The 57,297-nt window shown below is 59.1% G+C and carries 52 protein-coding genes, 2 tRNA genes and 2 pseudogenes (1 of these 56 only partly in view); 16 read left to right on the top strand and 40 right to left on the bottom strand.

The window, feature by feature from the left end; genetic code table 11:
• Nucleotides 1–149: 149 nt before the first annotated feature.
• The 4 genes from ACEN8Z_RS08735 (at nt 150) to ACEN8Z_RS08720 (ending at nt 4,752) form a co-directional block, all read left to right on the top strand.
• Nucleotides 150–226 (top strand) — tRNA-Met (locus ACEN8Z_RS08735).
• Nucleotides 227–458: 232 nt separating this feature from the next.
• Nucleotides 459–535, top strand: a tRNA-Met gene (locus ACEN8Z_RS08730).
• A 279-nt stretch (nt 536–814) separates the two neighbouring features.
• The gene (gene mprF, locus ACEN8Z_RS08725) at nt 815–3,457 is read left to right on the top strand and encodes a bifunctional lysylphosphatidylglycerol flippase/synthetase MprF (protein WP_442095650.1); all 2,643 of its coding nucleotides are present in this window, start codon (nt 815–817) and stop codon (nt 3,455–3,457) included.
• A complete protein-coding gene (locus ACEN8Z_RS08720; RefSeq protein WP_495597368.1) occupies nt 3,457–4,752 on the top strand; it encodes a virulence factor family protein in 1,296 nt (431 codons plus the stop codon). The genes mprF and ACEN8Z_RS08720 overlap by 1 nt, the downstream gene beginning before the upstream one ends.
• A 246-nt stretch (nt 4,753–4,998) precedes the next feature.
• Here ACEN8Z_RS08720 and ACEN8Z_RS08715 read toward each other — a convergent pair whose 3' ends face one another.
• Nucleotides 4,999–6,900: a potassium transporter Kup gene (locus tag ACEN8Z_RS08715; RefSeq protein ID WP_495597367.1), complete on the bottom strand. Its 1,902-nt coding sequence runs from the start codon at nt 6,898–6,900 to the stop codon at nt 4,999–5,001.
• Nucleotides 6,901–7,193: 293 nt separating this feature from the next.
• On the opposite strand from ACEN8Z_RS08715, the gene rimO reads away from it, so the two are divergent.
• The 6 genes from rimO (at nt 7,194) to tsaA (ending at nt 12,462) form a co-directional block, all read left to right on the top strand.
• Nucleotides 7,194–8,531 (top strand): 30S ribosomal protein S12 methylthiotransferase RimO, encoded by a 1,338-nt coding sequence (gene rimO / locus ACEN8Z_RS08710; RefSeq protein WP_007992720.1) that lies wholly within the window; start codon nt 7,194–7,196, stop codon nt 8,529–8,531.
• A gap of 112 nt (nt 8,532–8,643) precedes the next feature.
• Nucleotides 8,644–9,117 carry an acetyltransferase gene (locus ACEN8Z_RS08705; protein WP_495597366.1) on the top strand — a complete coding sequence of 158 codons (474 nt, stop codon included), beginning with the start codon at nt 8,644–8,646 and terminating at the stop codon, nt 9,115–9,117.
• 201 nt (nt 9,118–9,318) lie between these two features.
• Nucleotides 9,319–10,029, top strand: a complete 711-nt coding sequence (locus ACEN8Z_RS08700) for an rRNA pseudouridine synthase (protein ID WP_007992725.1) — start codon at nt 9,319–9,321, stop codon at nt 10,027–10,029.
• 76 nt (nt 10,030–10,105) lie between these two features.
• Nucleotides 10,106–10,576, top strand: a complete 471-nt coding sequence (locus tag ACEN8Z_RS08695; protein ID WP_007996900.1) for a YehS family protein — start codon at nt 10,106–10,108, stop codon at nt 10,574–10,576.
• Nucleotides 10,577–10,794: 218 nt separating this feature from the next.
• Nucleotides 10,795–11,565 (top strand): SDR family oxidoreductase, encoded by a 771-nt coding sequence (locus ACEN8Z_RS08690; protein WP_495597365.1) that lies wholly within the window; start codon nt 10,795–10,797, stop codon nt 11,563–11,565.
• 201 nt (nt 11,566–11,766) lie between these two features.
• A complete protein-coding gene (tsaA, locus tag ACEN8Z_RS08685) occupies nt 11,767–12,462 on the top strand; it encodes a tRNA (N6-threonylcarbamoyladenosine(37)-N6)-methyltransferase TrmO (protein WP_495597364.1) in 696 nt (231 codons plus the stop codon).
• Between the two features lie 182 nt (nt 12,463–12,644).
• On the opposite strand, the gene fpr is transcribed toward tsaA, so the two are convergent.
• Entirely contained in the window at nt 12,645–13,424 is a 780-nt protein-coding gene (gene fpr / locus ACEN8Z_RS08680; RefSeq protein ID WP_003443014.1) for a ferredoxin-NADP reductase, read from the bottom strand.
• 147 nt (nt 13,425–13,571) lie between these two features.
• Between fpr and ACEN8Z_RS08675 the strand changes: the two genes are divergently transcribed.
• A complete protein-coding gene (locus tag ACEN8Z_RS08675; RefSeq protein ID WP_007996903.1) occupies nt 13,572–14,498 on the top strand; it encodes a LysR family transcriptional regulator in 927 nt (308 codons plus the stop codon).
• Here ACEN8Z_RS08675 and ACEN8Z_RS08670 read toward each other — a convergent pair.
• The 3 genes from ACEN8Z_RS08670 to ACEN8Z_RS08660 all read right to left on the bottom strand — a co-directional run bounded on the left by ACEN8Z_RS08670 (nt 14,495) and on the right by ACEN8Z_RS08660 (nt 16,559).
• Nucleotides 14,495–14,857 carry a diacylglycerol kinase gene (locus tag ACEN8Z_RS08670; protein ID WP_007996906.1) on the bottom strand — a complete coding sequence of 121 codons (363 nt, stop codon included), beginning with the start codon at nt 14,855–14,857 and terminating at the stop codon, nt 14,495–14,497. The two genes, ACEN8Z_RS08675 and ACEN8Z_RS08670, sit on opposite strands and share 4 nt — an antisense overlap.
• Nucleotides 14,858–14,932: 75 nt before the next feature.
• Nucleotides 14,933–15,583 (bottom strand): response regulator transcription factor ErdR, encoded by a 651-nt coding sequence (gene erdR / locus ACEN8Z_RS08665; RefSeq protein ID WP_008054094.1) that lies wholly within the window; start codon nt 15,581–15,583, stop codon nt 14,933–14,935.
• A 217-nt stretch (nt 15,584–15,800) separates the two neighbouring features.
• Complete coding sequence (locus ACEN8Z_RS08660) at nt 15,801–16,559, bottom strand: tRNA-uridine aminocarboxypropyltransferase (RefSeq protein WP_007996910.1); 759 nt, start codon at nt 16,557–16,559, stop codon at nt 15,801–15,803.
• Between the two features lie 188 nt (nt 16,560–16,747).
• Here ACEN8Z_RS08660 and ACEN8Z_RS08655 point away from each other — a divergent pair, with 188 nt between their 5' ends.
• Nucleotides 16,748–17,170: a quorum-sensing-regulated virulence factor family protein gene (locus ACEN8Z_RS08655; protein ID WP_007990204.1), complete on the top strand. Its 423-nt coding sequence runs from the start codon at nt 16,748–16,750 to the stop codon at nt 17,168–17,170.
• On the opposite strand, the gene ACEN8Z_RS08650 is transcribed toward ACEN8Z_RS08655, so the two are convergent.
• Complete coding sequence (locus ACEN8Z_RS08650) at nt 17,171–17,365, bottom strand: hypothetical protein (RefSeq protein WP_007996911.1); 195 nt, start codon at nt 17,363–17,365, stop codon at nt 17,171–17,173.
• A 481-nt stretch (nt 17,366–17,846) separates the two neighbouring features.
• Here ACEN8Z_RS08650 and ACEN8Z_RS08645 point away from each other — a divergent pair, with 481 nt between their 5' ends.
• Nucleotides 17,847–18,965 (top strand): LOG family protein, encoded by a 1,119-nt coding sequence (locus tag ACEN8Z_RS08645; protein WP_495597363.1) that lies wholly within the window; start codon nt 17,847–17,849, stop codon nt 18,963–18,965.
• Nucleotides 18,966–19,010: 45 nt separating this feature from the next.
• Here the strand turns inward: ACEN8Z_RS08645 and recX are convergent, their stop codons facing one another.
• The 9 genes and pseudogenes from recX to ACEN8Z_RS08600 all read right to left on the bottom strand — a co-directional run bounded on the left by recX (nt 19,011) and on the right by ACEN8Z_RS08600 (nt 24,606).
• Nucleotides 19,011–19,478 carry a recombination regulator RecX gene (recX, locus tag ACEN8Z_RS08640; protein ID WP_495597362.1) on the bottom strand — a complete coding sequence of 156 codons (468 nt, stop codon included), beginning with the start codon at nt 19,476–19,478 and terminating at the stop codon, nt 19,011–19,013.
• 8 nt (nt 19,479–19,486) lie between these two features.
• Entirely contained in the window at nt 19,487–20,545 is a 1,059-nt protein-coding gene (recA, locus tag ACEN8Z_RS08635; RefSeq protein WP_007996915.1) for a recombinase RecA, read from the bottom strand.
• 83 nt (nt 20,546–20,628) lie between these two features.
• Nucleotides 20,629–21,129 (bottom strand): CinA family protein, encoded by a 501-nt coding sequence (locus tag ACEN8Z_RS08630; protein ID WP_007971146.1) that lies wholly within the window; start codon nt 21,127–21,129, stop codon nt 20,629–20,631.
• A gap of 85 nt (nt 21,130–21,214) precedes the next feature.
• Nucleotides 21,215–21,449: pseudogene (locus ACEN8Z_RS08625) on the bottom strand (lysis protein); the annotation flags it as partial.
• A 77-nt stretch (nt 21,450–21,526) separates the two neighbouring features.
• On the bottom strand, nt 21,527–22,090 hold the full coding sequence (locus ACEN8Z_RS08620) for a glycoside hydrolase family 19 protein (RefSeq protein WP_495597361.1): 564 nt from the start codon (nt 22,088–22,090) through the stop codon (nt 21,527–21,529).
• Between the two features lie 23 nt (nt 22,091–22,113).
• Complete coding sequence (locus ACEN8Z_RS08615) at nt 22,114–22,461, bottom strand: phage holin family protein (RefSeq protein WP_495597360.1); 348 nt, start codon at nt 22,459–22,461, stop codon at nt 22,114–22,116.
• Nucleotides 22,462–22,584: 123 nt separating this feature from the next.
• Nucleotides 22,585–23,163, bottom strand: a complete 579-nt coding sequence (locus ACEN8Z_RS08610; protein ID WP_495597359.1) for a DUF642 domain-containing protein — start codon at nt 23,161–23,163, stop codon at nt 22,585–22,587.
• Between the two features lie 6 nt (nt 23,164–23,169).
• A pseudogene (locus tag ACEN8Z_RS08605) lies at nt 23,170–23,362 on the bottom strand (Com family DNA-binding transcriptional regulator).
• Nucleotides 23,363–23,871: 509 nt separating this feature from the next.
• The gene (locus ACEN8Z_RS08600) at nt 23,872–24,606 is read right to left on the bottom strand and encodes a LexA family transcriptional regulator (RefSeq protein ID WP_495598105.1); all 735 of its coding nucleotides are present in this window, start codon (nt 24,604–24,606) and stop codon (nt 23,872–23,874) included.
• Between the two features lie 209 nt (nt 24,607–24,815).
• Between ACEN8Z_RS08600 and mutS the strand changes: the two genes are divergently transcribed.
• Together mutS and fdxA are read left to right on the top strand one after the other, a co-directional pair.
• The gene (mutS, locus tag ACEN8Z_RS08595; protein WP_442095658.1) at nt 24,816–27,395 is read left to right on the top strand and encodes a DNA mismatch repair protein MutS; all 2,580 of its coding nucleotides are present in this window, start codon (nt 24,816–24,818) and stop codon (nt 27,393–27,395) included.
• A 142-nt stretch (nt 27,396–27,537) separates the two neighbouring features.
• Nucleotides 27,538–27,861 carry a ferredoxin FdxA gene (fdxA, locus tag ACEN8Z_RS08590; RefSeq protein WP_108227902.1) on the top strand — a complete coding sequence of 108 codons (324 nt, stop codon included), beginning with the start codon at nt 27,538–27,540 and terminating at the stop codon, nt 27,859–27,861.
• A 473-nt stretch (nt 27,862–28,334) separates the two neighbouring features.
• Here fdxA and rpoS read toward each other — a convergent pair whose 3' ends face one another.
• From rpoS to ACEN8Z_RS08550, 8 genes are all read right to left on the bottom strand, one after another.
• Nucleotides 28,335–29,342, bottom strand: a complete 1,008-nt coding sequence (gene rpoS, locus ACEN8Z_RS08585; RefSeq protein WP_108227903.1) for an RNA polymerase sigma factor RpoS — start codon at nt 29,340–29,342, stop codon at nt 28,335–28,337.
• A 105-nt stretch (nt 29,343–29,447) separates the two neighbouring features.
• Nucleotides 29,448–30,305 carry a peptidoglycan DD-metalloendopeptidase family protein gene (locus ACEN8Z_RS08580; RefSeq protein ID WP_007996924.1) on the bottom strand — a complete coding sequence of 286 codons (858 nt, stop codon included), beginning with the start codon at nt 30,303–30,305 and terminating at the stop codon, nt 29,448–29,450.
• 211 nt (nt 30,306–30,516) lie between these two features.
• Nucleotides 30,517–31,152, bottom strand: a complete 636-nt coding sequence (locus ACEN8Z_RS08575) for a protein-L-isoaspartate(D-aspartate) O-methyltransferase (RefSeq protein WP_177323574.1) — start codon at nt 31,150–31,152, stop codon at nt 30,517–30,519.
• Between the two features lie 41 nt (nt 31,153–31,193).
• Complete coding sequence (gene surE, locus ACEN8Z_RS08570) at nt 31,194–31,943, bottom strand: 5'/3'-nucleotidase SurE (RefSeq protein ID WP_007996928.1); 750 nt, start codon at nt 31,941–31,943, stop codon at nt 31,194–31,196.
• Nucleotides 31,931–32,989, bottom strand: coding sequence for a tRNA pseudouridine(13) synthase TruD (truD, locus tag ACEN8Z_RS08565; RefSeq protein WP_495597358.1), 1,059 nt, complete (start codon nt 32,987–32,989; stop codon nt 31,931–31,933). The genes surE and truD overlap by 13 nt, the downstream gene beginning before the upstream one ends.
• Nucleotides 32,986–33,459 carry a 2-C-methyl-D-erythritol 2,4-cyclodiphosphate synthase gene (ispF, locus tag ACEN8Z_RS08560; RefSeq protein WP_007970721.1) on the bottom strand — a complete coding sequence of 158 codons (474 nt, stop codon included), beginning with the start codon at nt 33,457–33,459 and terminating at the stop codon, nt 32,986–32,988. Before ispF ends, truD begins: the two co-directional genes overlap by 4 nt.
• A gap of 43 nt (nt 33,460–33,502) precedes the next feature.
• Nucleotides 33,503–34,348 (bottom strand): S-formylglutathione hydrolase, encoded by an 846-nt coding sequence (gene fghA / locus ACEN8Z_RS08555; RefSeq protein WP_495597357.1) that lies wholly within the window; start codon nt 34,346–34,348, stop codon nt 33,503–33,505.
• A gap of 8 nt (nt 34,349–34,356) precedes the next feature.
• Complete coding sequence (locus ACEN8Z_RS08550; RefSeq protein ID WP_495597356.1) at nt 34,357–35,469, bottom strand: S-(hydroxymethyl)glutathione dehydrogenase/class III alcohol dehydrogenase; 1,113 nt, start codon at nt 35,467–35,469, stop codon at nt 34,357–34,359.
• A 106-nt stretch (nt 35,470–35,575) separates the two neighbouring features.
• Between ACEN8Z_RS08550 and ACEN8Z_RS08545 the strand changes: the two genes are divergently transcribed.
• A complete protein-coding gene (locus ACEN8Z_RS08545) occupies nt 35,576–36,472 on the top strand; it encodes a LysR family transcriptional regulator (protein WP_277535141.1) in 897 nt (298 codons plus the stop codon).
• A gap of 179 nt (nt 36,473–36,651) precedes the next feature.
• Here the strand turns inward: ACEN8Z_RS08545 and ispD are convergent, their stop codons facing one another.
• From ispD to ispC, 17 genes are all read right to left on the bottom strand, one after another.
• The gene (gene ispD / locus ACEN8Z_RS08540) at nt 36,652–37,359 is read right to left on the bottom strand and encodes a 2-C-methyl-D-erythritol 4-phosphate cytidylyltransferase (protein WP_495597355.1); all 708 of its coding nucleotides are present in this window, start codon (nt 37,357–37,359) and stop codon (nt 36,652–36,654) included.
• The gene (gene ftsB / locus ACEN8Z_RS08535) at nt 37,356–37,634 is read right to left on the bottom strand and encodes a cell division protein FtsB (protein ID WP_007996937.1); all 279 of its coding nucleotides are present in this window, start codon (nt 37,632–37,634) and stop codon (nt 37,356–37,358) included. The genes ispD and ftsB overlap by 4 nt, the downstream gene beginning before the upstream one ends.
• Nucleotides 37,635–37,796: 162 nt before the next feature.
• Complete coding sequence (gene eno / locus ACEN8Z_RS08530; protein ID WP_007990244.1) at nt 37,797–39,086, bottom strand: phosphopyruvate hydratase; 1,290 nt, start codon at nt 39,084–39,086, stop codon at nt 37,797–37,799.
• 156 nt (nt 39,087–39,242) lie between these two features.
• Nucleotides 39,243–40,088 (bottom strand): 3-deoxy-8-phosphooctulonate synthase, encoded by an 846-nt coding sequence (gene kdsA, locus ACEN8Z_RS08525; protein WP_495597354.1) that lies wholly within the window; start codon nt 40,086–40,088, stop codon nt 39,243–39,245.
• Nucleotides 40,089–40,093: 5 nt separating this feature from the next.
• Nucleotides 40,094–41,725, bottom strand: a complete 1,632-nt coding sequence (pyrG, locus tag ACEN8Z_RS08520; RefSeq protein WP_007996939.1) for a CTP synthase — start codon at nt 41,723–41,725, stop codon at nt 40,094–40,096.
• A 274-nt stretch (nt 41,726–41,999) separates the two neighbouring features.
• A complete protein-coding gene (gene tilS / locus ACEN8Z_RS08515; protein WP_495597353.1) occupies nt 42,000–43,328 on the bottom strand; it encodes a tRNA lysidine(34) synthetase TilS in 1,329 nt (442 codons plus the stop codon).
• 135 nt (nt 43,329–43,463) lie between these two features.
• The gene (locus ACEN8Z_RS08510; protein WP_007990250.1) at nt 43,464–44,411 is read right to left on the bottom strand and encodes an acetyl-CoA carboxylase carboxyltransferase subunit alpha; all 948 of its coding nucleotides are present in this window, start codon (nt 44,409–44,411) and stop codon (nt 43,464–43,466) included.
• 139 nt (nt 44,412–44,550) lie between these two features.
• A complete protein-coding gene (dnaE, locus tag ACEN8Z_RS08505; RefSeq protein WP_495597352.1) occupies nt 44,551–48,072 on the bottom strand; it encodes a DNA polymerase III subunit alpha in 3,522 nt (1,173 codons plus the stop codon).
• A 77-nt stretch (nt 48,073–48,149) separates the two neighbouring features.
• Complete coding sequence (rnhB, locus tag ACEN8Z_RS08500) at nt 48,150–48,776, bottom strand: ribonuclease HII (protein WP_495598104.1); 627 nt, start codon at nt 48,774–48,776, stop codon at nt 48,150–48,152.
• Between the two features lie 11 nt (nt 48,777–48,787).
• Nucleotides 48,788–49,918 carry a lipid-A-disaccharide synthase gene (gene lpxB / locus ACEN8Z_RS08495; RefSeq protein ID WP_008000024.1) on the bottom strand — a complete coding sequence of 377 codons (1,131 nt, stop codon included), beginning with the start codon at nt 49,916–49,918 and terminating at the stop codon, nt 48,788–48,790.
• A 2-nt stretch (nt 49,919–49,920) separates the two neighbouring features.
• Nucleotides 49,921–50,697 (bottom strand): acyl-ACP--UDP-N-acetylglucosamine O-acyltransferase, encoded by a 777-nt coding sequence (gene lpxA, locus ACEN8Z_RS08490; protein ID WP_204930157.1) that lies wholly within the window; start codon nt 50,695–50,697, stop codon nt 49,921–49,923.
• A complete protein-coding gene (gene fabZ, locus ACEN8Z_RS08485) occupies nt 50,694–51,134 on the bottom strand; it encodes a 3-hydroxyacyl-ACP dehydratase FabZ (RefSeq protein WP_007978374.1) in 441 nt (146 codons plus the stop codon). Before fabZ ends, lpxA begins: the two co-directional genes overlap by 4 nt.
• Nucleotides 51,135–51,242: 108 nt before the next feature.
• Nucleotides 51,243–52,298 carry a UDP-3-O-(3-hydroxymyristoyl)glucosamine N-acyltransferase gene (gene lpxD / locus ACEN8Z_RS08480; protein WP_495597351.1) on the bottom strand — a complete coding sequence of 352 codons (1,056 nt, stop codon included), beginning with the start codon at nt 52,296–52,298 and terminating at the stop codon, nt 51,243–51,245.
• A gap of 3 nt (nt 52,299–52,301) precedes the next feature.
• Nucleotides 52,302–52,805, bottom strand: a complete 504-nt coding sequence (locus ACEN8Z_RS08475) for an OmpH/Skp family outer membrane protein (protein WP_008000031.1) — start codon at nt 52,803–52,805, stop codon at nt 52,302–52,304.
• Between the two features lie 45 nt (nt 52,806–52,850).
• The gene (gene bamA, locus ACEN8Z_RS08470; RefSeq protein ID WP_008000032.1) at nt 52,851–55,241 is read right to left on the bottom strand and encodes an outer membrane protein assembly factor BamA; all 2,391 of its coding nucleotides are present in this window, start codon (nt 55,239–55,241) and stop codon (nt 52,851–52,853) included.
• 74 nt (nt 55,242–55,315) lie between these two features.
• Complete coding sequence (gene rseP / locus ACEN8Z_RS08465) at nt 55,316–56,668, bottom strand: sigma E protease regulator RseP (protein ID WP_495597350.1); 1,353 nt, start codon at nt 56,666–56,668, stop codon at nt 55,316–55,318.
• Nucleotides 56,669–56,721: 53 nt separating this feature from the next.
• On the bottom strand, nt 56,722–57,297 hold the 3' portion of the coding sequence (gene ispC / locus ACEN8Z_RS08460; protein ID WP_442095669.1) for a 1-deoxy-D-xylulose-5-phosphate reductoisomerase. It continues 615 nt past the right edge of the window; 576 of the gene's 1,191 nt are visible here — the last part of the coding sequence; its start codon lies beyond the right edge, outside the window; the stop codon is at nt 56,722–56,724.

Genomic DNA, 57,297 nt, shown 5'->3' with positions numbered 1-57,297 from the left:
ATTCGCGATAGAGCCGCAGGCCTTGCCCCGCCTGCCTCACAGACTGACCAACCCGCCCCTCCGCAAGCTAACCGATTGAAGCAAAACAGGTTTTATCGGAATTGACGGTTGACACCCCGGCGTATCTCTATAGAATGCAGCCACACAGACGCGGGATGGAGCAGTCTGGTAGCTCGTCGGGCTCATAACCCGAAGGTCGTCGGTTCAAATCCGGCTCCCGCAACCAAACATCAAAAAAGGCTACTCGAAAGAGTGGCCTTTTTTGTGGGCGGTCGTTTTGTAGCGCCGAACGCCGGAACACGGCCTGGACACTCAGCGACGCCGAAAGCGGAAATCGTTCTGATTCCGAAACTTAGACCATCACTGCGACCGTTTGCCGCGATTCAACGTTTATTTGACCTGCTTCAGGATTAACGGTTGACACCCCGGCATTACTCTATAGAATGCCGCCACACAGACGCGGGATGGAGCAGTCTGGTAGCTCGTCGGGCTCATAACCCGAAGGTCGTCGGTTCAAATCCGGCTCCCGCAACCAAACATCAAAAAAGGCTACTCGAAAGAGTGGCCTTTTTTGTATCTGTTGAAAAAGTCCTTTCGCAACAATGATCTGTCACTGTGTAGCAAGCCGTTTTGGGATCTCCCATGCACCGGGTTCAGACTATGCTCTATCGCAGGCTGAAGCCTTCACGACTGATAACGCGCCGTCCCTGTTGCCGGGTGATAGGCGTTAATATTTGTGATTATTTTTTTCTGCAGGGATTGGTAACTTGGCTGGATACCCCCATCCTGTCGCGCACAATCCAAGAGGTGATTGATGCGCGCCAACTCGTCTGATTCACAAGACACTGTCACAGCGACACAACCGATCAAGGCTGAGCGCCTGCGTCTGCTTGATCGATTGAGCAAATACCGTCAACCCATTGGCCTGGCGGTCACCCTGCTGTTGTTCGCGATCGCGCTGATTGCCTGTCGCCACCTGTTGAGCGAGCTCGACCTTTACGCGCTGCACGACTCGATCCTCGAAGTTCCGAAACCTGCCTTGATGGGCGCGCTGGGCGCAACCGTGGTGGGCTTCATCATTCTGCTCGGCTACGAATGGTCGGCCAGCCGCTATGCCGGAGTGAGCCTGACACCGCGCACGCTGGCACTGGGCGGTTTCACGGCCTTTGCCATCGGCAATGCCATCGGCCTTTCAATGTTGTCGGGCGGCTCGGTCCGCTATCGCCTCTATGCCCGTCATGGCCTGGGAGCGGCTGAAGTCGCGCGCATGACGCTGTTCGCCAGCCTCTCGCTAGGTTGCGCCCTGCCACCGCTGGCCGCCCTGGCGACGCTCAGCGACCTGTCTGCCGCGTCCACCGCACTGGGGCTCTCCGAGACCTTGCTGGGCGTGGTGGCGACTGCCGTGCTCGTGTTGTTTTCGGTGCTGGCCTTAGGTATCTACCGTCGTCGACTGCCGGAACAGCCTTACCCGGACAACCTGCTGGTCAAGGTCGGACGCCGCACCTTGCGCCTGCCCGGGCTTCGACTGACGTTCCTGCAATTGATCATCACCGCCCTGGACGTAGCCGCCGCCGCAACCGTGCTCTATCTGCTGCTGCCGGAAACTCCGCCCTTCGGCGCGTTCCTATTGGTATACCTGCTGGCTCTGGCCGCCGGCGTGCTCAGCCATGTGCCGGGCGGAGTCGGGGTGTTCGAGGCAATTTTGCTGGCCGCGTTTTCCGACACCCTTGGCGCCGCGCCTCTGGCGGCCGCCCTGCTGCTCTATCGCTTGATCTACGTGGTCCTGCCGTTGCTGGTGGCCTGCCTGCTGCTGCTGATCAACGAAGGTCAGCGCCTGTTCCAGACACGCCAGACATTGCGCGCGGCCTCAGGTCTGGCGGCTCCGATACTGGCGGTGCTGGTATTCCTGTCCGGCGTTGTCCTGCTGTTCTCCGGCGCCACCCCGGAAATCGATACCCGCCTGGAACACATCGGTTTTCTGATCCCCCATCGACTGGTCGATGCTTCGCACTTTGGCGCCAGCCTGGTCGGCGTTCTGTGCCTGTTGCTGGCCCAGGGACTGCGTCGCCGGCTGTCGGCCGCGTGGATGCTGACCACCATTCTGTTGCTGGTCGGCGCCCTGCTCTCGCTGCTCAAGGGTTTTGACTGGGAAGAAGCCAGCCTGATGGTATTGACGGCGAGCCTGCTCGGGGTATTCCGCCGCTCGTTCTATCGCCCCAGCCGCCTGACTGAAGTGCCGTTCTCGCCGCTGTACCTGGTCGCCAGCCTGTGCGTGCTCGGCGCGTCGATCTGGCTGCTGCTGTTCGCCTATCAGGACGTTCCCTACAGCCACCAACTCTGGTGGCAGTTCACCCTCGATGCCGACGCCCCTCGCGGCCTGCGTTCACTGCTCGGTGCCGCGGTGCTGCTGGTAGTAGTGTCGCTGACCTGGCTGCTGCGCACCGCGCGCCCGGTCATTCACCTGCCGACGCCCGACGAACTGGAACGCGCCAGCAAGATCCTCATGGCATCGGCCCAACCGGATGGCGGCCTGGCCCTGACCGGTGACAAGGCGCTGCTGTTTCACCCCAATGACGAAGCATTCCTGATGTACGCCCGTCGCGGCCGCAGCCTGGTGGCGCTGTATGACCCGATCGGCCCGGGCCAGCAACGGGCGGAAATGATCTGGCAGTTCCGCGACCTGTGCGATATCCACCACGCCCGCCCCGTGTTTTATCAAGTGCGCGCAGAGAACCTGCCGTACTACATGGACATCGGTCTGACGGCGATCAAGCTCGGCGAAGAAGCCAGGGTCGACCTGAAGCGTTTTGATCTCGAAGCCAAGGGCAAAGAGATGAAGGACCTGCGCTACACCTGGAACCGTGGCACCCGTGACGGCCTGTCGCTGGAAATCTTTGAGCCGGGTCACGCACCGATGGATGAGCTCAAGGTGATCTCCGATGCCTGGCTGACCGGCAAGAATGTCCGGGAGAAAGGTTTTTCGCTGGGCCGCTTCAGCGATGACTACCTCAAGTATTTCCGCATCGCAGTGATTCGTTTCGAAGGGCGCCCGGTGGCGTTCGCCAACTTGCTCGAGACCTACGGTCATGACCTGGCCAGCCTCGACCTGATGCGCGCGCACCCGGATGCCCCGAAGCTGACCATGGAGTTCATGATGGTCGGCCTGATTCAACATTATAAAAATCATGGGTACGCGCGTTTCAGCCTGGGCATGGTGCCGTTGTCGGGGTTACAACCCCGTCGCGGCGCGCCATTGACCCAGCGCCTGGGCTCGATGGTATTCCGCCGTGGTGAGCAGCTATACAACTTCCAGGGCTTGCGCCGCTTCAAAGACAAGTTCCAGCCTGATTGGGAACCCCGTTATATGGCCGTGCCCGCCGGACTCGATCCGCTGGTTGCGCTGGCCGACACTGCTGCCCTGATCGCGGGCGGCTTGACCGGATTGGTGAAACGCTGATGATTCAACGCTCCTTGCGGTATGTATTGGGCACACTGGTGATAGTGGCCCTGATTCTCGGTGGCGGTTACTGGTACCTGAAACGCCCGGCACCGGAACCGACCCTCGAATGGCTGACCCCGGCCGATGGTGCGGCGATGACCCGTGTCATCCCCGGCACCACGCCACGCGCCCAGGTGCTGGTGGCAGTCAACGAAGACCAGAAACTCAGCGACAAGCAATTGATGACCCTGAGCCGCAGTGGCTCGGCGCAGATTGTCCAGGTGATCCTGCCCAAGGACTGCCTGCTGCAAAGCCGTGCCCTGCAATCAGGTCTGCGAGAACTCAAAGGCCCGGCGACCCTGGTCGGCGGCATCGGCCCGGGCGCCGTGCTGGCCTGGCGCTGGTTGTCCGAGCAAAAGGATGACAAGGCTTACGCCGTCTCGGTCGACCTGGCCCTGGAAAAGGGGGGCTGCACTCACCTGTTGCCGAAAAGCGCCGCCCACGGCCACTGGCTGGCAGCCTGGAACGACAACCCGGACGACACCAGCGCCGGTTTTGTGCGCGACCAGGTCAATGCCGAAACCAGCATCAGCGACTACGACATCAACCTGCCGCAAGTGTTGAACAACGAACTGCGCAAGATCCTCGTTGGTGGCGACAAAGCCGCTGGCGGCCTGCAGATCCCGGTGGTCGAAGTGCCGGCGGGCCAGGCCAGGGACACCGTGACCCTGTTCCTGTCCGGTGACGGCGGCTGGCGCGACCTCGACCGCGACGTGGCGGGCGAGATGGCCAAGATCGGCTACCCGGTGGTCGGCATCGACACCCTGCGCTACTACTGGCAGCACAAGAGCCCGGAGCAAAGCGCGCTGGACCTGGCTGAACTGATGCAACACTACCGGCAGAAATGGGGCACCAAGCGTTTCATCCTGACCGGCTACTCGTTCGGCGCGGATGTTCTGCCGGCGATCTACAACCGTCTGGCCGAGTCGGAGCAGAATCGCGTTGATGCGATCATCCTGCTGGCCTTCGCCCGTACCGGCAGCTTTGAAATCGAAGTCGAAGGCTGGCTTGGCAACTCCGGCAAGGAAGCCGCCACCGGCCCGGAAATGGCCAAGCTGCCAGCCGCCAAAGTGGTGTGCATCTACGGTGAAGAGGAAACCGACGAAAGCGGCTGCACCGACAAGACTGCAGTAGGCGAAGCGATGAAACTGCCCGGCGGTCACCACTTCGACGAGAACTACCCGGCGCTGGCCAAGCGTCTGGTAGAGATCATCGAGAAGCGTCAGCCGAAGGAAACAGCTGCTACAGAGTGATCTGACAGCCAGCAAAATAGCCCTCGTTACCTCACGGTAGCGGGGGCTTTTTCATTCTTGCGTGCACCACACATCCCCTGTGGGAGCGAGCTTGCTCGCGATAGCGGTAGATCAGTCAGCATTTCTGTTGAATGTGGCACCGCCATCGCGAGCAAGCTCGCTCCCACAGAGGTTCTGAAGTATCCAGCGACCGTCCACAAAAAAGCCCCCGCTGCCGCAAGGCAACGGGGGCTTTTTGTGGGTCGCTTACATCTCCACCTGAGTACCCAGTTCAATCACCCGGTTCAACGGCAGATTGAAGAAACGCAAATTGCCATTGGCGTTCTGCAACATGAACGCAAACAGCGCCTCACGCCAGCGCGACATGCCTTCGAGCTTGGAGGCGATGACCGTTTCGCGGCTGAGGAAGTACGTGGTGCGCATCGGGCTGAAGTTCAGTTCATCGAGATGACACAGCTTCAACGCCTGTGGCACGTCCGGCTCATCGATGAAGCCGAAATGCAGGATCACCCGGAAGAAACCTTCGCCGTAGGCATCGACCTCGAACCGTCGTGATGGCGGCACCCGCGGGATGTCTTCGTAGACCACCGTCAGCAGCACCACTTGCTCGTGCAGTACCTGGTTATGCAACAAGTTGTGCAACAGCGCGTGGGGCACGGCGTCCGGTCGCGCGGTGAGGAACACTGCCGTGCCCTGCACGCGATGCGGCGGTTGCACGGCGATGCTGCTAATGAAGATCGGCAGTGGCAGCCCACCTTCATCGATGCGCTCCACCAGCAATTGCTTGCCGCGCTTCCAGGTGGTCATCAGCACAAACAAGGCGAAACCGGCGATTACCGGGAATGCACCGCCCTGAATGATTTTCGGCACGTTGGCGGCGAAGTACACACCGTCTACCAACAGGAAACCCAAGAGGATCGGCACCACAAGAACCGGAGGCCATTTCCACAGCAGCAGGATCACCGCGGACACCAGAATACTGGTCATCAGCATGGTCCCGGTCACCGCCACACCGTAGGCCGAGGCCAGGGCACCAGAGGATTCAAAACCCAGCACCAATAGCACCACGCCGACCATCAGCGCCCAGTTCACCGCGGCGATGTAGATCTGGCCCTGTTCGGCGCTGGAGGTATGCCGGATGTGCATGCGCGGAATGTAACCGAGCTGGATCGCCTGACGGGTCAGGGAGAACGCACCGGAAATCACCGCTTGCGAGGCAATTACCGTGGCCAGGGTCGACAGGCCGACCAGCGGGATCAACGCCCAGTTCGGTGCCAGCAGGTAGAACGGGTTACGAGCCGCTTCCGGGTCGCCCAGCAGCAAGGCACCCTGGCCGAAGTAGTTCAGCACCAACGCCGGCAGTACAAGGATGAACCACGCACGTGCAATCGGCTTGCGGCCGAAGTGGCCCATGTCCGCGTACAGCGCTTCGGCACCGGTCAATGCCAGCACCACGGCGCCGAGAATCGTCACGCCCATGCCCGGATGGACCATGAAGAAACGTACACCCCATACCGGATTCATCGCTTGCAGGACTTCCGGATGCTGGCTGATGCCATAGACGCCCAGTGCGCCCAGCACGAGGAACCAGGTAACCATGATCGGCCCGAACAGAATGCCGATGCGCGCGGTCCCGTGACTCTGAATCAGAAACAACCCGACCAGCACCACCAGCGACAATGGCACCACCCAATGGTCGATGCCTTCGAAGGCCAGCCCCAGGCCTTCAATCGCCGACAGCACGGAAATCGCCGGGGTAATCATGCTGTCGCCATAGAACAACGCCGCGCCGATCAGTCCGCAGACCACCAGCAACGTGCGCAATTTCGCGTGCCCCGATGCCGCCCGCCGGGCCAGTGCGGTCAAGGCCATGATCCCGCCTTCGCCCTGGTTGTCGGCACGCAGTACAAACATCATGTACTTGATCGACACGACCCAGATCAGCGACCAGAAAATGAGTGCCAGAATCCCCAGTACCCCGTCATGGTTGACCGGCACGCCATAGCCTCCGGAAAACACTTCTTTGAGGGTGTACAACGGACTGGTGCCGATATCGCCATAAACCACCCCGACTGCCGCGACCAGCATGCCGATCGGCTTCACCGCCGAATGCTCGGCACCTGCAGCCTGACTACTTGCCTGACCCATCCACCACTCCTACTTCTCAGACCCGGGCTTCTTTGAAAGAAGCACTATGCTTTGTCGTGCAGCATGCGCTGTTTTACTTCACGTTACAGACGTTTTGTTGACAGTAAAAACCCAGTAAAGCGTAACGGCGCGAAGCATAGCGCAGCACTCGTCGTATTTCCCTGCATAAAGCTGGTCAAGTGAGCGACTCACCGCTAGAATTGCGCACTTTTTGATCAGAGGCGCAGTTCAAGCGCCCGTCCGTCGGTTTTGCCCTGCCCGGCAAGCGGCGTCACAAAATACCGAGGTTAGACATGTCCACCACTCCTGCGCCGGCCAATCCAAAGGTTGGCTTCGTATCCCTGGGTTGCCCCAAAGCACTGGTCGACTCCGAGCGCATCCTTACCCAGCTGCGCATGGAAGGCTATGACGTGGTGTCCACCTACCAGGACGCCGACGTCGTGGTAGTCAACACTTGCGGCTTCATCGATTCGGCCAAGGCCGAGTCCCTGGAAGTGATCGGCGAAGCCATCAAGGAAAACGGCAAGGTCATCGTGACCGGCTGCATGGGCGTCGAAGAAGGCAACATTCGCAACGTACACCCGAGCGTGCTGGCCGTGACCGGTCCGCAGCAGTACGAGCAAGTGGTCAACGCCGTGCACGACGTCGTGCCGCCGCGCCAGGACCACAACCCGCTGATCGACCTGGTGCCGCCGCAAGGCATCAAGCTGACCCCGCGCCACTACGCCTACCTGAAGATTTCCGAAGGCTGCAACCACAGCTGCAGCTTCTGCATCATCCCGTCGATGCGCGGCAAGCTGGTCAGCCGTCCGGTGGGCGACGTGCTCGACGAGGCCCAGCGCCTGGTCAAGTCCGGCGTCAAAGAGCTGTTGGTGATCTCCCAGGACACCAGCGCCTATGGTGTCGACGTGAAATACCGCACCGGTTTCTGGAACGGCGCGCCGGTGAAAACCCGCATGACCGAACTCTGCGAAGCCCTGAGCACCCTCGGCGTCTGGGTTCGCCTGCACTACGTTTACCCGTACCCGCACGTTGACGAGTTGATCCCGTTGATGGCCGCCGGCAAGATCCTGCCGTACCTGGACATCCCGTTCCAGCACGCCAGCCCGAAAGTGCTGAAGTCGATGAAACGCCCGGCCTTCGAAGACAAGACCCTGGCGCGGATCAAGAACTGGCGCGAAATCTGCCCCGACCTGATCATCCGCTCGACCTTCATCGTCGGCTTCCCGGGCGAAACCGAAGAAGATTTCCAGTACCTGCTGAACTGGCTGACCGAAGCCCAGCTCGACCGCGTTGGCTGCTTCCAGTACTCGCCGGTAGAAGGCGCACCGGCCAATGACCTGGACCTGGAAGTTGTCCCGGACGACGTCAAGCAGGACCGTTGGGAGCGCTTCATGGCGCACCAGCAGGCCATCAGCTCGGCGCGCCTGCAAATGCGCATCGGCCGTGAGATCGAAGTGCTGGTCGATGAAGTCGACGAGCAAGGCGCGGTGGGCCGCTGCTTCTTCGATGCCCCGGAAATCGACGGCAACGTATTCATCGACAACGGCAGCAACCTCAAGCCGGGCGACAAGGTCTGGTGCAAAGTGACCGACGCCGACGAATACGATCTGTGGGCTGAACAGATCTAAACGCAAAAAATACGCAAAGCCCCGCTCTCTTGACGAGATGCGGGGCTTTTTTACGGCTATCGTTTGAGGTTGAAAGGATTCCTGTCAACCACTGCAGAAGGAGCAGACGGGCATGCGTCAGCATTCGGTCATCCACACGCCGAAACTCAGCGACTTCGAAGAATTGACCCGGGTCTGGGAGGCCTCGGTGCGTGCCACCCACGACTTTCTGCCAGACAGCTACATCGAACTGCTGAAAAACCTGGTGCTGACCCGCTACCTCGACGCAGTGATGCTGATCTGCACCAAGGATTCGAGCCAGCGCATCACCGGGTTCGCCGGCGTCGCGGCAGGCAAGATCGAAATGCTCTTCATCGACCCTGACCATCGCGGCCAGGGCCTGGGCAAGAAATTGTTGCGTTACGCCCTGGAACACCTGAACGCCGTCGAACTGGACGTCAACGAACAAAACCCGCAAGCCCTCGGCTTTTACTTCAAGCAGGGCTTCGAGGTGATCGGTCGCTCGGAAGTCGATGGCATGGGCCAGCCGTATCCGCTGCTGCACATGCGCCTGCGCCAGGTCCAGCAACACTCAAAACATGCCTGACACAACACAAAACACTGTAGGAGCTGGCTTGCCAGCGATGGTGGTTAACGATAACGCGCTGTCTCAGGATAAAAGCGGCGCACTTGAATCCATCGCTGGCAAGCCAGCTCCTACAGTAAAAGCCACACAGTGCAAATGGAACCGCGATTAACCGGCGCCAGGCAGGTACAATGCCCACCCCCTTTTTGTTACGGCCCTGACATGACTGACCCGATTCGTCTCTCCAAACGCCTCATCGAACTCGTCGGCTGTTCCCGTCGGGAGGCTGAGCTGTTCATCGAGGGCGGCTGGGTCACCGTCGACGGCGTGGTCATCGACGAGCCGCAATTCAAGGTCGACACCCAGAAAGTCGAGCTTGATCCAGAAGCCAAGGCCACCGCACCGGAACCGGTGACGCTGCTGCTCAATGTGCCCGCCGGCATGGATGCAGACACCGCCATGGCCACCCTCGGCGCCGAGACCCTGAGCGAAGAACACCGTTACGGCAAGCGCCCGTTGCGTGGCCATTTCCTGCGCCTGACCGCCAGCACCGACCTGCAGGCCAACGCCAGCGGTCTGCTGGTGTTCACCCAGGACTGGAAAATCCTGCGCAAACTCACCGCCGACTCCAGCAAAATCGAGCAAGAGTATGTGGTCGAGGTTGAAGGCGAGATGGTGGCTCACGGCCTGAACCGCCTGAACCACGGCCTGACCTACAAGGGCAAGGAGTTGCCGGCGGTCAAGGCCAGCTGGCAGAACGAAAACCGCCTGCGCTTTGCCATGAAGAATCCGCAACCGGGCATCATCGCCCAGCTGTGCCAGGCCGTCGGCCTGAAGGTCGTCGCCATCCGCCGCATCCGCATCGGCGGCGTGTCCATCGGCAAAGTGCCCGTGGGGCAATGGCGCTACTTGTCCGGCAAAGAGAAGTTCTAAGGCTTCCCGCGCCACCATACCTTTCGGCGCTGTTGTTTTCGGCGGCGCCCATAGCTGAATTATCAGGACTGCACACATGATCCATAACGACGTACTGCGCAGCGTGCGCTACATGCTCGACATCAGCGACAAGAAAGTCATCGAGATCATCAAGCTCGGCGGCAAGGACGTGGCCCTGGCAGACCTGGTGACGTACCTCGACAAGAAAGAGGAAGACGAAGAAGGCTTCGTACGCTGCCCGGACGATGTCATGGCGCATTTCCTCGATGGCCTGGTGATCTTCAAGCGCGGCAAGGACGAAAGCCGTCCGCCGCAGCCGATCGAAGTGCCGGTGACCAACAACATCATCCTGAAAAAGCTGCGGGTGGCGTTCGAGCTGAAAGAAGACGACATGCACGCGATCCTCAAGGCCGCCGAGTTCCCGGTGTCCAAGCCTGAGCTGAGCGCGCTGTTCCGCAAGTTCGGCCACACCAACTACCGCCCGTGCGGCGACCAGCTGCTGCGCAATTTCCTCAAAGGTCTGACCCTGCGAGTGCGCCCGCAGTAAACCGCTCCCTGTAGGAGCGAGCTTGCTCGCGATGGATTCGACAACGCCGCGATTATCCAGCAAACACGCGTTATCGTTAGCGACCATCGCTGGCAAGTCGGAACGCCGCATCGCAGCTCCTACAAGGCCGAATGCCTCCCTATTCCGCGCGAAAATAGTGGCTCCGCTGACCGCGGCCGACGGCTAGGGTGTAAAGACCTCAGCTCTCAGGATTCGCCATGCACCCGTACTTTTCCCTGCAAGGCCGCACCGCGCTAGTGACCGGCGGCACCCGTGGTATCGGCAAGATGATCGCCAAGGCCTACGTCGAGGCGGGCGCCACTGTGTACGTCTGCGCCCGCGACGCCGAGGCCTGCCAGCAAACCGCTGACGAACTCGGAGCACTTGGACGCTGCCACGCGATGGCGGCCAACCTCGCCACCGAAGAGGGCGTCCTGCAACTGGCCACACGCCTGGGCGAGCAGATCTCCCATCTGGACATTCTGGTGAACAATGCCGGCACCACCTGGGGCGCACCGCTGGAGAGCTACCCGATCAAGGGCTGGGAAAAAGTCATGCAGCTCAACGTGACGTCGGTATTCAACTGTATCCAGCAGTTCCTGCCGCTGCTGCGCAAGGCCGGCTCGGCGCAGAATCCGGCGCGGATCATCAACATTGGTTCGGTCGCCGGGATTTCATCCTTCGGTGAACAGGCGTATGCCTACGGGCCGAGCAAGGCTGCGTTGCATCAACTGTCGAGGATTCTGGCGCGCGAACTGGTGAGCCAGCACATCAACGTCAATGTGATCGCCCCGGGGCGTTTTCCGAGCAAGATGACCCAGCACATTGGCAATGATGAACAGGCGCTGGCGCAGGACACGGCGTTGATTCCAATGAAGCGCTGGGGCCGCGAGGAAGAGATGGCAGCGCTGGCGATCAGTTTGGCGAGTACCGCGGGAGCCTATATGACCGGGAATATCATTCCGCTGGATGGTGGGTTCAGTCTCTGAAATCGGCGGTGCGGCCATCGCGAGCAGGCTCGCTCCCACAGGGGTTGCGTGGTAGACACAGAACAGGTGAGCCCCCCCGAATCAATGTGGGAGCGGGCTTGCTCCGGGCGGCGTTCCGACGATGACGGAATGACAGGCACCGCCTAAGCAATGGTTGATCGGGTTATCATGCCCACCCTCTTCCCGCTTCGACCTCAAACCATGACCTACAGCGTTTCCCCCATCGGCTTCGTGCGCTCCTGCTTCAAGGAAAAGTTCGCCATCCCGCGCCAGCCGCAACTGGCTCCGGCCGCCCGTGGGGTGCTGGAACTGGTGGCACCGTTCGATCAAGGGGACGCGGTACAGGGCCTGGAACAGGTCAGCCACGTGTGGCTGCTGTTCCTTTTCCACCAGGCCCTGGAGGAAAAGCCTCGCCTGAAGGTCCGCCCTCCTCGCCTCGGCGGCAACAAATCCATGGGCGTGTTCGCCACCCGCGCCACCCACCGCCCCAATGGCATTGGGCAGTCGGTGGTGAAACTGGACAAAGTCGAAGCCGGTCGCTTGTGGATCTCGGGCATCGATCTGCTGGATGGCACGCCGATTCTCGATATCAAACCCTACGTGCCCTACGCCGACATCATCGATACAGCCACCAACAGCATCGCCAGCGCCGCGCCGCAGTTGATTCCCGTGCAGTGGACGGATACAGCGCTGCAACAGGCTCACGAGCATGCCCAGCGCCTTGAAGAGCCCTTGGTTGAGTTGATCGAGCAATGCCTGGCACAGGATCCACGCCCGGCCTACCAAACGCCGGCACCCGAGCGGGAATACGGTGCGCAGTTCTGGGATCTGGATGTGCGTTGGCACTATCCCGAGGCAAACGTGATCCGGGTTCTTGAAGTTGTCCCGGCAAAGTAAACCCGGAAACGAAAAAGCCCGCATAACCTTCTCAGGCCATGCGGGCTTTTCTTTGCGATACACATCTACTGTAGGAGCTGGCTTGCCAGCGATGGACTCGAGCGCACCGCGTTACACCAGAAAAAACGCGTTATCGTTGACGACCATCGCGAGCAAGCTCGCTCCTACAACGTGACCTGCGGTCACTTCTCGACGAATGCACGCTCGATCAGGTAATCACCCGGCTCGCGCATGCGCGGCGAAACCTTCAGGCCGAAGCTGTTCAGCACCTCGCTGGTCTCGTCGAGCATGCTCGGGCTGCCGCACAGCATGGCGCGGTCGTCCTGCGGGTTGATCGGTGGCAGACCGATGTCGCTGAACAGCTTGCCGCTGCGCATCAGGTCGGTCAGGCGACCTTCGTTCTCGAACGGCTCGCGGGTCACGGTCGGGTAGTAGATCAACTTGTCACGCAGCGCTTCGCCGAAGAATTCGTTCTGCGGCAAGTGCTCGGTGATGAACTCGCGGTAAGCGACTTCGTTGACGTAACGCACGCCGTGGCACAGGATCACTTTTTCGAAACGCTCGTAGGTTTCCGGATCCTGGATGACGCTCATGAACGGCGCCAGACCGGTACCGGTGCTGAGCAGGTACAAATGTTTGCCAGGCTTCAAGTCATCCAGCACCAGCGTGCCCGTAGGCTTCTTGCTGATGATGATCTCGTCGCCTTCCTTCAGATGCTGCAACTGCGAAGTCAGCGGACCATCAGGCACCTTGATGCTGAAGAACTCGAGATGCTCTTCCCAGTTCGGGCTGGCAATCGAGTAAGCGCGCATAAGCGGGCGGCCGTTGGGCTGTTGCAGGCCGATCATCACGAACTGACCGTTCTCGAAGCGCAGGCCCGGGTCACGGGTGCACTTGAAGCTGAACAGAGTGTCGTTCCAGTGATGAACACTGAGGACACGCTCGTGGTTCATGTTGCTCATGTACGTGGGACTCCTGGAGATTTGTCTGCGCGTGTTCGGCGCCTGCTCTGCAAAAAAGCCAGCTCTGCGCAATTGCATCGCATTCTAAAGGCAGACACAATATCTGTTAAATGGATTATTAAGATAAGGGTTATCGGTTATATCGATATGCGATTTACTCTCCGTCAACTTCAAGTATTCGTCGCCGTCGCCCAGCAGGAAAGCGTGTCCCGTGCTGCGGGCCTGCTCAACCTCTCGCAATCGGCGGCGAGCACCTCGATCACCGAGCTGGAGCGCCAGTGCAGCTGCCAACTGTTCGACCGTGCCGGCAAACGGTTGAGCCTCAACGCCCTCGGTAAACAACTGTTGCCGCAAGCTGTCGCCCTGCTGGATCAGGCCAAGGAAATCGAAGACCTGCTCAACGGCAAGTCCGGTTTCGGTTCACTGGCCGTGGGCGCGACCCTGACCATCGGCAATTACCTGGCCACCCTGCTGATCGGCGGCTTCATGCAACGCCATCCGGAAAGCCAGGTGAAGCTGCACGTACAGAACACTGCCAATATCGTGCAGCAAGTGGCCCACTATGAAATTGATCTGGGTCTGATCGAAGGCGACTGCAGTCACCCGGACATCGAAGTACAAAGCTGGGTCGAGGACGAATTGGTGGTGTTTTGCGCCCCACAGCATCCGTTGGCCAAGCGCGGCACGGCCACCATGGACGAGTTGAGCCACGAAGCCTGGATCTTGCGCGAACAGGGCTCCGGCACGCGGTTGACCTTCGATCAAGCCATGCGCCATCACCGCACTTCTTTAAATATCCGGCTGGAGCTTGAGCACACCGAAGCGATCAAACGCGCGGTGGAATCAGGTTTGGGGATTGGCTGCATTTCCAGACTGGCTTTGCGCGACGCATTCCGCCGCGGCAGTCTGGTGCCTGTCGAGACGCCGGATCTGGATCTGGCGCGACAGTTTTATTTCATCTGGCATAAACAGAAATATCAGACATCGGCGATGCGCGAATTCCTCGATCTGTGCCGCGCCTTCACCGCCGGGGTTCAGCGCAGCGACGAGATCGTGCTGCCGACGATCGCTTAGAGCAGAATCACCGCCCACACCAGGGCGATCATGCTCAATGCCACGAACTGGGCGGCACTGCCCATGTCCTTGGCATTCTTGGACAACGGGTGCCGTTCAAGGGAAATGCGGTCGATGGCCGCTTCCACTGCCGAGTTGAGCAACTCGACAATTAGCGCCAACAGGCATACCGCGATCAACAACGCCCGTTCGACCCGGCTGACATTCAGGAAGAACGACAACGGAATCAGGATGACGTTGAGCAATACCAATTGCCGAAAGGCGGCTTCTCCGGTGAAGGCTGCGCGCAAGCCGTCCAGCGAATAACCGGAAGCATTGAGAATTCGTTTCAGGCCGGTCTGGCCTTTGAAAGGTGACATAGAGTGGGCAACTGACAAAAAAGAAGTGGGAAAGCTAGTTCAACCAAAGTCAAAAAAGCGTGAAGTTGCCAGCCTTTAATGACTGGAAATTGACTCAAGTTGTTGCAAGAGCAGCGCGGCCTGGGTCCGGGTCCGCACATTCAGCTTACGGAAAATCGCGGTGACGTGCGCCTTGATAGTCGCCTCGGAAACACTCAATTCGTAGGCGATCTGCTTGTTCAGCAAACCTTCGCAGACCATGGTCAGCACCCGGAATTGCTGCGGCGTCAGACTGGCAAGGCCTTCGCTGGCCGCCTTGGCCTCATCGGAGACGCTGACCGCTTCGAACGCCTGCGGCGGCCAGAACACGTCACCATCGAGGACTGCACGCACGGCTTTCTGAATCACACTCAAGTCGCTGGACTTGGGAATGAAGCCACTGGCGCCGAATTCACGTGACTTGACCATAATGGTCGGTTCTTCCTGGGCCGAGACCATGACCACCGGAATCTGCGGGTACTGACCGCGCAGCAGGACCAGCCCGGAAAAACCATAGGCCCCCGGCATGTTCAGATCCAGCAGTACCAGATCCCAATCGGACTTTTCCGTCAGGCGGACTTCCAGTTCGGCGATGCTCGCCACTTCCACCAGGCGCACATCCGGGCCAAGGCCCAGGGTCAGCGCTTGATGCAAGGCACTACGAAAAAGTGGGTGGTCATCGGCAATCAGGATTTCGTATGTGGCCATTTTTCAAATGATCCTGTTTTTCATGGGGCGCCCGATGCATTCGGACCTCGCCAAAGCAACTCAAGGCACGGCCACGGAGCTGCACTGACAAGGCACGCTCGACGCAAAAACCGCGTTGCAAACTCTGGCCGCACCCTGATCGGCGCCAAGCATGCCCAGCGAAGCCGGGGTGGTCAAGCAGCGTGGCCGGTACACTTTATTGCAGTATGGGCAACAATCAGTCCATCACTGGGGTTGCCGGCTGAACATAGGGCATCAACTCGGCGTGCGCCGGGGTCGAAACGTTCATGTCCAACTGATGTTTGGCGTCGAGGTAATGCTGGCTGAACACATCGAAATAGGCATCCAGCGCCGATGCAGCAGCTACATCGCCCGCAAGGTCGAGGCACAGCGCGGCAACCTCCGCCGTACACAGATGTTCGCTGCGGGTTGATCGGCGCAATCGGTAACGGGAGAGTTTTTCGGGCAATAAACTGAGGATCGGCAATCGGTCGAAATAGGGGCTCTTGCGAAAGATCTTCCGCGCTTCGGTCCAGGTCGCATCCAACAGAATGAACAATGGGCGCTTCGTGCCATCGACATCCACGCTGTTTGTCACACGCTCAGGCTCGACGTACTCCCCCGGAAACACCAGGTAAGGCTGCCATTGGGGGTCGGACAACAGCGCCAGCAACGTCGGATCGACCTCGGTACGGGACCAGATGAAGGCATGGTTGTCAGGCACCACATCGGCTATCAGCCAACCGGTGTTGCTTGGCTTGAAGACTTCCTTGTTGGTCATGATCAGGCACACGCCGGAGCGGGTAGCGACCTGCGGACGCCATGCGCACAGGCAGTGACTCTCGATCACCCGGCAGTCACGGCAACGCGGGGCGCGCCAGCCTCGGGCCTGAATCGGCTTGATGCCCTCCTCCTCGCGCTGGTCGCGCAAGCGGGCTACAGCATTCAATGCAAATCGCGTGGAGGCACGACTCATCGCGGGCAACGCCGACAGGAAACGGAAATCGACACGAAAAACACTCGACAGGGTAAAAAGTGCCAGCAGTTTACCAGACCGCCCGGCGCAAGCCTGTACCGTCCAGCCCGCCTCCCCTATAATTCGCCGCCACTGAACGCACAGTCACGTGACGGGTCCAACCCCCATCACTGAACCAGGAGAGTTTCATGCTGCGCCTTATCGTTCCTACCGCGGCCATTTTGCTGGCGTCGTCCTTCAACGCCCAGGCTGCGTCCTTGAAAGACACGGAACTGAACAAAATGCTGCAAAACGTCGCTACCCAGAGCAGCGTCGGCACTCCACGAGCGATCAACGAAGACATACTCGATCAAGGCTACACCGTTGAAGGCAAACAGCTGATCAACCATCTGAGCGTGCAGAGCAGCCACGCCGACAAGATGCGTGCAGACCCGAAAGCGGTCTACTTCCAGTTGGGAGCTTCTGTCTGCAGAAACGAAGGGTTTCGCAAGCTGATGGCCAAGGGCGCGATCATGCGTTACGACTTCACCGAGGTGAAGACCAACCGCCCGGTCGGCTCCGCAAGCTTCCAGGAATCGGATTGCCTGCAACCGGCCAAGAAGAAAAAGTAATCACCGGGAATTGGCGCGCCGTTGTTCATCTTCGGCGCGCAATTCTGCCAGCAGCGCCTGCAAGTAATGCGAACGACGCTCGCCGCCACGCAAACGCCGGCAGCACTCCTCTTCGAGACTCAAATGATTGGTCTCGGCCGATGACTTCAACAATCGATACAGATGCGTATCGATCTCCAGAACGACTCTGGCCATGGTTTCCCGCCTCCCTGCACTTCACTCATGTTTGAGCGATAAATCCTTAATCCGCTTGTACCGTGCGCCCTGCCGTTGACGCAAAGTTGTCGTGTGACGCCTGTAACTTAGTAAATCAGAGTGCCGCACATGCGACGTACGTTCAGACGAGCGGCGAAAGCACCTTGCAAATCATCAATAAGCGGTTGCCAGGAAAAACTTTGTGGCGCAATGATCAAGTCAGCGAAAATTACTGTGAAGGTCTAGATTCAGGGTATCCATGTTCACTTTTTCAGGGCTGGAAAGGGGCTGGCCGTCGCTTGTCGTGTTGTGCGATTGTTTCTTTCATCCAAGGGAAAAACAGAGCCTGTTTGGATGATCCGATACCTTTCGGGTCAAGTAGATCGCCCAGGCATGGGTCTGGGCAGACAGCGACACATGAAGTGTCGTGGCACCGACGTACATTCTCGGGCCGAGGGTTCTGTGCAGAAGGAGAAGTTGAATGCCTTACCAACCGAATGACCTCCTGAGCCGTCATTTTGAAGAAAGCGGCCATGACCTCATCAACAAGGTCGAAGAACAACTCAAGCTGATTTCACCCAACAGCCCGAACATCCCGATCTACCGCGACATGATCCTGACCGTGCTGCGCATGGCCCAGGAAGACCACAATCGCTGGAATGCCAAAATCACCCTGCAAGCCCTGCGTGAGCTGGAACAGGCTTTCCGCGTGCTCGAACAATTCAAGGGGCGACGCAAAGTCACCGTGTTCGGCTCGGCTCGCACCGCCATGGAACATCCGCTCTACAGCATGGCCCGGGAGCTCGGTGCCGCGCTCGCGCGCTCGGATATGATGGTCATTACCGGCGCCGGTGGCGGGATCATGGCCGCCGCCCATGAGGGCGCCGGCCTGACACACAGCCTTGGGTTCAACATCACGCTGCCCTTCGAACAGCATGCCAACCCCACTGTCGATGGCACGACCAATCTGCTGCCCTTCCACTTCTTCTTCACCCGCAAGCTGTTCTTCGTCAAGGAAGCCGATGCCCTGGTGCTGTGCCCGGGTGGGTTCGGTACGCTGGATGAGGCGCTGGAAGTGCTGACGCTGATCCAGACCGGCAAAAGCCCATTGGTGCCCGTGGTGCTGCTCGACACGCCGGGCGGCAAATTCTGGCAAGGCGCACTGGACTTCATTCACCAGCAACTGGAAGAAAACCACTACATCCTGCCCACCGACATGAAGCTGGTGAAACTGGTCTACAACGTCGAAGAAGCGGTAGAGCACATCAACCAGTTCTACAGCAACTTCCACTCCAGTCGCTGGCTCAAGCACCAGTTCCTGATTCGCATGAATCACGCACTCAACGACCGGGCACTCGAGCATATGCAGGAGGCTTTCGCCGACCTGTGTCTGAGCGATCATTTCCATCAGCACGCTCACAGTGGCGAGGTCCATGACGAAGCCGAATTCAGCCACCTGGTGCGGCTGGTCTTCAACTTCAACGCCCGTAACCATGGCCGTCTGCGTGAGCTTGTGGACTACATCAACCTTCCGGAAAACTGGACGCCATCAAAACCCCAGGTACAACAGCGCACGCGGGAGCCGTCAAAGGTTACGTGAGGCATAAAAAAACGGCCCGCTATCGAAATAGCGGGCCGTTTCAGTTCAATCGTCCATCCCTCGACCGCTGAACAGGCGATTGATCATTTCCATGGAGTATCCCCGATACGCCAGGAACCTGCCTTGCCTGGCTCTCTCCCGGGCGTCTACCGGCAACTGCCCGGAGAACTTGCGCCGCCAGGTATCGGCCAGTTGCTCCTGCCAGTCAATACCGCTCTCGCGCAGGGCGAGTTCAATATCGGTGCGCTGCAGGCCGCGCTGGCCCAACTCTTCACGAATGCGTAAAGGACCATAACCGGAACGGGCACGGTAGGAAACGAAACTTTCGAGGTAACGGGTTTCGGACAACAACCCCTCTTCCGTCAATCGGTCGAGTGCTGTTTCGATCATTTCAGGGAGGGCACCGCGCTGACGCAGTTTACGCGTCAGCTCGACACGACCGTGCTCGCGCCGTGCGAGCAGGTCCATTGCGGTTCGCCGCACCGCGACGAGTGTATCGAGTACGGCGGTCATCGCTTCGATCAGATATCGGCGTCAGCCAGGTCGTCTTCGGTCTCTTTGACCGCAGAAGCTTTGGCGTCTGCTACGGATGCCGGGGACAGGAGCTTGTCACGCAGTTGCTTCTCCAGCTTTGCCGCGACTTCCGGGTTGTCCGCCAGGAACTTGGCCGAGTTGGCCTTGCCCTGACCGATCTTGGTGCCTTCATAGGCATACCAGGCACCGGACTTCTCAACAAAACCGTGCAGAACACCCAGGTCGATCATCTCACCGTTGAGGTAGATGCCCTTGCCGTAAAGAATCTGGAACTCGGCCTGACGGAACGGCGAAGCCACCTTGTTCTTCACAACCTTGACGCGGGTTTCGCTACCGACGACTTCATCACCTTCCTTCACCGCGCCAGTACGACGGATGTCCAGACGAACCGATGCGTAGAACTTCAGTGCGTTACCACCGGTGGTGGTTTCCGGGCTACCGAACATCACGCCGATTTTCATACGGATCTGGTTGATGAAGATCACCAGGCAGTTGGCGTTCTTGATGTTACCGGTGATTTTACGCAGCGCCTGGGACATCAGACGGGCTTGCAGGCCTACGTGCATGTCACCCATTTCGCCTTCGATTTCAGCCTTTGGCACCAAGGCAGCCACGGAGTCGACGATGATCACGTCAACTGCGTTGGAACGCACCAGCATGTCGGTGATTTCCAGAGCCTGCTCGCCGGTGTCCGGCTGGGAAACCAGCAGGTCGTCGACGTTGACGCCCAGCTTGCCGGCGTACTCAGGGTCAAGGGCGTGTTCGGCGTCGACGAATGCGCAGGTCGCGCCGGCTTTTTGAGCCTGGGCGATCACGGACAGTGTCAGTGTGGTTTTACCGGAAGATTCAGGACCGTAGATTTCAACAATACGACCTTTTGGCAGGCCGCCGATGCCGAGAGCGATGTCCAGACCCAGAGAGCCAGTGGAGATGGCCGGGATCGCCTGACGGTCCTGATCGCCCATACGCATTACGGCACCCTTGCCGAATTGACGTTCGATCTGACCCAGGGCCGCAGCCAAGGCTTTCTTCTTGTTGTCGTCCATTAAAGTCCTCACGTAATCAATAAGGCCTGACGGCCAACACCTGTATAAGTAGCCAGTATTATTCCACAGCGTTTCCGGATCGCCTACCCCTGATTTGAGATTTCTGCCGCGGCATACCGCAGCAGCCCCTCTAGCGCGGCCTTCACCGTTTGTCGGCGCACCTCGTCGCGGTCACCGGCGAAGTGTTGCAACTCGCTGAACACTCGCTCGCCCACGCCCCAGGCCAGCCAAACCGTCCCCACTGGCTTGCTCGGCGAACCACCGTCCGGCCCGGCTACGCCACTGACCGCCACGGAAAAATACGCGCGACTTTTCTCCTGCGCCCCCCTGGCCATCGCTTCGACCACCTCGCGACTGACCGCCCCCACCGTGGTGAACAACTCCACAGGAACATCCAGTTGCAGGTTCTTCTGCAGATTGGAGTAAGTGACATAACCGGCCTCGAACCACGCCGAGCTGCCCGGAATACGGGTGATCGCCTCGGCGATCCCGCCTCCGGTACAGGACTCGGCCGTGGAAACATGGGCATTGAGAATCTGCAATTGCCTGCCAAGGTCAGCGGCGAGCTGGGTGATTACTTTCACGGTCTTCTCCTGATGGGGCGGGATGGGTTAACCGTACACGAGCAGACCGCACTTGCAAGCTACAGGGCCGATCAAAATGTTTATGCGCAAGCGCTCCGACATAAGCCTGACAAGCCTGCAGACAATCAGTCCGCGGTCACCGGCGTCGGTGATGGCGATAATTCGTTGAGCATGCGCCGGGTCAAGTCGGGCGCGTACGGCGCCATGACCACGCCGCCGAGACCTGAGGTGCCTGACACTGCACCATCGCCTGCGTCGAGGAGGACTGACAGGTGCAGATCAGCAGTGGCAAGACGATTGCGCAGGTGATCCTGAATACGCCAGACCAGCGTCGCCGAACCGACGGTCAGTGACACCAGCAAAACGGCACCAACAGCCGATTAATGGGACGCCGCAATCAAACCGAAGTCTGACAAAGCACTGCCCTCGCCCGCGCCCATAGCTGCAAGCGGTCCTGTAGCCCGTTCAAACCGCCGTTGATACGGCGGGTGATGCTATTGAACTGGTCGCGATCGGCCAATTCGTTCAAACCGTTTTGCGCCCAATACCATGCAGCGGATTCGGCAGCCCATTGCGGTTGTTCGAGCAGTTCAGGCGAGGCCATAAGGCGTTCGTCGCCGAACAGGCCGAGGCTGCATTGTCGGTAGTTGTGGCGACCGGTGATCTGGATCAGACCGCGCCCACGGTACTTCTGACCGTCGCGGTCAGGTTCCGCAGTATTGCCCAAGCGAATAGCCAGGGCACCCGTATCGTAATGGCTCAGGTACTGATCGCCGCCCAACTCCCGCACGTACTGCAACTGCCCGGACTCATGACCGACTTGCGCGAGGAACGAAGCGATGCGTTTGGGCGTATTGATGCAGTGATTAGCCATGGCAATCTTGAGAGCAGAAATAAAAACGCCCGCTTGGGTGCGGGCGCCTGGCATGATTTTGAGAAGTTGCCGTTCAGTCAACAGCATGGTTTGACCTCTACTATTAATGACTATCTGTCGGGGTGATTATCCTGCGACGGCACATCGCAAACACCGATTCGCTTGGCCGCCCAACGCTCATAAAGTCCGATGGCCACGTCGGCACCGGCCATTGCTGTCAGACATCCAAATGCACAGGCAGTCCATATCGACATGCCAGCAGCGTACAACAGCATGATCGCCGAGACGCCGCAGATCATGCAGGCCCCGGAGCGCAGGGCCAGGCGCCGCAAGAGCGACCAGCCGCGGGCGCCATCCTTGTCGGCACGCCACATTTCGCCGGACACCCCGCCCAGCAAGGCGAGGACAATGACGAGCCAGATCGGAATGTCCAGCAACGCTTGATGCTCGTTTGTCATGTCACGCCTCCCGGGGTGATTGATGAATGCAGGGATTAAGCGAAGAGCGGCGCCGGGCCCCGGCGCCGCCATGCAATCGCAACGTTGTCACTGCAAATGCGGGTGGAAAAGCACCGCTGAAAATTACAGGGCTTCGACGACTACATTGTCGATGAAGGCGTAATTGCCATACGGGTTCTGCTCGTTAGAGAAGGCCAGCGTCGTTTGAGGAGTGGTGGCGGTGAAATCGTAAGTAATGGTGCCCCATTCGATCGCAACACCTTGGGCAACCGGAGTATTGAAGCTGACGGTTTCCCCGGCCACTTTTACCTGTACAACACCATCGCCGGCACGGCTGGCATATCGCGAATTACCCGCACTGAAGGTCAATCGATACCTTGCCCCGACTACCGTGGCAAAGTTTTGCTGGATCCCACCGCCATTGCGATAAACGTAATTGGCAAGGTCAACCATCGACGTGCCATCCGGGCCTGTGGAGCCGGCGATTGCAGCGGGCGTCAAGTACTCGACACCGGACAGAAACGTCGTCCAGCCAGTGATGAGGTTCGCTTGCGCTGTGGTATCAAGGACACAGGTACTGCTGCAGCCAGGTTGTTCAAAGCTACCATTGACCAGGAGATTGGCCGCAACTGCGCTGCCGCCGGAACCAAGTAGCACAGCGGTCAGCAAGAGGGGGGCAATGTGTTTTTTGATTTCGGTCATGCGTGTTCACCTATTGAGAGGAATGATTGACAAAGCTGTCGATACAGCTTGCGTGTCGCTCACAGGCGATCGCCTCGAGGCTCAGGGCCTTCACATGATTCAATGTTCCGCATCGAGAACATTTGATCTGGAGTTCCGTGTACTCGCCCGTCCGGGCAAGAAGTTTTTGGCAATATCCACATCTGCAATCTTTCAACATCTGCTATGCCTTTGAGTTTCTGTCGGCCCCCGGCTTTTGAACTGAAGGCCCTGATATGAGCTGGAATGTCTGACGACAGGGAGGCATTTCACAAATGCCCGGTAAGGACCAGGCTTTGTGAAATAAGGCCCTTCGCGCCAGACTTTCGGCGCGACTGAGACGGTATGTGCCCACTTAGGGTTTTCCCGACCGCGGTCCCTGCCCGCCGGATAACTGCTTCTGGTGCTTTACGCTGCACACCCGGGTCAGTTGCCAACCCTCTGAACCGTTAAGGCCGGTTCATCGCTGCCTGTGTGGTGAAACTAAAGAGCTTCGTTTCAAGTCGCTTTGTCGAGCGGCTTGAGATGAATAATATGCATTGATGCATACACAGTCAATGCATAAACGCATTTATTTATGCATAATTTTGCACTAACGCATTAGAGCCTCGACCACACAGGCCACGACGTGCTCTTTGGCAGGCGAAAAAAAACCCGCCATTGAGCGGGTTTTATCGGGCAGAGCGCTTGTCAGCGGGCGTACATCCCCCACCAGAAGACATGACCGAGGATGACGATCTGCTCTTCCTGGATTTCCTGGAAGCTGTAATCCTCGTCCGGATGCTCGTCACGATTGAAGCTGCGCAAGCGAATCCCGGACGGCAGGCGATACAGCTGCTTCACCCGCAATTGGCCGTTGTGATTGATTGCATAAAGGTCGCCATCAACGATATCGCCAATGCCACACTTGCCGGCATTGACCCCGACCGTGGCACCGTCGCGCAGTACCGGCAACATGCTGTTGCCCCGCACTGTCACGCATTTGGCCTGGTCGAACTGCACGCCGTTGTGGCGCAGGCTTCGCTTGCCGAAGCGCAGGCTAGAGCGCTCGCTTTCTTCGATGACGAATCTTCCCGATCCTGCTGCCAATTCAACCTCGCGAAGAAAGGGAACCGACACCTCGTCGTCATCGACAGGGGTATCGTCGTCCCACAGACTTATATCCTTGAGTTCCGAATGCACGGGAGTGCGCCCGGCATTGGCGGCAGACGCGACGTCCGCGCGGCCACGCAACTGGTCGGTGCTCACGGAGAAATACTCGGCGATCTTCGAAATATGTTTATCCGAAGGATCGACGATCTTACCGCTGAGAATGCGCGAGAGCGTGGATTGAGGCACGCCGGTTCGACGGTGAAGCTCCGTGGGGGAGATCCCGTGCTGATCGAGCAATGCTCTTAATACGGTAGATACGTTGCGTTTATGCATAGCCCGCATAGTGCTTGCTCTTCTCGAAGAAGACAATGCCGATTTGCATAAACGGTGCATAACATGATTTTTGCATCGTAAAAGCTGTCACCCGGCCGTGGTGCCTGCGTCGGGTAGACCGCCCATGGTAACCTTGCGCCCATCGCGGAAAAGCCCGGCCGTTGCCCCGCTTTTGCCCCACCTCTTTCAACGAGCTTCCTGACAATCCGATGAATAAAGCCGTCTCCGACCTGTCCTCCCACACCCCGATGATGCAGCAGTACTGGCGCCTGAAAAACCAGCACCCGGACCAGCTGATGTTCTACCGAATGGGCGACTTCTACGAGATCTTCTATGAAGACGCGAAGAAGGCCGCCAAGTTGCTGGACATCACCCTGACCGCCCGCGGGCAGTCGGCTGGCCAGGCGATTCCGATGTGCGGGATTCCTTACCATGCCGCTGAGGGTTACCTGGCAAAGCTGGTGAAGCTGGGCGAATCGGTGGTGATCTGCGAGCAGGTTGGCGATCCGGCTACCAGTAAAGGGCCTGTGGAGCGTCAGGTCGTGCGCATCATCACGCCGGGAACGGTGAGTGACGAAGCGCTGCTCGATGAACGCAGGGACAACCTGATCGCCGCCGTTCTGGGTGATGAGCGCCTGTTCGGCCTGGCGGTGCTGGACATCACCAGTGGCAACTTCAGTGTGCTGGAAATCAAGGGTTGGGAAAACCTGCTGGCGGAACTGGAGCGGGTCAATCCGGTGGAACTGCTGATCCCGGATGACTGGCCCAAGGACTTGCCGGCGGAAAAACGCCGCGGTGTGCGTCGCCGTGCACCGTGGGATTTCGAACGCGATTCGGCGCTCAAAAGCCTGTGCCAGCAATTCTCGACCCAGGACCTCAAAGGCTTCGGCTGTGAGAACCTGACCCTGGCCATCGGCGCAGCGGGTTGCCTGCTGGCCTACGCCAAGGAAACCCAGCGCACCGCCCTGCCCCATTTGCGCAGCTTGCGCCATGAACGCCTGGACGACACTGTAGTGCTCGATGGCGCCAGCCGTCGCAACCTGGAGCTCGACACCAACCTGGCAGGGGGCCGCGACAACACCTTGCAATCGGTGGTGGACCGTTGCCAGACCGCCATGGGCAGCCGCCTGCTGACCCGCTGGCTGAATCGCCCGTTGCGCGATTTGACGGTGCTGTTGGCACGTCAGACCTCGATCACTTGCCTGCTCGACGGCTACCGCTTCGAAAGACTGCAACCGCAGCTCAAGGAAATCGGCGACATCGAGCGGATTCTTGCGCGGATCGGCCTGCGCAATGCCCGCCCACGCGACCTCGCCCGCTTGCGTGATGCCCTCGGCGCACTGCCGCAACTGCAAGTGGCAATGACCGAGCTCGAAGCTCCGCACCTCCAGCAACTCGCTACCATCACCAGCACCTACCCGGAACTGGCGGCACTTCTGGAAAAAGCCATCATCGACAACCCGCCGGCGGTCATTCGTGACGGCGGCGTGCTGAAAACCGGTTACGACAGCGAACTCGACGAACTGCAGTCGCTCAGCGAAAACGCCGGACAATTCCTGATCGACCTCGAGGCACGGGAAAAGGCCCGCACCGGCCTGTCTCACCTGAAGGTCGGCTACAACCGCATCCACGGTTACTTCATCGAACTGCCAAGCAAGCAGGCGGAATCAGCACCGGCCGACTATGTTCGCCGCCAGACGCTCAAAGGCGCCGAGCGTTTCATTACGCCGGAACTCAAGGCCTTCGAAGACAAGGCATTGTCAGCCAAGAGCCGCGCCCTGGCCCGCGAGAAGATGCTGTACGAAGCACTGCTCGAAGACCTGATCGCCCAGTTGCCACCCTTGCAGGACACCGCCGGCGCCCTGGCCGAGCTGGACGTCTTGAGCAACCTGGCCGAACGTGCGCTGAACCTCGACCTGAACTGCCCACGCTTCGTCAGCGAGCCGTGCATGCGCATCAGCCAGGGTCGTCACCCGGTGGTCGAACAAGTGCTGACCACGCCGTTCGTGGCCAACGACCTGAGCCTGGACGACAACACCCGCATGCTGGTGATCACCGGTCCCAACATGGGCGGTAAATCCACCTACATGCGTCAGACCGCCTTGATCGTGCTCCTGGCGCACATAGGCAGCTTCGTACCGGCAGCCAGTTGCGAACTGTCGCTGGTCGACCGCATCTTCACCCGGATCGGCTCCAGCGATGACCTGGCCGGCGGGCGTTCGACCTTCATGGTGGAAATGAGCGAAACCGCGAACATCCTGCACAACGCCACAGAGCGCAGCCTGGTTCTGATGGACGAAGTCGGGCGCGGCACCAGCACCTTCGACGGTCTGTCCCTGGCATGGGCGGCGGCCGAGCGCCTGGCGCATCTGCGTGCCTACACACTGTTCGCCACCCACTACTTTGAATTGACCGTCCTGCCGGAAGCCCAGCCGCTGGTGGCCAACGTGCACCTCAATGCCACCGAGCACAATGAACGCATTGTGTTCCTGCACCACGTGCTGCCTGGGCCGGCCAGCCAGAGTTATGGCCTGGCCGTTGCGCAGCTGGCGGGCGTGCCGAGCGAAGTCATCACCCGTGCTCGCGAGCATTTGAGCCGCCTGGAAGACACCGCCCTGCCCCATGAGACGCCTGCACCGGCCAAAGGTAAACCGGCCGCGCCGCTGCAAAGCGACCTGTTTGCCAGCCTGCCGCACCCGGTGCTGGATGAACTGGCCAAGCTCGATCTGGACGACATGACGCCGCGCCGTGCTCTCGAAATGCTCTATACACTAAAGACACGGATCTAACGCAGCGGCTTGCAAGCTGTTAGAATCTCGCGCGGTTTGGGATGCTGCTGGCTAATAGCCTGGCCAGCAGACTATCGCTCCCGAACCTGGCGACCCCTACGAGAAGGGGCGCAGCAAGCCGCGCCTGAGGAGAAAATTAGAAATGACCTTCGTCGTCACCGACAACTGCATCAAGTGCAAGTACACCGACTGCGTAGAAGTCTGTCCGGTGGACTGCTTTTACGAAGGCCCGAATTTCCTGGTGATCCACCCGGATGAGTGCATCGATTGCGCGCTGTGCGAACCTGAATGCCCTGCTGTGGCAATCTTCTCCGAAGATGAGGTTCCGGCCGGCATGGAGAACTTCATCGAGCTGAACGCAGAGCTGGCCGATATCTGGCCAAACATCACCGAACGTAAAGACCCTTTGCCCGATTCCGCAGAATGGGACGGCAAGACAGGCAAGATCGAACACCTCGAACGCTGATTACCCCCTCGTTCCCTAAAAAGGCCCCACAAGGGCCTTTTTGCTTTTCTGCAGGCAAAAAAAAAGGGGCGGTTTGACCCGCCCACATTTTTTCCCTATTCCCTGTGTTCCTTTTCATCGTCCTGATGAATCGCGTCCTGCGATATCCATATCCCTCATCCTTGAAGGACGTGTCTGTCCGTCGACACAACCTGAATATTAGAGTTTTCCCCTCCGGGATCAATCGCCCCTTGGCGCGAATTCCAACTGTCACACCCCATTAATAATAAAAAATAGTTATATAAATCAAAAAGATAAAGCCACGAAGCGCTTAGCATGGACGACTGCCAGGGTGTAAAAATAACGAACACTTACGCAAGAGTAAGCCCAGGCTTACAGTACGGAACCAAAATTCCGAGGGGACTCGGCTTCCTGGCCAGGCATTAAAAAACCCCGAGCCAGTCGGGGTTTTTTATGCCATCGCAGTGAGTGCCTTACTGGAACAGCGACTCGCTCGACAGACCATTTTTTTCCAGGATCTCGCGCAACCGCTTCAAGCCTTCCACCTGAATCTGTCTGACCCGCTCCCGGGTCAGGCCGATTTCCAGGCCTACGTCTTCAAGGGTGCTGCTTTCATGACCGCGCAGGCCGAAGCGGCGTACTACCACCTCGCGTTGCTTGTCGGTCAGTTCCGAGAGCCATTGATCGATGCTCTGGGACAGGTCGTCGTCCTGCAACAGTTCGCATGGATCGGTTGGACGGTCGTCAGTCAGGGTATCAAGCAGGGTTTTATCCGAGTCCGGACCCAGCGAGACGTCGACCGAAGAAACCCGCTCGTTAAGGCCGAGCATACGCTTAACCTCTCCTACCGGCTTTTCCAGCAGGTTGGCGATTTCTTCGGGTGAGGGTTCATGGTCGAGTTTTTGCGTCAGCTCCCGCGCAGCCCGCAGGTACACATTCAGCTCTTTGACCACATGGATCGGCAACCGGATGGTCCGGGTCTGATTCATGATTGCGCGTTCGATGGTCTGGCGAATCCACCAGGTCGCGTAGGTCGAGAAGCGGAAACCGCGTTCCGGATCGAACTTCTCCACTGCCCGGATCAAGCCGAGGTTGCCCTCTTCGATCAGGTCCAGCAGCGACAGCCCACGATTGACGTAGCGTCGGGCGATTTTCACCACCAGCCGCAGGTTGCTTTCAATCATGCGCTTGCGCCCGGCCGGATCGCCACTTTGCGACAGGCGCGCAAAATGAACTTCTTCTTCGGGTGACAGCAGGGGGGAGAAACCAATTTCATTGAGATACAGCTGCGTGGCATCAAGTGCCCGCGTGTAGTCAATGTACTTGTGTTGTTTCAACGATGTGGAGTGTTTGGATTTGGCACGAACGGAAGGTGGAGCCGCCCCTTCATCATTCGACATCGAATCCATATCGATGCTGCTCTCCATCAGGAGAACCTCATCGTCGATGTCAAACTCCGGCACTTCTTTACTGAGAGCCATTGTTATAGTCCTTTGGTGAGTTCGACCTCAAGCCCAAGCGGCGCCTTGATCCCTGGCAACGCTGGAGCCTGTCCCCTCTACGCAACGGAACAGGCTGGTAAGCGATCAACGACGTGGCAGGAATTGCAGCGGATCTACAGGTTTACCTTGGCGGCGAATCTCAAAATGCAGTTTCACCCGGTCTGTACCCGTTGACCCCATTTCGGCAATTGTCTGTCCGACCTTGACCTGCTGCCCCTCCCGAACCAACAGCCTGCGGTTATGTCCGTAGGCACTGACGTAGGTTTCACTGTGCTTGATGATCACTAATTCGCCGTAGCCCCTTAAGCCACTCCCGGCGTACACCACCGTCCCATCAGACGCAGCTAAAACAGGCTGTCCCAAATCTCCGGCGATATCAATTCCTTTATTCAAACTACCGTTTGAAGAGAATTTCCCGATCAGAATGCCATTAGATGGCCATCCCCAGCCGGTCGGGGCTGGCCCGGGAGGGGGCAACGGAGCGGGTGCCGGCTTGTTCGCGACGGACGGTACAACCGTCGTTGTGCTGGTGGCCGCACCGTTTACCGGACGACGGATGACCGTGGTTTTACTCGAAGACGAAGGTGTTGAACTGGACGAACTGACCACCGCCGTCGACGTTGAATCGCTACGACCATCAAAGCGAATCGTCTGACCCGGATGGATGGTGTAAGGCGCAGCAATGTTGTTACGTGCCGCCAGGGCCTTGTAGTCCCAACCGTAACGGAAGGCGATGGAGAACAAGGTGTCCTTGGGGCGAACGACGTATTGTCCCGTGGTCACGGCCGGACGCTGGGCCGCGGCATTGTTGCGGTCCACGACACGTACATCGCTGGATTTGTTGCTGGAACAACCGACCAGCAAGGTACTCAAGACAAGGCCAGTCACCAGGCGCTGAAAGCTCGTTTTACCCATACGCTGCGCTATGACTGTGAGACTCACCCGCCGCTCCCTTTGTGGTGGCTGAAAATGTGAAATACCGGAGTCCGGCATGAACTGTCGCAAGTATAACGGGCCGTGCACGCTTTACCTTTAATGCGGCGAATCGGTGTCGCGCACACGTTTGCTGCCTGACGATGAATCCCGTTCAAACGAACGATGCCGCTGTAAGACAAAGGCAATCGAAGAGAATTCAGCGCGCCGAAACAAATGCTCAGGCCAGTGGCCCGTTGAGCAATGGCACGAAGCGCACAGCCCCCAGGACATGCCTGGAAAAACCTTGTTCCTCGCGGATGATCAGCATCAATTGCTGGACTTCGCCGGACCCGACCGGGATCACCATTCGCCCTCCCGGTGCCAACTGATCAAGCAATGCCTGGGGCACATCCGTCGCCACTGCAGTGACGATAATCCCGTTGTACGGCGCCAGTGCCGGCCAGCCTTCCCAACCATCGCCCCAGCGGAACACCACGTTGCGCAGGTTCAGTTCGACCAGACGTTCCTTTGCCCGATCCTGCAGAACCTTGATGCGCTCGACCGAGAACACACGCTCGACCAGTTGCGACAGCACGGCCGTCTGATAACCCGACCCGGTGCCGATCTCCAGCACCTTGTCGAGGGGACCGGCCTCCAGCAGCAGCTCGCTCATGCGCGCCACCATATAAGGCTGGGAGATGGTCTGGTTATTACCAATCGGCAGCGCGGTGTCTTCATAGGCACGGTGCGCCAGCGCTTCGTCGACGAACAGGTGGCGCGGGGTCCGGCGAATGACCTCCAGCACCCTGGCGTTGGAAATGCCTTCCTCGTACAGGCGCTGGATGAGCCGCTCCCGGGTTCGCTGGGAGGTCATGCCGATGCCGCGACGCAGCATATCGTCTTGTTCGCGAGTCATTAGCGCAGCCCCTCCAGCCAGCCGTCCAGACTTCTGAAGGCATCATTGAACGTGCGATCGAGTTGCAACGGCGTGATCGAAACATACCCCTGCATCACCGCATGGAAATCGGTACCCGGGCCACCATCTTCGGCATCCCCGGCCGCCGCGATCCAGTAACCGGACTTGCCCCGCGGATCCACCACTTTCATCGGTGCCGCGGCACGGGCGCGATGGCCCAGGCGAGTCAACTGGATACCGCGGATACGGTCCAGCGGCAAATTGGGAATGTTCACGTTCAGTACCGTACGCGGTGGCAGATCCAGGTCAGCGTGGGCTTCGACCAGTTTGCGCGCGAAATAGGCAGCTGTGGGAAGGTTCTCTACCTGGCGTGAGACCAGCGAAAAGGCAAACGAAGGGTGTTTCAGAAAACGCCCCTCAAGGGCCGCCGCCACCGTACCGGAATACAGGACATCGTCCCCCAGGTTCGCGCCCAGGTTGATCCCGGAAACCACCATGTCCGCTTCGCGCTCCAGCAGTCCATTGAGGCCCAGGTGCACGCAATCGGTGGGCGTGCCATTGAGGCTGATAAAGCCGTTGGCCAGGGTTTGCGGGTGCAACGGACGGTCGAGCGTCAGCGAACTGCTGGCGCCGCTTTTGTCCTGGTCCGGGGCGATAACCACGCATTCGGTGTAATCCGCCAGCGCAGCATAAAGCGCGGCGAGACCGGGTGCGGTTACCCCATCGTCGTTAGAAATCAGAATACGCATGGGCTGTCCGTCTGCCCCACCGGCACCAGATCGACAAGCTCACGCACCAATACGGTGGCGAAGCATCCGGCCGGCAGGACGAATTCCAGTTGCAGAATGTCAGGCTCGGGATAATGCCACGTCAACCCGCCAATGGGCAGCCGCAGGATGCGACGTTCGTGGCTCATACCGGCGTTGATCAACCAATCACGCAAATCCGCTTCGCGTGCGGCGATGGCCTGCTCCAGTTCATGGACAACGCCCGTGGCCGGCGAGTCACCTTCGCCCCACTGCGGACCGGTCGGGTGCAGATCGAGAATCGCCAGGCGCGGGTCGCTGCACTCTGCCTCACCGGCCGGGAAAAAGCTGCGACTGTCGGTGAACGCCAGCAGATCACCCACCAGGGCACGCTGCCAGGTGCCATCGGCGACACGTGCGGCCAGCACCTGATTGAACAGAAAACTGCGCGCCGTGGAGAGCAGTCGCGAGCGCACGTTGCGCTGCTCTGGCAAGGCCTTGCGCGCGGCCCAGGCGCGAGCATCGACCACATTACCGCCGTCATGGCCGAAACGCTGAGCGCCGAAATAATTGGGGATGCCTTGTTTGGCGATCAGTTGCAGACGCTCTTCAAGCGCAGACTTGTCGCCGGCGAATTGAGTCAGGCGCAACGTAAAACCATTGGCCGAGTGCGCACCGCGTTGCAGTTTGCGCTTGTGGCGGGCGGTCTTGAGGATCTTCAGCGTATCGTTTTCCGCGGCCGACAGATCAGGGTCGGCCTTGCCCGGCAATTGCACGCTGAACCACTGGCGAGTCAACGCCTGACGGTCCTTGAGCCCGGCATAACTGACAGTGCGCAATGGCACGCCCGCAGCCTTGGCAATCCGCCTCGCAGCTTCTTCAGTATTCAGGCCGCGCTTTTCCACCCAGATCCACAGGTGTTCGCCTTCGCCACTCAGTGGGATGTCGAGCACTTCATCAACCTGGAAATCTTCCGCGATCGCTTTCAGGACCGCCGTGCCGAGGGTCTCACCGTAAGCCCGCGGGCCGAGCAATTGCAGTTCGTTCATGCGCGCAGCAACAAGGCAACGGAGTGCACGGCAATGCCTTCTTCGCGACCGACAAAGCCGAGCTTTTCGGTGGTGGTAGCTTTCACGTTCACTTGATCCAACTCTACTTGAAGATCCGCGGCAATCAGCGCGCGCATCGATTCGATATGCGGGGCCATTTTCGGCGCCTGAGCGACGATGGTGTTATCGACGTTGCCGACTTTCCAGCCTTTGGCGTGGACCAGTGCGACGACGTGACGCAACAGCGCGCGGCTGTCGGCGCCCTTGAATTGCGGGTCGGTATCCGGGAAATGCTTGCCGATGTCGCCCAGCGCCGCGGCGCCGAGCAAGGCATCGCTCAAGGCGTGCAAGAGGACGTCACCGTCAGAGTGAGCGAGCAACCCGAAGCTGTGTGCAATGCGCACACCGCCCAGAGTGATGAAATCGCCTTCAGCGAAACGGTGCACATCATAGCCGTGGCCAATACGCATAAAAAAACGCCCCGATTTTTGTCAGGGCGTGATTCTACCTGCATTAGCCAACCAGAGCATGCGCGTGATGCCGCAAGTGCTCATCGATGAAACTGGCGATGAAGAAATAGCTGTGGTCATAGCCCGGTTGCAGGCGCAACGTCAGCGGGTGACCGGCCAGTTTGGCCGCCTGTTGCAAGGCTTCCGGCTTGAGCTGGTTGGCGAGGAAATCGTCGCGATCACCTTGGTCGACCAGCAGCGGCAGCTTTTCATCAGCCTCGGCAATCAACGCGCAGGCATCCCATTCGCGCCATTTCGAACGGTCTTCTCCCAGATAGCGGGAAAAGGCTTTCTGCCCCCACGGGCAATCCATCGGATTGTTGATTGGCGAGAACGCCGACACCGACCGATAACGCCCCGGATTGCGCAAAGCGCAGACCAGCGCGCCGTGGCCACCCATGGAATGGCCGCTGATGCCGCGTCTGTCCGAGGCCGGGAAATGGGCTTCGACCAATGCCGGCAATTCCTGCACGACATAGTCATGCATCCGATAGTGGCGCGACCACGGTTCCTGGGTGGCATTCAGGTAAAACCCGGCGCCGAGGCCGAAGTCCCAGGCGCCATCCGGATCGCCAGGCACATCAGGGCCGCGAGGACTGGTGTCCGGCGCGACGATGATCAGCCCCAACTCGGCGGCCATGCGCATGGCACCGGCCTTTTGCATGAAGTTCTCGTCGGTGCAGGTCAGGCCGGACAACCAGTACAACACCGGCAGCTTGCCGCCCTGCTCCGCCTGCGGCGGCAGGTACACGGCGAACACCATGTCGCAGCCGAGCACTTGCGAGCGATGGCGATAACGCTTGTGCCAGCCGCCAAAACTTTTCTGGCAAGAGATGTTTTCCAGGCTCATGTCCGACCTCAGAAATGAATGACGGAACGGATGCTTTTTCCTTCATGCATCAGGTCAAACGCCTTGTTGATATCTTCCAGGCCCATGGTGTGGGTGATGAAGGTATCCAAAGGGATTTCGCCGGTCTCGGCCATTTCCACATAGCTCGGCAATTCGGTACGGCCACGCACGCCGCCGAACGCCGAACCGCGCCAGACGCGGCCGGTGACTAGCTGGAACGGACGGGTGGAGATTTCCTGACCAGCACCGGCAACACCGATGATCACCGACTCGCCCCAACCCTTGTGGCAGCACTCCAGCGCGGCACGCATCAGTTGCACGTTGCCGATGCACTCGAAGGAAAAATCGACGCCGCCATCGGTCATGTCGACGATGACTTCCTGGATCGGGCGATCGAAGTCTTTCGGGTTCACGCAGTCGGTTGCACCCAGCTGTTTGGCGATCTCGAATTTCGCCGGGTTGATGTCGATGGCGATGATCCGCGCAGCCTTGGCTTTCACGGCACCGATGACAGCGGACAAACCAATGCCGCCGAGGCCGAAAATGGCCACGGTATCACCCGGCTTCACCTTGGCTGTATTGAGCACCGCGCCGATGCCGGTGGTGACACCGCAGCCCAGCAGGCAGACTTTTTCCAGTGGCGCTTGCTTGTCGATTTTCGCCACGGAGATTTCCGGAAGCACGGTGTACTCGGAAAACGTGGAAGTGCCCATGTAGTGGAAAATCGGCTGACCCTTGTAGGAAAAACGAGTCGTGCCGTCCGGCATCAGACCTTTGCCCTGGGTCGCGCGAATCGCCTGGCAGAGGTTGGTTTTACCCGACAGGCAGAATTTGCATTGACGGCATTCCGGGGTGTACAGCGGGATCACATGGTCGCCGACCGCGACAGAGGTCACACCCTCGCCTACCGCTTCAACAATCGCCCCACCTTCGTGACCGAGGATCGACGGGAAGATGCCTTCCGGATCAGCGCCGGACAAGGTGTAGGCATCGGTATGGCAGACACCGGAGGCCACCACGCGCAGCAACACTTCGCCGGCCTTGGGCATGGCGACATCGACTTCAACGATCTCCAGAGGTTTCTTGGCCTCGAAGGCAACGGCGGCGCGCGACTTGATCATGGGATTCTCCAGTGAATAAAAACGAGTAAGTGAGTGTAATACACGGCTACAAGATGAATAATCGAGACAAATGCAAAATATTATTGCCACACAGGGATAATCCCCAATGTCCGAAAACCGCTGGGAAGGCATAGACGAATTCGTCGCCGTCGCCGAATACAGCCAGTTCACCGCGGCTGCGGAACGCCTGGGCGTTTCCTCCTCCCACGTCAGCCGACAAATCGTCCGCCTTGAAGAGCGCCTGCAAACCCGTTTGCTCTACCGCAGTACCCGCCGGGTCACGCTGACCGAAGCCGGACAAACCTTCCTGCAACATTGTCAGCGCTTGCAGGATGGGCGGGAAGAAGCATTGCGAGCGGTCGGCGACTTGACCAGCGAACCCAAGGGCATGCTGCGCATGACCTGCGCCGTGGCATATGGCGAGCGCTTCATCGTGCCGCTGGTGACGCGTTTCATGGGGCTGTATCCGCAACTACGCATCGATATCGAACTGACCAACCGGCAACTCGACCTGGTGCACGATGGCCTCGATCTGGCAATCCGCCTCGGGCGTTTGCAGGATTCACGATTGGTGGCCACCCGCCTTGCGCCACGACGGATGTTTCTTTGCGCCTCGCCGTCCTACCTTGAACGTTATGGTCGACCGCACAGCCTGTCGGAACTCAGCCGTCACAACTGCCTCATCGGCAGCTCGGACCTCTGGCAACTGGAGCAGAATGGGCGGGAATTTTCGCAAAGGGTGCAGGGAAACTGGCGCTGCAACAGTGGGCAAGCGGTACTGGACGCCGCGCTACAAGGCGTAGGACTGTGTCAGCTACCGGACTATTACGTGCTGGAGCATTTGAAAAGCGGCGCGTTGATTTCGTTGCTGGAAGCGCATCAACCACCGAATACCGCCGTTTGGGCGTTGTACCCGCAGCAGCGGCATTTGTCGCCAAAAGTGAGAAAATTGGTGGACTACCTGAAGGAAGGATTGGCCGAACGGCCGGAGTATCGAAGCTAGGCGTATGCCAGGGTGTCAGCACGATATCGATTGCCTGGACTACCGCTATCGTCGGAACGCCGCCCGGAGCAAACTCACTCCTACAGGGGTCGGGGGTCAACCGCAAATCTTGTGTGCACCAATGAACCCTGTAGGAGTGAGCCTGCTCGCGATTGGGGACAACACTGAACCCAAATCAATCAGTGACGATTGGCCCAACGTTGACGCAACCACTCAAGGTCTTCAGGACGCGTAACCTTGAGGTTGTCGGACCGCCCTTCGATCAGGCGTGGTGCCGAGCCGGCCCACTCCATCGCCGAAGCTTCATCGGTAACAACGGCATCGGCCACCAGACTGTCCGCCAGTGCGCGATGCAACGCGCCAAGGCGGAACATCTGCGGCGTGTAGGCTTGCCAGATCACACTGCGATCCACGGTTTCGACCACACGACCGTGCTTGTCGACTCGCTTGAGCGTGTCCCGCGCCGGCACCGCGAGCAGTCCGCCGACAGGATCGTCAGCCAGCTCAGCCAGCAGCTTGTCCAGATCGTCACGGCTGAGGTTTGGCCGTGCGGCATCGTGAACCAGTACCCAATCCTCATCATCAGCGCCCTGTGCGTGCAAATGCAGCAGCGCATTGAGCACCGACCCGGAGCGTTCGGAACCGCCCTCGACCCGGGTAATACGTGGATCACTGGCACACATCAGGTTCGGCCAATAAGGATCATCAACAGCAAGACTGACCACCAGGCCTTTCAGGCATGGATGATCAAGGAAACAGCCGAGGCTGTGTTCGAGAATAGTGCGCCCTCCCAGTTGCAAGTATTGCTTGGGACGGTCCGCGGCCATACGGGCACCGACGCCCGCGGCAGGAATCACGGCCCAGAAGGCCGGTAACGTCTGGTTCATTGCGCCAACTGGTAAAGGGTTTCACCGTCCTTGACCATGCCCAGCTCATGGCGAGCCCGTTCTTCAACGGTCTCCATGCCCTTTTTCAACTCACTGACTTCGGCGTCCATTACCCGGTTGCGCTCCAGCAATGCCTGGTTCTCAGCTTGCTGATCCGCAATCTGCTGCGTCAACTCGGCCACTTGCGCCAGACTGCCATTTCCCACCCACAGGCGGTACTGCAGGCCAGCCAGCAACAGGAGCAAGACGAGGAACAACCAATTGGGACTGCGCATCGAATATCAGGTATCCAGTGAAAAAAGACAGCCATGCCAAACGTGAAGCTTCTGATAGCACGAAGCCTGGAAGAACCAGGCTTGTGCTTATAAGGCATCAGATTAGTGGCAAAATCGTCGCTGTAGCGATTTTTCCGACACAATCCGGTGTCTTTTTTTTTATCAACCGCGGAATTCGCTGCGGCCGTTGTACTTGGCTTTGCCGTTCAACTGCTCTTCGATACGCAGCAGTTGGTTGTACTTGGAAACGCGGTCGGAACGGCACAGGGAGCCGGTCTTGATCTGGCCAGCCGAGGTGCCCACAGCCAGGTCGGCAATGGTCGAATCTTCGGTTTCGCCGGAGCGGTGCGAGATCACGGCGGTGTAACCGGCAGCCTTGGCCATCTGGATGGCTTCCAGGGTTTCGGTCAGGGTACCGATCTGGTTGAACTTGATCAGGATCGAGTTGGCGATCTTCTTGTCGATGCCTTCTTTCAGGATCTTGGTATTGGTAACGAACAGGTCGTCGCCTACCAGTTGGGTCTTCTCGCCGATCTTGTCGGTGAGGATCTTCCAGCCAGCCCAGTCGGACTCGTCCAGGCCATCTTCGATGGAGATGATCGGGTAACGCTCGGTCAGGCCCTTGAGGTAGTCAGCAAAACCTTCTGCGGTGAACACCTGGCCTTCGCCGGACAGGTTGTACTTGCCGTCTTCGTAGAATTCGCTGGCTGCGCAGTCCAGAGCCAGGGTCACGTCAGTGCCCAGCTTGTAACCAGCGTTGGCCACGGCTTCGGAGATCACTTTCAAAGCGTCTTCGTTGGAAGCCAGGTTCGGAGCGAAACCACCTTCGTCACCGACGGCAGTGCTCAGGCCACGGGCCTTCAGCACGGCTTTGAGGTGGTGGAAAATCTCGGTGCCCATGCGCAGACCTTCCGAGAAAGACTTGGCGCCAACTGGCTGAACCATGAATTCCTGGATGTCGACGTTGTTATCGGCGTGCTCGCCGCCGTTGATGATGTTCATCATCGGAACCGGCATCGAGTAGACACCCGGGGTGCCATTCAGGTTTGCGATGTGAGCGTACAGCGGCAGGTCCTGGTCCTGTGCTGCTGCCTTGGCCGCGGCCAGGGAAACGGCGAGGATTGCGTTAGCGCCCAGGGATCCTTTGTTTTCAGTACCGTCGAGCTTGATCATTGCCAGATCGAGCGCTTTCTGGTCGCTTGGGTCCATGCCTTTCAACAGGTCTTTGATCGGACCGTTGATGTTGGCTACAGCCTTCAGAACACCCTTGCCCAGGTAACGGCTCTTGTCGCCATCACGCAGCTCGAGCGCTTCACGCGAGCCAGTGGAAGCACCGGACGGCGCGCAGGCGCTGCCGATGATGCCGTTATCGAGAAGCACATCCGCTTCCACGGTGGGATTGCCACGGGAGTCGAGAACTTCACGACCTTTGATGTCGACGATTTTAGCCATTGTTGTAAACACTCCAAAGTTGACGAAAACGACGCAGCTGTAGGAAATCTTTGATCGTCGGCAAGTGAGGTGCAGCGGGCAGTCTTGCAGACGACAAGGCTCAGGCCCGAGGGTCTGAGCGTTAAATCGTGCGGTACTTTACCGGAGAATTGAGGATTACGCGGTTTCTACCGTCGGAAAACTCTTCACCAGTTCGTCCAAAGCTTTGAGCTGGGCCAGGAATGGCTCCAGTTTGTCCAGGCGCAAGGCGCAAGGACCGTCGCATTTGGCGTTGTCCGGATCCGGATGGGCCTCCAGGAACAGGCCGGCCAGCGACTGACTCATGCCGGCCTTCGCCAGGTCGGTGACCTGGGCGCGACGACCGCCAGCGGAATCGGAACGACCGCCAGGCATTTGCAGCGCGTGGGTCACGTCGAAGAACACCGGGTATTCGAACTGCTTCATGATGCCGAAGCCAAGCATGTCGACGACCAGGTTGTTGTAGCCGAAGCTCGAACCACGCTCGCAGAGGATCAACTGATCATTACCCGCTTCCACACACTTGTTCAGGATGTGTTTCATTTCCTGAGGCGCGAGGAACTGGGCTTTCTTGATGTTGATCACGGCACCCGTTTTGGCCATCGCGACCACGAGGTCGGTCTGGCGCGACAGGAAGGCCGGCAACTGGATGATGTCGCAGATTTCAGCGACGACGGCGGCCTGGTCAGGCTCGTGAACGTCGGTGATGACCGGCACGCCGAAGGCTTGCTTGATGTCCTGGAAGATGCGCATGCCTTCTTCCAGGCCAGGACCACGATAGGAGGTCACAGAAGACCGGTTGGCTTTGTCGAAACTGGCCTTGAACACGTAGGGGATACCGAGCTTTTCGGTGACCTTCACATACTCTTCGCAAACCTGCATGGCCATGTCACGGCTTTCCAGCACGTTCATGCCGCCGAACAGCACCATGGGTTTGTCGTTGGCAATCTCGATGTCGCCGACGCGGATAATCTTCTGTGCCATCGGGGTTACGCCTTCTTCTGGTGTTGAGCCAACGCGGCCTTGACGAAACCGCTGAACAGCGGGTGACCGTCGCGTGGCGTCGAGGTGAACTCAGGGTGGAACTGGCAAGCGACGAACCATGGGTGATCCGGTGCTTCAACCACCTCAACCAGTGCGCCATCCCCGGAACGACCGGAGATTTTCAAACCGGCTTCCATGATTTGCGGCAGCAGGTTGTTGTTCACTTCGTAGCGATGACGATGACGCTCGACAATCACGTCCTTGCCATAGCAACCGTGAACCAGGGAACCCGGCTCCAGCAGGCAATCCTGAGCGCCGAGACGCATGGTGCCGCCCAGATCGGAGGCTTCGGTACGGATTTCGACCGCGCCGGTGGCATCTTCCCACTCGGTGATCAGACCCACTACCGGGTGACCGCTTGCACGATCGAACTCGGTGGAGTTGGCGTCTTTCCAGCCCATCACGTTACGGGCGAACTCGATAACGGCCACTTGCATGCCCAGGCAGATACCCAGGTACGGAACCTTGTTTTCGCGAGCGTATTGAACGGCAGTGATCTTGCCTTCGACACCACGCAGACCGAAGCCGCCAGGCACCAGGATTGCGTCAACGCCTTCCAGCAGCGCGGTGCCCTGGTTCTCGATGTCTTCGGAATCGATATAGCGCAGGTTGACCTTGGTACGGTTGCTGATGCCGGCGTGACTCATCGCTTCGATCAGCGACTTGTAGGCGTCCAGCAGCTCCATGTACTTGCCGACCATGGCGATGGTGACTTCGTGCTCGGGGTTGAGCTTGGCGTCGACCACGGCTTCCCACTCGGACAGATCGGCACCGCCGCATTGCAGGCCGAAACGCTCGACGACGAAATCGTCCAGGCCCTGAGAATGCAGAATGCCCGGGATCTTGTAGATGGTGTCAGCGTCTTCCAGGGCGATCACCGCACGCTCTTCAACGTTGGTGAACTGCGCGATCTTGCGACGCGACGACACGTCGATCGGGTGGTCGGAGCGGCAGACCAGCACGTCTGGTTGCAGGCCGATGGAACGCAGCTCCTTCACCGAGTGCTGGGTTGGCTTGGTTTTGGTTTCGCCGGCAGTGGCGATGTACGGCACCAGTGTCAGGTGCATCAGCATCGCGCGCTTGGCGCCGACTTCGAAACGCAGTTGGCGGATCGCCTCGAGGAACGGTTGCGACTCGATGTCACCCACGGTGCCACCGATCTCGACCATTGCCACGTCAGCGTCGCCAGCACCCTTGATGATGCGGCGCTTGATTTCGTCGGTGATGTGCGGAATCACCTGGATGGTTGCACCCAGGTAATCACCACGGCGCTCTTTGCGCAGGACGTGTTCATAGACACGGCCGGTGGTGAAGTTGTTGTTCTGGGTCATGGTCGTGCGGATGAACCGCTCGTAGTGACCCAGGTCCAGGTCGGTCTCGGCGCCGTCGTGTGTGACGAACACTTCACCGTGCTGGAACGGGCTCATGGTGCCCGGGTCGACGTTGATGTACGGGTCCAGCTTCAGCATGGTGACCTTAAGTCCCCGCGCCTCCAGGATGGCCGCCAATGATGCCGATGCAATGCCTTTCCCCAATGAAGAAACAACACCGCCCGTGACGAATATGTAGCGCGTCATGAAAAACCCTAGAAGTCTGCGTTAAAGCGGTCCGAGCCGCCGGGGAAAGCGAAGGAAGGCCGAAGCCCCCGATCACCTGCATTAATCACAGTGCACCTTTCAAAAAAACCGCCGCGTTGGGACAGACCGGGAAATGAATCACCGGTTCGTTGCTCGCTACACATTTTTTGGAATCGCCCAGCAAAGACTGCTTGGTAATCGGCAACTCCTGCAATTCAGGCGAATCCACAGAAGTTGTATCAAGAAGGGAGCGTAGTCTACCGGAAAGCCCCTTTCAGCTCAAACCTTGATCTTCGTTCAGTGGCTGCCAATGCAAATGCCAGTCGCCGATCGCATCGCCATCGAGCCCCTTGAGGTTCGCTACCGCCAGCAATTGCCCGTCTTTGTAGAGCAGCGGCAATCTGCCGCGCACGAAGGACGGTACACCACTTTCATTGAGCAAACGTTTCAGGTCCCGATGGCCGCGGCCTGGCAAAGCCATGACCTCTCCCCCCTCACGATAGCGGATCTGTAACGGGCCGTCGGGGATCTGCCCGGTGAGCGAAAGCACGCCGTTATCCGCAATTGCCAGCGGTGAAGCCGGATCCTGCCACGCCCCGGCGGCGGGCAGAGGGCGCAACCAGCGGCCGGACAGCCACCAGATCCGCCCGCCCGCCCGATGCAGTTCGCCATCGGCCAGCCGCCATACCGGGCAGGCATCGCCGGTGGCGTCGCGCAAATCCTCCCAACCCGACCAATGGTCAGTGTCCGGCAGGCGGGTCAGCGGCTCGAGCCAATGACTCAAGGCATTGCGCTGCCGGGCATCAGAGAGTTGCGCAAGCGGCGCCAGTTCAAGGGACCGCAATCCCAGCCAGTCGAATTCACTGCCGGAGCTGGCGTTACGCAAATCCATGTCTGCCAGCTCTTCGAGCAACCCCTGCGCCTCAGTCAAATGCGCCGCGCTGCGGGCCATGGTCGCCACCGCTTGTGGCCAGCGCCGGGTCAATGCGGGGAAGACTTGGTGCCGCAGGTAGTTGCGCGAGTACTGCCGATCTTCGTTTGAAGGATCTTCGATCCAGCTCAAGCCATGCTCGTTGGCATAGGCCTCCAGTTCAACCCGCGTGACGTCGAGCAATGGCCGCAGCAGATGGCCCTTGCCCAACGGGCGCTGACGCGGCATACCCGACAGCCCGCGTACGCCCGCTCCGCGCAACAATCGAAACAGCAGGGTTTCCGCCTGATCGTCGCGGTGCTGGGCTGTCAACAGTACGTCACCGCACCCAGTCACTTCGGCGAACGCGTGATAACGCGCGTCTCGCGCCGCACGTTCAAGGCTGGCACCGGGCTGCACCTGCACCCGAACGATCTGCAACGGGACGCCCAGCGCAGCGCACACGGAACGACAATGTTCCGGCCACGCATCGGCCACAGCTTGAAGGCCGTGATGAACATGGATGGCGCTCAGCGCCGGCAGGGATTCGGTTTTTGCGAGGTGTGCGAGCAGATGCAGCAGGACGGTGGAGTCCAGGCCGCCGGAGAAGGCGATGCGCCAAGCCGGAGCGTTACGCCACGGTTTCAGATTCAGCAAAAACCTGGAAGGCAAGTCAATCGCGGGCCGATCCATATCTTTCCCTTTGCACAAATCAAATGTGGGAGCGGGCTTGCTCGCGAAAGCGGTTCAACATTCAACGCACCCGCTGACTGTTATACCGCTTTCGCGAGCAAGCCCGCTCCCACACATGAGTACAGCGAGAGCTGATTACAGGCCGTAGCTCATCAGACGCTCATAACGACGGGCCAGCAGCGCGTCGTTATCGAACTTCTTCAGCATCGCCAGTTGCGAGCTCAGCTCGGCGCGGATCGATGCAGCGGCAGCGGCCGGGTCACGGTGCGCGCCGCCCAGTGGCTCGCCAATCACCTTGTCCACGATGCCCAGCCCCTTGAGGCGCTCGGCGGTGATACCCATCGCTTCTGCGGCATCCGGTGCTTTCTCGGCAGTTTTCCACAGAATCGAAGCGCAACCTTCCGGCGAGATCACCGCGTAGGTCGAGTATTGCAGCATGTTCAACTGGTCGCAGACACCGATCGCCAGTGCACCACCGGAACCACCCTCACCGATCACGGTGGCGATGATTGGGGTTTTCAGGCGGGCCATGACTCGCAGGTTCCAGGCAATCGCTTCGCTCTGGTTACGCTCCTCGGCGTCGATGCCTGGGTAAGCGCCCGGGGTGTCGATGAAGGTCAGGATCGGCATTTTGAAACGCTCGGCCATTTCCATCAGACGGCATGCCTTGCGGTAGCCTTCAGGACGTGGCATGCCGAAGTTGCGGCGAACCTTCTCGCGCACTTCACGGCCCTTCTGGTGACCGATGATCATCACCGGCTGGTCGTCCAGACGGGCAATACCGCCAACGATCGCAGCGTCGTCGGAGAAGTGGCGGTCACCGTGCAACTCGTCGAACTCGGTGAAGATGTGTTCGATGTAGTCCAGGGTATACGGACGTTTCGGGTGACGCGCCAGACGTGCGATCTGCCAGCTGGTCAGCTTGCCGAAAATGTCTTCGGTCAGCGTTTTGCTCTTGTCCTGCAGGCGGGAGATCTCATCGCCGATATTCAGCGAATTGTCATTACCGACCAAGCGCAACTCTTCGATCTTGGCTTGCAGGTCGGCGATCGGCTGTTCGAAATCTAGAAAATTCGGGTTCATAGGCGTCCGTCTTGGGTCGAGTCCCAAGGGATCTTGGGCCGGCCGGTTGTCTATTCGCGCCCTACCTTAAGGGACAGGCGCGTTGAGGTCGAGATTAAAAATTCAGGTTGCGGGCAGGCGTTCTGATATCACCTGCCGGTCAACGGTATTGGAGGAAGACGTTGTCTCGCCCGAACTGGTCACGCAGGGCTTGAATCAACGCATCCGCCGGATCGATCCGCCAGCCTTCGCCGAACTGCAACATGGCCTTCGCATCGGGGCTGGTGTAGTCCATGGTGATCGGGCACGCACCGCGGTGACGCTTCAACAGCTCACCCAGCCAGCGTAGCTGATCGCCCTTGAGGTCCTTGGCGTGCAACTTCAGGCGCAGGCTTTCGGCCAGGTTGGTGCGCGCATCTTCCATGCTCATCACCCGCTTGACCCGCAACTTCAGGCCACCGGAGAAGTCGTCATTGCTGACCTCGCCTTCGACCACCACCATCGCGTCGGTCTGCAACAGCGACTGCGCAGAATGGAACGCCTCGGAAAACAGCGAGGCCTCGATCCGTCCGGAGCGGTCGTCGAGGGTAATGAACCCCATCTTGTCGCCCTTTTTGTTCTTCATCACCCGCAAGGCGATGATCATGCCGGCGACGGTCTGGGTATCGCGCGCCGGTTTCAGATCGATGATGCGCTGGCGGGCGAAGCGACGGATTTCACCCTCGTATTCGTCAATCGGGTGACCGGTCAGGTACAGGCCGAGGGTATCTTTTTCCCCTTTCAGGCGCTCCTTGAGGGTCAGCTCCTTGGCCTTGCGGTGATTGGCGTAGACGTCGGCGTCCTCTTCGACAAACAGACCGCCAAACAGGTCGGAGTGACCACTGTCCTGGGTGCGCGCGGTTTGTTCGGCGGCCTTGATCGCTTCTTCCATGGCCGTCAGTAGCACCGCGCGATTACGGTCGATGTTGGCCTGGTAGGCTTTCTGCTCATCGTGGAAATACGGCCCGAGGCGATCCAGGGCACCGCTGCGGATCAAACCGTCGAGGGTGCGCTTGTTGATGCGCTTGAGATCGACCCGGGCACAGAAATCGAACAGATCCTTGAACGGCCCGGCCAGACGCGCTTCGGTGATCGCCTCGACCGGTCCCTCACCCACGCCCTTGATTGCACCCAGGCCGTAAATGATCCGGCCTTCGTCGTTCACCGTGAACTTGAACTCGGAAGTATTTACGTCCGGCGCGTCGAGACGCAGCTTCATGGTCCGCACTTCTTCGATCAAGGTCACGACCTTGTCGGTGTTGTGCATATCCGCCGAGAGTACCGCGGCCATGAACGGCGCCGGGTAGTGCGTCTTCAGCCACGCGGTCTGGTACGACACCAGGCCATAGGCGGCGGAGTGGGACTTGTTGAAGCCGTAACCGGCGAATTTTTCTACCAGGTCGAAGATGTTACCGGCCAGGTCGGCATCGATATTATTGGTGGCGCAACCCTCAATGAAACCGCCGCGCTGCTTGGCCATTTCCTCGGGTTTTTTCTTACCCATGGCTCGACGCAGCATGTCCGCGCCACCGAGGGTGTAACCGGCCATGACCTGGGCAATCTGCATCACCTGTTCCTGATACAGGATGATGCCGTAAGTCGGTGCCAGTACAGGCTTGAGGCCTTCGTACTGGTAGTCCGAGTGCGGATAGGCCAGCTCGGCGCGACCGTGTTTACGGTTGATGAAGTCGTCCACCATGCCCGATTGCAGCGGGCCCGGACGGAACAGTGCCACCAGTGCGATCAAGTCTTCCAGGCAGTCGGGCTTGAGCTTTTTGATCAGCTCTTTCATGCCGCGGGATTCAAGCTGGAACACTGCCGTGGTTTCGGCTTTTTGCAGCAGGGTGTAGGTCGGCTTGTCATCCAGCGGGATGAACGCGATATCCAGCGGCGGCTCGTTAACCTTGGCACGGTCCCGATTGATGGTTTTCAGCGCCCAGTCGATGATCGTCAGGGTCCGCAGGCCGAGGAAGTCGAACTTCACCAGGCCGGCCGCCTCGACGTCGTCCTTGTCGAACTGGGTTACCAGACCGTCACCGGCCTCGTCGCAATAGATCGGCGAGAAGTCGGTCAGCTTGGTCGGCGCGATAACCACACCACCGGCGTGCTTGCCGACGTTACGCACAACGCCTTCGAGCTTGCGGGCCATCTCCCAGATTTCCGCGGCTTCTTCATCGACCTTGATGAAGTCGCGCAGGATTTCCTCCTGCTCGTAGGCCTTTTCCAGAGTCATGCCGACTTCGAATGGAATCATCTTCGACAGGCGATCCGCCAGGCCGTAAGACTTTCCCTGCACCCGCGCCACGTCACGGACCACAGCCTTTGCGGCCATGGAACCGAAGGTGATGATCTGGCTTACCGCATTGCGGCCGTACTTCTCGGCCACGTAGTCGATCACCCGATCACGACCGTCCATGCAGAAGTCGACGTCGAAGTCGGGCATCGATACCCGTTCCGGGTTGAGGAAACGTTCGAACAGCAGGTCGTATTCCAGCGGGTCGAGGTCGGTGATCTTCTGCACATAGGCCACCAGCGACCCGGCACCCGACCCACGGCCAGGGCCTACCGGCACGCCGTTGTTCTTGGCCCACTGGATAAAGTCCATCACGATCAGGAAGTAACCGGGGAACCCCATCTGGATGATGATATCCAGCTCGAAATTCAGCCGGTCGACATAGACCTGACGCTTGGCCTCGTAGTCTTCGGTGGTGTCCTTGGGCAACAGAACCGAAAGCCGTTCTTCCAGACCTTCGAACGAGACCTTGCGGAAGTACTCGTCGATGGTCATGCCATCGGGGATCGGGAAGTTGGGCAGAAAGTGCGTGCCCAGCTTCACTTCGATGTTGCAGCGCTTGGCGATCTCGACGGTGTTTTCCAGCGCTTCTGGAATGTCGCTGAACAGCTCGGCCATTTCCGCGGCGCTTTTGAGGTACTGCTGATCGCTGTAATTCTTCGAACGCCGCGGATCGTCGAGGGCACGGCCCTCACCGATGCAAACGCGGGTTTCGTGGGCGGCGAAGTCTTCCTGCTTGATGAAGCGCACATCGTTGGTCGCCACCAGCGGCGCACCGAGCTTCTCGGCCAGCGCTACAGCGCCGTGCAGTTGTTCTTCATCGTTGGGGCGGTTGGTACGCTGGATCTCCAGATAGAAACGATCCGGAAACACTTCCATCCATTCGCGGGCCAGGGTTTCCGCTTCCGCCGGGTTGCCGCTGAGCATGGCCTGGCCGATCTCGCCCTCTTTGGCCGCCGACAACATGATCAAGCCGGCGTTGGCTTCAGCGACCCATTCGCGCTCGATGATGATCGCGCCATTGCGCTGACCTTCGATAAAGCCGCGGGAAATCAGTTCGGTGAGGTTGCGATAGCCTTCGGCGTTCATCACCAGCAGGCTGATCCGGCTCAGCGGGTTGTCCGGATCCTTGTTCGACAGCCACAGGTCGGCGCCGCAGATCGGCTTGATCCCGGCGCCCATGGCGGCTTTATAGAATTTGACCAGGGAACACATGTTGTTCTGGTCGGTGACCGCTACGGCAGGCATGTTCATGCCGACCAGGGTCTTGACCAGCGGTTTGATCCGCACCAGACCGTCGACCAGGGAGTATTCAGTGTGCAGGCGTAGGTGAACGAATGAAGCCGGCATAGTGATCCTGTCTGAGAACGTAAAGACAACAAGGCCCGGATTGTACCGGGCCTTGGTAAAAAAAATCAGCCTCGCGACTAACTCTCGACGAGACCTTCCCGTGCCTCGTAAGCCAGACGCACCGGGGCAAACGAACGCCGATGAATTGGGGTCGGCCCAAGCCGTGCCAGCGCTTCCAGATGAACGGGGGTCGGGTAGCCTTTATGCCCGCCAATGCCGTAACCCGGATAGATCAATTCGAACGCAGCCATTTCGCGATCGCGGCTGACCTTGGCCAGAATCGATGCGGCGGCGATGGCTGGGACCTTGCTGTCGCCCTTGACCACCGCTTCGGAGCGCATCGGCAGTTTCGGGCAACGGTTACCGTCAATCATTACCAACTTCGGCTGAATATGCAGCCCGGCGACCGCACGCTGCATGGCCAACATGGTGGCGTGCAGGATATTCAGTTCGTCGATTTCTTCGACTTCGGCGCGAGCGATGCACCAGCTCAGGGCTTTTTCGCAGATTTCGTCGTAGAGCTTTTCGCGACGGGCCTCGGTGAGCTTCTTCGAGTCGTTAAGGCCCAGAATCGGACGATTCGGATCGAGGATCACGGCCGCCGTCACCACCGCGCCACAGAGCGGGCCGCGACCGACTTCATCGACGCCGGCAACCAACTCTTCGACTTCAGCGACCAAGGTGAAATCCAGCCCCATCTGCATGTTCGTTTTACTCATTTGTCTTGGCCGATCAGGTTCAGCACGGCATCCGCCGCCTGGTTGGAGGCATCCAGACGCAGGGTCCGGTGAATCTCGTCAAAGCCACGGGTCTGCTCTTCCCCGCCTTCGATCAACGGTGACAACGTCTGGGCCAGCGCTTCGACCGTAGCATCGTCCTGCAACAACTCGGGCACCAACAGACGCTGAGCCAACAAGTTCGGCAACGAAATGTAGGGGCTTTTCACCATGCGTTTGAGAATCCAGAACGTCAGCGGCGCCAGACGGTAAGCGACCACCATCGGCCGCTTGTACAGCAACGCTTCAAGCGTCGCGGTGCCGGAGGCAATCAACACGGCATCGCACGCTGCCAGGGCCAGATGCGACTGTCCGTCGAGCAGGGTCAGCGGCAGATCGCGACCGACCAACAGCTCTTCAAGCTGTGCGCGGCGTTGCGCACTGGCGCAAGGCATGACAAACCGCACACCCGGGCGCAACGCCCGCAGGCGCTGCGCGGTATCGAGAAATAACGCACCGAGCCGGCCAACTTCACCGCCACGACTGCCGGGCATCAGCGCCACCAGCGGCCCGTCGGGCAAACCGAGTTCGGCCCGCGCAGCAGCTCGATCGGCTTCGAGTGGAATGGCATCGGCCAGGGTATGGCCGACGAACCGCACCGGCACGCCTTTCTCTTCATAGAATCTGGCTTCGAACGGAAACAGCGTGAGCATCAGGTCGCAGCCTTCGCGAATCTTCAGCACGCGTTTCTGCCGCCAGGCCCAGACCGACGGGCTGACGTAATGCACGGTCTTGATACCGGCCTGACGCAGTTTGAGTTCGATATTGAGGTTGAAGTCCGGCGCATCGATGCCGATGAACACGTCGGGTTTCGCGGCGATCAGGTCGGCGACCAGTTTTTTGCGCCGCGCCAGCAACTCGCGCAGGCGGCCCAGGACTTCCACCAGTCCCATCACCGACAGACGCTCCATCGGGAAGTACGGGGTCAGACCCTCGGCCTGCATCAGCGGACCGCCAACACCAATGAACTCGACAGCCGGATGACGAGCCTTGAGCGCGCGCATGAGACCCGCGCCCAGAATGTCACCGGAAGCCTCACCCGCTACCAGCGCAATACGCAGATTGGCCATGATCAGCGGGTGATGCCGCGAGTCGAAGACTGGATGGAGTCACGGAACACCGCCACTTCCGGATACTGGGCCGACGGCTCGGCCAGTTCGGCGAGCGCCTGCTCCACGGTCAGGCCCTGGCGATAAACCACCTTGTAGGCACGGCGCAGCGCGTGGATCGCATCTTCGCTGAAGCCCCGACGGCGCATGCCCTCGAAGTTCATGCTACGGGCCTCGGCAGGGTTGCCGAACACCGTGACGTACGCGGGAACATCCTTGCCGATAGCCGTACCCATGCCTGAAAAGCTGTGGGCGCCAATGTGGCAATACTGATGAACCAGGGTAAAACCGGAGAGGATCGCCCAGTCTTCCACATGCACATGGCCCGCCAGTGCGGTGTTGTTCACCAGGATGCAGTGGTTGCCGATAACACTGTCGTGGCCAATGTGGGCATAGGCCATGATCAGATTGTGATCGCCCAGGGTCGTTTCCGAACGATCCTGGATGGTGCCACGGTGAATCGTCACGCCTTCACGGATGACGTTGTGATCACCGATCACCAGGCGGGTTTCCTCGCCCTTGTACTTCAGGTCAGGTGTGTCTTCACCCACCGAGGAAAACTGGTAGATGCGATTGTGCTTACCGATTCGGGTCGGGCCCTTGAGAATCACGTGTGGCCCGATGACTGTCCCCTCGCCGATTTCCACACCTGCGCCGACGATCGACCACGGGCCGACCTCGACGCCGTCAGCCAGAACGGCTGTCGGATCGATGATTGCACGAGGGTCAATCAAACTCATAGTTTGCGTTCCGCACAGATGATTTCAGCGGAGCAGACCGGCTTGCCATCGACCGAAGCCTGGCATTCGAACTTCCAGATCTGACGCTTGCAGCTGATGAACTTGGCTTCAAGGATCAACTGATCGCCTGGCAGAACCGGCTGGCGGAAGCGCAGCTTGTCGGAACCGACGAAGTAATAGAGGGTGCCATCGGCCGGTTTCACGTCGAGCATTTTGAAACCAAGGATCCCGGCAGCCTGAGCCATTGCCTCGATGATCAATACGCCCGGCATGATTGGATGCGCAGGGAAGTGACCATTGAAGAACGGTTCGTTGATGCTGACATTCTTGTAGGCGCGAATGCGCTTGCCTTCAACATCCAGCTCCACTACCCGGTCCACCAGCAGGAACGGGTAACGGTGAGGCAGGTATTCGCGAATCTCGTTGATGTCCATCATTTCGGGGGGAAGCCTATGTAAAGATTGGGAGCGCGCGACTGATACACGCTCCGCTAGCAAATCAAGGAGGCAGTCTAGCGGCTGTGCACACTTGATATGGAAATGGTATCAGCCATCAGATGAAGCATTACCGTCAGGGGTCACTTCCCCTGCTTGCTTTTCCAGCTGTCGCAGACGTCGCGCGATGTCATCGAGCTGACGAATGCGTGCCGCGCTTTTGCGCCACTCGGCTGCCGGCTGCATGGCCGTACCGGAAGAATAGGAACCCTTTTCGGTAATCGAGTGGGTCACCATGGTCATCCCGGTGATGAAAACGTTGTCGCAAATTTCGATATGCCCCACCAGCCCTACACCGCCAGCGAGCATGCAATGCTTGCCGATTTTGGTGCTGCCGGAGATCCCGACACAGGCGGCCATGGCGGTGTGATCACCGACCTGAACGTTGTGGGCGATCTGGATCTGATTGTCGAGCTTCACACCATTACCGAGAACGGTATCGGCCAATGCGCCGCGGTCGATAGCGGTATTCACGCCAATCTCCACATCGTCACCGACCAACACACCACCGATCTGGGCAATTTTCTGCCAGACACCTTTCTCATTGGCAAAACCGAAACCTTCGCCGCCGAGCACGGCACCTGACTGAATGACCACACGCTTGCCGATGCGCACATCGTGGTACAGCGTGACCCGCGGGGCCAGCCAGCCGCCTTCGCCAATTTCGCAACGGGCACCGATGAAGCAATGCGCACCGATGGTCACGCCAGCAGCAATACATGCCGCGCTTTCGATCACCGCAAAGGCACCAATACTCGCAGCCGGGTCAACCACCGCGTCCTCGGCCACAACGGCTGTCGGATGAATACCGGCAGCCGCTTTCGGCTTTGGATCGAACAGGTGGGAAACGCGCGCGTAGGCCAGATACGGATCAGGCACCACCAGCGCATTACCGGCAAAACCTTCGGCATCAGCGGCCTTCAGCAACAGTGCTGCGGCCTGGCTGTCTGCCAGGTACTTACGGTATTGGGGGTTTGCGAGAAAGCTCAACTGAGCTGGGCCAGCCTCCTGCAAGGTGGCTAGCCCAGTAATTGCTTTCTCGGGGTCGCCACGTAGCGTGGCGCCGAGGAACTCGGCCAGCTGGCCGAGCTTAATGGTCACGGTCATGGATTACTTCAGCTGATTCATGCGCTCGATAACCTGGCGAGTGATGTCGTACTGAGGCTTGACATCAATCACTGCGCCACGCTCGAAGACCAGGTCATAAGCACCTTTCTTGATGACTTCTTCCACAGCGCTGTCCAGTTTCGGCTTGAGCTGCTTCAGCATTTCACGGTCGGCAACGGCTTTGGCTTCGTTCAGCTCCTTGGACTGGAACTGGAAGTCACGGGCCTTTTGCTTGAATTCAAGCTCCAGACGCTCGCGCTCGCCCTGCTGCATTTTGTCGCCACCGGCCATCAGGCGGTCCTGAATGCCCTTGGCGCTGCTTTCCAGAGTCTTGAGCTTGGTCAGCTGAGGACCGAATTTCTTCTCGGCATCCACGGCGTATTTCTTGGCCGCGTCGGACTCCAGCAGAGCCATCTGATAGTTCAGAACAGCAATTTTCATGTCGGCAAATGCCGGACCAGCGACCAGTACGCTGGCCAGGAGAACCAATTGAGTCAACTTACGCACGATGCACTCCTACAAAATTCATTGTCGTTATCTTGGGTCAGACGCTTAGAACGTCTGGCCGAGGGAAAATTGGAACACTTGAGTCTCAGCGTTATCCGGTTCTTTTACTGGCATGGCCAACGCAAAGCTCAGAGGACCCAGCGCGGTGACCCATGTCACACCCACACCGACGGAACTGGCCAGGTTGCTGAGGCTGATATCGTTACACTGCGTATTGGACTTCGACGCAGGGTTGGTATTGGTCGTCTGCTCGCACTTGGAGTCGAATACGTTACCCACATCCCAGAATACCGAGGTACGCAGGGACCGTTGATCCTTGACGAACGGCAGCGGGAACAGAATCTCTGCACCACCTTGAATCAGGACGTTACCACCAAACGGCAGTGGATCCTGATCCGGGTCAGCAAGAGTACCCGGGTTGCCAGTACTGCCTACGCCACGGCTCGGAGTACTGCGAGGCCCCAGAGTGCTGTCCTTGAAGCCACGAACCGAGTTGAAACCACCAGCATAGTAGTTTTCATAGAATGGCAAGCCGTCGGTCGAACCGTAACCGTCGCCATAACCCAATTCGGTGTGCAGGCGCATGGTGTAGTTTTCGCTCAGTGGCTGGAACAACTGGCCACGGTAATCGAGTTTGAAGAACGACAGGTCGCTACCTGGTACGGTGACTTCCGCCGTCAAGCTTTGAGAATGACCACGGGTCGCCAATACGCCTTTGTTCAGGGTGGATTCGGACCAGCCGGCCGAAGCCTTGAAGTTCAGGTACTGATCGCCTTCACGGTTAACGAAGTCGAAAATTTCGTCGACGGTGTATTGACCGGTCTTGATCTTGTCCTGTTGCGCAGTCAGGCCAAAGGTCAGACGCGAAGTCTCGCTGATCGGGTAGCCGACGCTCACGCCAGCACCCATGCTGTCCACGGCATAGCTCGCTACATCGACGTCGAGGTCGTTGTAGTCGGTGGTGCGGTAGAAGGCGTTGTAACCCAGGCTCACGCCATCAGCCGTCCAGTAGGGGTCGACAAAACCAAAGTTGTAACGCGTCTGGTATTGGCTTTTGGTCAAGCCGATGCTGACCTTGTTACCGGTACCCAGGAAGTTGTTCTGGGTGATCGAACCACCAAGGATCAGGCCGGCACTCTGGGCGAAACCGACGCTGGCGGTAATCGAACCGGAGGCTTGCTCTTCAACGCTGTAGTTGACGTCCACCTGGTCATCGACACCCGGCACGGCCGGGGTCTCAACGTTGACTTCCTTGAAGAAGCCCAGACGTTCCAGACGGGTCTTGGATTGGTCGATCAGGTAGGTCGAAGCCCAGCCGCCTTCCATCTGACGCATTTCACGACGCAGCACTTCGTCTTCAGACTTGGTGTTGCCACGGAAGTTGATGCGGTTCACGTAAGCACGCTTGCCCGGATCGACCGCGAACAGGATGTCTACGGTGTGATCTTCATCGTGCGGTTGAGGCACGCCGTTGACGTTGGCGAAGGTATAACCTTCGTTACCCAGACGACGGGTGATCAGTTCAGAGGTGGTGGTCATCAGCTTGCGCGAGAACACCTGGCCTTTTTGCACGAGCAGCAGGGACTTGACCTGGTCTTCAGGGACTTTCAGGTCGCCGCTGAGCTTGACGTCACGAACGGTGTATTTCTCGCCTTCGTTGACGTTGACCGTGATGTAGACGTGCTTCTTGTCCGGGGTAATGGAAACCTGGGTCGAAGCGATATCCATGTTGATGTAGCCACGGTCCAGGTAGTAGGAACGCAGGCGTTCCAGGTCACCGGACAGCTTTTCACGGGCGTACTTGTCGTCGTTCTTGAAGAACGACAACCAGTTGGTGGTCTTGAGTTCGAACAGGTCGATCAGGTCTTCATCGGGAAAGACCGTGTTGCCCACCACGTTGATGTGCTGGATAGCCGCAACGGTACCTTCGTTGATGTTGACCTTCAGGCCGACGCGGTTACGCGGCTGCGGCACCACTTCGGTGTCGACGGTAGCCGAGTAGCGCCCCTGGGCGACGTACTGGCGCTGCAGCTCGTTACGCACACCTTCAAGGGTGGCACGCTGGAAGATCTCGCCTTCGGCCAGACCGGATTGTTTGAGGCCTTTCATCAGGTCTTCGGTAGAGATCGCCTTGTTGCCTTCGATCTCGATACTGGCGACCGACGGGCGCTCGACTACAGTGATGACCAGGACGTTGCCATCGCGGCCCAGCTGGATATCTTGAAAGAAACCGGTTTTGAACAACGCACGAGTGGATTCCACCAGGCGACGATCATCCGCCTGTTCACCGACGTTCAACGGCAAAGCACCAAAGACGCTACCCGCGGAGACCCGCTGGAGGCCATTGACGCGAATATCAGAGATAGTGAAGGACTCGGCGTGAACTTCGGCGATCATCAATACGGTGAGAACCGCAGTTAGCAGCAGACGTTTCATGAAGTCCTTTCTTATTCCAACTGGCAATAAACAAACTGCCGCAAAATGCGGCAGATTCGCAATTCAGCGAAGCGTTACAGTCGACCCAGATCATTGACCAGAGCAAGCAACATCACCCCGATCACCAAACTGATACCGATCTGTATCCCCCAACCCTGCACCCGATCTGACAAGGGACGACCACGCGCCCACTCGATCAGATAAAACAACAAATGCCCCCCATCCAGTACCGGAATGGGCAACAAATTCAGAACACCCAGGCTAATACTCAGATAAGCAAGGAAATTCAGGAAATCAGCGACACCCGACTGGGCCGAAGCGCCCGCCACTTTAGCAATGGTTATCGGTCCACTCAAGTTTTTTACCGAGAGCTCACCGAACAACATTTTCTTCAGTGAATCGAGGGTCAGCACGCTCATGGTCCAGGTGCGCCGAGCCCCCTCGCCAACCGCTGCCAATGGACCGTAACTGACTTCGCGGATCATCTCCGGTGGCCAATCGACAGCCTTCACCCCTGCCCCCAGGTAACCGCTGGGTGACTTGCTCTCGCCACGAGCGGCCAGCGTCACCGGGACGTCGATTTGAGCACCGTCACGCTCAACCCGCAGCATGATTTTGGTATCAGGATGCATACGGACGGTATCGACCACCTGCTGCCAGTCATCCAGCGTACGACCATCGAGCGCCAGCAACCGGTCACCGGTCTTCAGGCCGGCAGCCTGAGCCGGCCCCTTTGGATCGAGTTCGGCCAGGACCGGCGGCAATGCCGGGCGCCACGGGCGAATGCCCAACGAATGGATAGGGTCGGGCTCATTAGCCCCTTTGAGCCATTTGTCCAGCACAAGCTCACGAGGAGAATCGGCCGTGGAGCCTTGCTCACGCACCATTACCTGCAACGAGCCGCTTTCGCCCAGGCGACGAACCAATTGCAGATTCACCGCCGCCCAGCCGGAAGTCGCCTCACCATCAATGGCCACGATTTCCTGGCCAGGGCTCAATCCCGCCCGGGCCGCAATGCTGCCGGACTCGACAGCCCCGATGACCGGACGCACCTGCTCGCTGCCGAGCATTGCCAATCCCCAGAAGAACACCAATGCCAGCAAGAAGTTGGCTATCGGCCCTGCGGCTACGATGGCAATGCGCTGACGAACGGATTTGCGATTGAAGGCCTGGTCGAGCTGAACGAGTGGTACTTCACCCTCGCGCTCGTCGAGCATTTTGACGTAGCCGCCCAACGGGATCGCGGCGACGACGAACTCGGTGCCTTGTTTGTCGTGCCAGCGCAGCAAAGGCATGCCGAAGCCTACGGAGAAGCGCAGCACTTTGACCCCACAGCGACGCGCGACCCAAAAATGGCCGAACTCGTGGAAGGTGACCAGCACACCCAGAGCGACCAGGGTGCCGACAATCATATAGAGCGCGCTCATCTACTTTCTCCGCAATCCTATCCGCTGCTGCCTGGGTCAACTATCCGCAGCATTTACCGCCCGTGACGGCTCAACCATTGTCCGGCCAGCAATCGCGCCTTCGCGTCTGCCGTGAACACTGCCTCGAGATCATCCACCGCCACAACGGGCTCCAGATTCAGTACTTCCTCGATGATACTCGCGATTTCCGGGTAACGAATCCGTTCGTCGAGAAATGCCGCCACCGCCACTTCGTTCGCCGCATTGAGCATCGCCGGCGCGCTGTTACCCGCTTCGGCCGCCTGACGGGCCAGACGCAGGCAAGGGAAACGCTCTTCATCGGGCGCCTGGAAATCCAGCCGCGCAATGGTAAACAGATCCAGCGGTGCCACACCCGAGTCAATCCGCTCCGGCCAGGCCAGGGCATTGGCGATGGGCGTGCGCATGTCTGGATTACCCAACTGCGCCAGGACAGAACCATCGACGTAGTCGACCAGCGAATGGATCACGCTTTGCGGGTGAATCACTACCTCGACCTGGGATGGCCTGGCATCGAACAACCAGCAGGCCTCGATCAACTCAAGCCCCTTGTTCATCATGCTGGCCGAATCAACGGAGATTTTTCGCCCCATGGACCAGTTCGGGTGAGC

The organism is Pseudomonas sp. Pseusp10, from assembly GCF_059492225.1.
This window is presented reverse-complemented; position numbering and strand designations above follow the sequence as displayed.

Bases quoted from the DNA above. Each gene is read 5' to 3' on its own strand.
- mprF (WP_442095650.1), top strand. From the start codon at position 815: ATGCGCGCCAACTCGTCTGATTCACAAGACACTGTCACAGCGACACAA.
- ACEN8Z_RS08720 (WP_495597368.1), top strand. From the start codon at position 3,457: ATGATTCAACGCTCCTTGCGGTATGTATTGGGCACACTGGTGATAGTG.
- ACEN8Z_RS08715 (WP_495597367.1), bottom strand. From the start codon at position 6,900: ATGGGTCAGGCAAGTAGTCAGGCTGCAGGTGCCGAGCATTCGGCGGTG.
- rimO (WP_007992720.1), top strand. From the start codon at position 7,194: ATGTCCACCACTCCTGCGCCGGCCAATCCAAAGGTTGGCTTCGTATCC.
- ACEN8Z_RS08705 (WP_495597366.1), top strand. From the start codon at position 8,644: ATGCGTCAGCATTCGGTCATCCACACGCCGAAACTCAGCGACTTCGAA.
- ACEN8Z_RS08700 (WP_007992725.1), top strand. From the start codon at position 9,319: ATGACTGACCCGATTCGTCTCTCCAAACGCCTCATCGAACTCGTCGGC.
- ACEN8Z_RS08695 (WP_007996900.1), top strand. From the start codon at position 10,106: ATGATCCATAACGACGTACTGCGCAGCGTGCGCTACATGCTCGACATC.
- ACEN8Z_RS08690 (WP_495597365.1), top strand. From the start codon at position 10,795: ATGCACCCGTACTTTTCCCTGCAAGGCCGCACCGCGCTAGTGACCGGC.
- tsaA (WP_495597364.1), top strand. From the start codon at position 11,767: ATGACCTACAGCGTTTCCCCCATCGGCTTCGTGCGCTCCTGCTTCAAG.
- fpr (WP_003443014.1), bottom strand. From the start codon at position 13,424: ATGAGCAACATGAACCACGAGCGTGTCCTCAGTGTTCATCACTGGAAC.
- ACEN8Z_RS08675 (WP_007996903.1), top strand. From the start codon at position 13,572: ATGCGATTTACTCTCCGTCAACTTCAAGTATTCGTCGCCGTCGCCCAG.
- ACEN8Z_RS08670 (WP_007996906.1), bottom strand. From the start codon at position 14,857: ATGTCACCTTTCAAAGGCCAGACCGGCCTGAAACGAATTCTCAATGCT.
- erdR (WP_008054094.1), bottom strand. From the start codon at position 15,583: ATGGCCACATACGAAATCCTGATTGCCGATGACCACCCACTTTTTCGT.
- ACEN8Z_RS08660 (WP_007996910.1), bottom strand. From the start codon at position 16,559: ATGAGTCGTGCCTCCACGCGATTTGCATTGAATGCTGTAGCCCGCTTG.
- ACEN8Z_RS08655 (WP_007990204.1), top strand. From the start codon at position 16,748: ATGCTGCGCCTTATCGTTCCTACCGCGGCCATTTTGCTGGCGTCGTCC.
- ACEN8Z_RS08650 (WP_007996911.1), bottom strand. From the start codon at position 17,365: ATGGCCAGAGTCGTTCTGGAGATCGATACGCATCTGTATCGATTGTTG.
- ACEN8Z_RS08645 (WP_495597363.1), top strand. From the start codon at position 17,847: ATGCCTTACCAACCGAATGACCTCCTGAGCCGTCATTTTGAAGAAAGC.
- recX (WP_495597362.1), bottom strand. From the start codon at position 19,478: ATGACCGCCGTACTCGATACACTCGTCGCGGTGCGGCGAACCGCAATG.
- recA (WP_007996915.1), bottom strand. From the start codon at position 20,545: ATGGACGACAACAAGAAGAAAGCCTTGGCTGCGGCCCTGGGTCAGATC.
- ACEN8Z_RS08620 (WP_495597361.1), bottom strand. From the start codon at position 22,090: ATGCTGTTGACTGAACGGCAACTTCTCAAAATCATGCCAGGCGCCCGC.
- ACEN8Z_RS08615 (WP_495597360.1), bottom strand. From the start codon at position 22,461: ATGACAAACGAGCATCAAGCGTTGCTGGACATTCCGATCTGGCTCGTC.
- ACEN8Z_RS08610 (WP_495597359.1), bottom strand. From the start codon at position 23,163: ATGACCGAAATCAAAAAACACATTGCCCCCCTCTTGCTGACCGCTGTG.
- ACEN8Z_RS08600 (WP_495598105.1), bottom strand. From the start codon at position 24,606: ATGCATAAACGCAACGTATCTACCGTATTAAGAGCATTGCTCGATCAG.
- mutS (WP_442095658.1), top strand. From the start codon at position 24,816: ATGAATAAAGCCGTCTCCGACCTGTCCTCCCACACCCCGATGATGCAG.
- fdxA (WP_108227902.1), top strand. From the start codon at position 27,538: ATGACCTTCGTCGTCACCGACAACTGCATCAAGTGCAAGTACACCGAC.
- rpoS (WP_108227903.1), bottom strand. From the start codon at position 29,342: ATGGCTCTCAGTAAAGAAGTGCCGGAGTTTGACATCGACGATGAGGTT.
- ACEN8Z_RS08575 (WP_177323574.1), bottom strand. From the start codon at position 31,152: ATGACCTCCCAGCGAACCCGGGAGCGGCTCATCCAGCGCCTGTACGAG.
- surE (WP_007996928.1), bottom strand. From the start codon at position 31,943: ATGCGTATTCTGATTTCTAACGACGATGGGGTAACCGCACCCGGTCTC.
- truD (WP_495597358.1), bottom strand. From the start codon at position 32,989: ATGAACGAACTGCAATTGCTCGGCCCGCGGGCTTACGGTGAGACCCTC.
- ispF (WP_007970721.1), bottom strand. From the start codon at position 33,459: ATGCGTATTGGCCACGGCTATGATGTGCACCGTTTCGCTGAAGGCGAT.
- fghA (WP_495597357.1), bottom strand. From the start codon at position 34,348: ATGAGCCTGGAAAACATCTCTTGCCAGAAAAGTTTTGGCGGCTGGCAC.
- ACEN8Z_RS08550 (WP_495597356.1), bottom strand. From the start codon at position 35,469: ATGATCAAGTCGCGCGCCGCCGTTGCCTTCGAGGCCAAGAAACCTCTG.
- ACEN8Z_RS08545 (WP_277535141.1), top strand. From the start codon at position 35,576: ATGTCCGAAAACCGCTGGGAAGGCATAGACGAATTCGTCGCCGTCGCC.
- ispD (WP_495597355.1), bottom strand. From the start codon at position 37,359: ATGAACCAGACGTTACCGGCCTTCTGGGCCGTGATTCCTGCCGCGGGC.
- ftsB (WP_007996937.1), bottom strand. From the start codon at position 37,634: ATGCGCAGTCCCAATTGGTTGTTCCTCGTCTTGCTCCTGTTGCTGGCT.
- eno (WP_007990244.1), bottom strand. From the start codon at position 39,086: ATGGCTAAAATCGTCGACATCAAAGGTCGTGAAGTTCTCGACTCCCGT.
- kdsA (WP_495597354.1), bottom strand. From the start codon at position 40,088: ATGGCACAGAAGATTATCCGCGTCGGCGACATCGAGATTGCCAACGAC.
- pyrG (WP_007996939.1), bottom strand. From the start codon at position 41,725: ATGACGCGCTACATATTCGTCACGGGCGGTGTTGTTTCTTCATTGGGG.
- tilS (WP_495597353.1), bottom strand. From the start codon at position 43,328: ATGGATCGGCCCGCGATTGACTTGCCTTCCAGGTTTTTGCTGAATCTG.
- ACEN8Z_RS08510 (WP_007990250.1), bottom strand. From the start codon at position 44,411: ATGAACCCGAATTTTCTAGATTTCGAACAGCCGATCGCCGACCTGCAA.
- dnaE (WP_495597352.1), bottom strand. From the start codon at position 48,072: ATGCCGGCTTCATTCGTTCACCTACGCCTGCACACTGAATACTCCCTG.
- rnhB (WP_495598104.1), bottom strand. From the start codon at position 48,776: ATGCAGATGGGGCTGGATTTCACCTTGGTCGCTGAAGTCGAAGAGTTG.
- lpxB (WP_008000024.1), bottom strand. From the start codon at position 49,918: ATGGCCAATCTGCGTATTGCGCTGGTAGCGGGTGAGGCTTCCGGTGAC.
- lpxA (WP_204930157.1), bottom strand. From the start codon at position 50,697: ATGAGTTTGATTGACCCTCGTGCAATCATCGATCCGACAGCCGTTCTG.
- fabZ (WP_007978374.1), bottom strand. From the start codon at position 51,134: ATGATGGACATCAACGAGATTCGCGAATACCTGCCTCACCGTTACCCG.
- lpxD (WP_495597351.1), bottom strand. From the start codon at position 52,298: ATGACCGTGACCATTAAGCTCGGCCAGCTGGCCGAGTTCCTCGGCGCC.
- bamA (WP_008000032.1), bottom strand. From the start codon at position 55,241: ATGAAACGTCTGCTGCTAACTGCGGTTCTCACCGTATTGATGATCGCC.
- rseP (WP_495597350.1), bottom strand. From the start codon at position 56,668: ATGAGCGCGCTCTATATGATTGTCGGCACCCTGGTCGCTCTGGGTGTG.